Raw genomic sequence first — 57,671 nt, forward strand, 5'->3', positions numbered from 1 at the left:
CGCCGGATTGGGTAGTAGGCGCGCGCCGGCTCGGCCGCGCGCCGCGCGACGAACCCCAGCCACGAACACAGCAAGGACAACCATCATGGTCGACACGGATCGCATCACGGGCGCCGCCAAGGAGCTCGGCGGCAAGGTTCAGGGCACGGTGGGCGATCTCACCGGCTCGAAGCGGGACTCGCTCGAGGGCCGTGCCCGCGAGGCGCAAGGCGCCGCCGAGACCCTCTACGGTCAGGCCAAGGACACCGTCCGCGACGCCGCCGAGCACGTGGCCGACACCGCTCGCGAGATCGGCGGCAGGGTTCGCGACACRGTCRGCAACCTGATCGACTCCGACGACGTCGAGGACCGCGCGCGCCGCGCCCAGGGGGCAGCCGGCGACACCTACGACCGCGCCGAGCGGTCCGTGCGCCGGGCCGGCCGCGAGGCCTACGACMGGGCCGAGGACGCCTACGAGACCGGYGGCCGCTCTCTGCGCCAGGGCGGGCGCGAGGTGAGCCACCAAGTCGCCGAGCATCCCGTGGCCGCCCTGCTGGTGGCCGGCCTTCTCGGCTACGGCCTCGGCCTCCTCATCCACGGCCGCGACTGATCCGCAGAGCCGCGACAGATCGATCCCACCGCGCCGGGACTGCGCGGTGGGATCGGCGAACACCCCCGACTGACCCCTCGAACGACCGAACGTCTCGGACGACCGACCACCCGGAGTACCTATCCCGTGTCCACTTCCCCCCTTCTCGCGACCCCGGCCGTCTCGGCCGACACCCCTGGTGACCCAGGTCATCCTCAACATGGTCGGGGTGGGCGTCGGCCTGTCCAGCGTCGGACCCGTGGCCGCCGACAACCCGGCCGCCTCGACGCTCTCGMTGRGCGCCGGCCTCTGGTTCGTGGGCTCGGGCGTGGTCGCTTCCCTGGCGGGCGGCCTCATCGCCGGGCGCCTCTCGGGCAAGCCCGTCACGGGCGCGGCCGGCCTGCACGGGCTGGTCTCCTGGGCGGTGACCACCCTGGTGGTGCTCTACCTCCTGACCTCGGCCGCCGGCGGCCTCATCGGGGGCGCCTTCTCGGGCGTGACCAGCACGCTGGGCGGGGCCGGCTCGCTGGTGGGCGGCACGGTGCAGACCGCCGCGCAGGCCGCGGCTCCGTCGCTGTCGAAGATCTCCAACCCCCTGGACGGCATCGANTGGGCGGAGAAGGTCCCGGCCGAGGCGACGTGACCAGCACGCTGGGCGGGGCCGGCTCGCTGGTGGGCGGCACGGTGCAGACCGCCGCGCAGGCCGCGGCTCCGTCGCTGTCGAAGATCTCCAACCCCCTGGACGGCATCGAGCAGTCGGTGCGCAACCAGGCGGCCGGCCAGGACCCGCARGCGGCCAAGGACGCGGCCGTGGCCGCCATCCGGGCGCTGTTCACCGGTGACCCGGCCCAGAAGGCCCAGGCCGAGACCCGCGCGGCCGAYGCCCTGGCCAAGGCCCAGGGCATCCCGGTCGACCAGGCCAAGGCCCAGATCCAGGACTACCGCAAGCAGTACGACGAGACCGTCGCGACCGCCAAGGTGAAGGCGGAAGCCGCGGCCGTCGCCGCCAAGTCCGCCGCCACCCAGGGCGCCTTCTACGGCGCGCTCGCCCTGATCCTGGGCGCCCTCGCCGGCTTCTTCGGCGGACGCCTCGGCGCTCCCAAGGCCGCCACCGTCGTGGCCGGTTACGACGCCCGCCGCGTCTGAACGGACGGGGCTGACCGACGCCGGCCAGCCCCGCCCCCTCCGATCGGGCGCCCCCGTCAGGCACGCACCGTGCCTCGGGGTCTCCTGCCGCCGACGTGTCCTTGCCTCCGCGACAGGCCACCGTTGCCGCCCAAGCCGCTGGCCCGCGATAGCCTGTTCGCTGCACATCGAGATCCCGGATCGGAGGCGCCGGGCGGCACGGTGGACATCGGCCGCCGGTCTGTTCGCCGGGCGAGGCTCCGCCAACGCGAGTGGTACGGTACGGATGCCTCGCCAGCCGGATTCGAGAGCAAGGATCGGGATGCGGCTCCGGGGATTTCGGGGCAGGACAGGCTGCGACGCGGCCACAACAAGCGGGGGCCGCCCCTGGACGACGGAGGACGTTTCCCCATGCGGCGCGCTGACACCCATCCGGAGTGGGACGACCCGAGCGCCCCCGATGACGCGGACGCGCAGCGATGGGCCGCGCTCACCGCCCGCGACGCGCGGGCCGACGGCACCTTCGTCTACGCCGTTCGCACCACGGGCGTGTATTGTCGCCCCAGTTGCCCCTCTCGCGCGGCCAACCCGGAGAACGTGAGCTTCCACGCCACCTGCGATGCAGCCGAGGCCGCGGGCTTCCGCCCGTGCCGGCGCTGTCGGCCCAACGACGTGACCCCGGCCGAACGGCACGCCGCGGCCATCGTCCGGGCCTGCCGCCTGATCGACGCGGCCGAGACCATGCCGACACTCGAAGGCCTCGCCGCGGAAGCGGGCCTGAGCGCCTTCCACTTCCACCGCGTCTTCCGAAGGGTCACCGGCATCACGCCGAAGGCCTACGCGACGGCCAAGCGGGCCGAGCGCGTGGCGCAGCGCCTGCCCGAGGCCGGGACGGTGACCGAAGCGATCTTCGCGGCCGGCTTCAACGCGTCGAGCCGCTTCTACGCTGAAGGCCCGGATCGGCTCGGGATGCACCCATCGGCCTATCGCACGGGAGGCGCCGGGACGGCGATCCGCTTCGCGGTGGCCGCGTGCTTCCTCGGCGCGCTCCTGGTGGCGGCGACCCCCCGGGGCCTCTGCGCGATTCTCCTGGGCGACGATCCCGACGCCCTGGTCCGCGATCTCCAGGACCGCTTCCCCAGGGCCGACCTGGCGCCCGGCGATCCAGCCTTCGACGGGTGGGTGGCGACGGTCGTCGGTTTCGTCGAGGCGCCGGGCCGCGGCCTCGACTTGCCCCTCGACATCGGCGGCACCATCTTCCAGCAGCGGGTCTGGGCCGCCCTTCGCGCCGTCCCGATCGGCACCACGACGACCTACGGCGCGATCGCCCAGGCCATCGGCGCCCCGACATCCATGCGGGCCGTGGCCCAGGCCTGCGGCGCCAACCCGCTGGCGGTCGCCATCCCGTGCCACCGGGTGGTCCGCGCGGACGGGTCGCTCTCCGGTTATCGCTGGGGCGTCGCGCGCAAGCGCCAGCTCCTCGACCGCGAGGCGGATGCGCGCTGAAGGTCTCGCCGCGCGCCTGACGGTTTGAGAGAGCAGGTTCGACGTGTCGGGTTCGACGTGGCATGGGAGCCACAGGTCACGACCACAGGGTGTCCGACCCGTCGCGCCCCCTCGGTCCACGGGGTAGAAGCGACTTCGGCATTCCCGGACGCGCGATGCGCATGAATGGACGTCGCGGTTCGCGTCCGGCCCGACCGGCCTCCCTCCCTACGGCGTGACCCGCCCCCGCTCCCGTGGTCGAAACCGGCATGGCCGCTGTTCCCCGTTCTCCGCGTTCCCAGGCCGTCGCGCCCCGAACTGCGGCCCCGCGAACCGGAGCCGTCCGGCTTGCCCTCGTCGCCGTCCTTCTCTCCGCGTCGGAGGTGCGCGCCGAGGAGGCGGGCGGGATCGTGCTGGAGGAGCTCTCGATCACGGCCGAGGGTCGCCCGGCACCGGCCGGGGTGCCGTTCGGTGTCTCGGCGCCCCCCGGTTCCAGCCCGAGCGTGATCGAACAGCCCCTGGGCGCCACCGCCACGCGCGTCGGCCGCACCGACACGATCGAGAACCGGCCCGCCACAAGCCTCGGATCGGTGCTGGTGAACAGTCCCGGCGTCACCGTGCGCCCGGGCAATGGCGGGCGCGACGTGGTGATCTCCATCCGCGGCAACAATGCCCGCTCCACCGGTGTCATCCGGAACATGGTTGTGCTGGAGGACGGCTTTCTCCTGACCCAGCCGGACGGCGCCTCGCGCTTCGACCTCGTCGATCCGCGCGCCTACGGCCGCATCGACGTGTTCCGCGGTCCGCAATCAGCGCTCTTCGGCAACTACGCCACCGGCGGCGCGCTCGCCTTCCGCACCCGGACGGGCCGCGAGATCGACGGCTTCGAGATCTCTTCGGCAACTACGCCACCGGCGGCGCGCTCGCCTTCCGCACCCGGACGGGCCGCGAGATCGACGGCTTCGAGATCGGCACCGATGCGGGCAGCTTCGGCTATCTGAGCAACTATTTCACGGTCGGCGGCGTCAGCGGCCCCGTCGAGATCAGCCTGTTCGCAAGCGACGTCCGCGCCAACGGCTACCAGGATAACAGCGCCTACGACACGCAGACGATCAACCTGCTGGCCAGCTACACGCCGACGCCGGACAACCGCTTCACCCTGAAGGTAATCAACAACCGGTTGCAGGCGGACCTACCGGGGCGCGCCTCCCTCGACCAGTACCAGATCAATCCCTACCAGCGCGGATGCGGCACGGTGGCGACGGCGGCACCGGGCTGTACCCTGACGAACCTGTTCGCCAACGGGGCCTTCGGCCGGACCGTCGGCGTGACCGCCACCGAGGGCGGGTTCGGACGGGACGACCGGCGCACCGTCGTGGCCCTGCGCTGGGAGCACGACCTCGACGCACAGACGACCTGGCGGACCCAGCTCGGCTTCGACGAGCGCAACTTCGACCAGCCGTTCTACACCTCCGCCGTCCGGGGCAGTTACCCGTCCCTGACCCTCCTCACGGACCTGACCCGACGCTACGACCTGATGGGCCTGCCGGCCGTGGGCTACGTGGCCTTCACCTCCGAGATCCTCGACAACCACGTGACCACGTTCAACCGGGCGCCGGGGGCGGGACGACCGGCCCTGGGCGCCCTGATCGGAGACCTGCGCGGCGACCAGACCAATCTCGGCGGGCGCGCCCGCACGGAGGTGGCACTTTCCGACCAGTGGAGCGGGCTCCTCGGACTCAGCGCGACGAACACCACGATCACCGGACGCAACAGCGCCTATACCTATTCGGAAGCCGGACGGACGGCCTCGGTGGTCGATGCCGCGCGCAGCTTCCTCAACGTCGCGCCGGAACTGGCCGTGGTCTATCGGCCCCGGGACGCCTGGAGCGTCCGCGGGCGCGTCGCCACCGGCTACGCCACGCCGACGGGCAGCAACCTGTTCGTCACCAGCGCGGGGCTGCCGGGCAACAACACGCAGCTTCAGGCACAGACGAACCTCGGCTTCGACCTCGGCGTCGACTGGACGCCGGTGGACTCCCTGCGGATCAGCCTCACGGGCTTCTACGAGTTCTTCCGCAACGAACTCCTGTCGCAATCACCGGGTGGGGGCCGGCTGAGCTACTTCATCAACGCCCCGGCCTCGGAGCATCGCGGCGTCGAACTCGGCGGCGACTGGGCCTTCGCGCCGGGCTGGCGCGGAACGCTGGCCTACAGCTTCGACGATCAGATCTACACGCGGTTCACCGAGCTGCTGAGCGCCGGTGCCGTCACCGCCCGTTTGGACCGGGCGGGCAAGTCCATTCCCGGCGTCCCCGCGCACCAGCTCCTGGCGCGGGTCGGCTACGATCAGGTCGGCGGCCCCCTGGACGGGCTCGGCGCCTTCGTGGAGACCGTGGTTCAGGACGGCGTCCTCATCGACAACGGAAACCGCCTGAGGACCCCCGGCTACGCCATCCTCAACGCGAACGTCCACTACGCCACGGAGCTTACCGGGGGCTACGCCAAGCGCCTCAGCCTGTACCTGGAAGTCCGCAACCTGCTCGACACGACCTTCATCGCCTCCGCCCTGAACCTGACGAGCACCCTCAGCCGGACTACCGGCCTGGAAAATGGAGCAGCCACCCTGGCGGGCACGGCCGGATCGATCCTCGCGGGCGCGCCGCGCAACGTCGTCGGAGGGCTGAAGCTCGCGTTCTGAGATCCTGCGGCTCGCGAGTCTGCGGCTCCGGCGGGCAGAGCGCGGGATTGCCTATATTTTAGGCGTTTGATGGGAGGTTTCTGGAGAGCGGCAAGGTCTCTGCGTGTCTTTGAGGCAATGCCTGGCCGCGTACCCGGCGACCCGGACAGCATTGTGGTGTCCTCGGCCGGTGCAGCACAGAATCGGGATCGTGGGCGGCAAGACATGATCAGGCGGCGTGTTCGTCTCGGGCGACCGGGAGCGGCGCGAGGGGTTGGCCGATGGATTGCATTCACGGTTCCGTCACGCCGTCTCCAGCCCATGGAAACCCGTCCGCGCATGTTTGCTTCCGTTTCCCGATGGTCGAAGTCCCGCCTTCTCGCCGCCGCCCTGCTGTCCGGGGTGCTGATGCCCACGGCCTTCGCGCAGGGCGTCCTTAAGATCGGTATGACGGCTTCCGACATCCCGCTCACCACGGGCCAAGCCGACAATGGCGGCGAGGGCATGCGGTTCACGGGCTATACGGTCTATGACGGGCTCATCAATTGGGACCTCTCCTCCGCCACCAAGCCCTCCGTGCTGGTGCCGGGCCTCGCCACGAGCTGGGCCGTCGATCCCGCCGACAACACCAAGTGGACCTTCAAGCTGCGCGAGGGCGTGACCTTCCACGACGGCTCGCCCTTCACCGCCGAGTCGGTGGTGTGGAACCTCGACAAGCTCCTGAAGACCGACGCGCCGCAATTCGACCCGCGCCAGTCGGCCCAGGGGCGCTCGCGCATCCCGGCGGTGGCGAGCTACCGCGCCATCGACCCGACCACCCTCGAAATCGTCACCAAGAACCCCGACGCGACGCTGCCCTACCAGATCGCGTGGATCATGATCTCGTCGCCGGCCCAGTGGGAGAAGGTCGGCAAGAGCTGGGACGCCTTCGCCAAGACCCCGGCCGGCACCGGCCCATGGAAGCTCACCCTGTTCGCCCCGCGCGAGCGCGCCGAGATGGTGCCCAACAAGGAGTACTGGGACAAGGCCCGGGTGCCCAAGCTCGACAAGCTCGTGCTCGTGCCGCTGCCCGAGGCCAATGCCCGCGTGGCGGCCCTCCGTTCGGGTCAGGTCGACTGGATCGAGGCGCCCCCGCCGGATGCCGTCGCGTCCCTGAAGGCCGCCGGCTTCGGCATCGTCACCAACGCCTACCCGCACAACTGGACCTGGCACCTCTCCCGCGTCGAGGGCTCGCCCTGGAACGACATCCGCGTGCGCAAGGCCGCCAACCTCGCGGTGGACCGCGAGGGCATGAAGGAGCTGCTGAACGGGCTGATGATCCCGGCGCAGGGCTTCATGCCGCCGGGCTCGGCCTGGTTCGGCCACCCGACCTTCAAGCCGACCTACGACCCCGAAGCCGCCAAGAAGCTCCTGGCCGAGGCCGGCTACGGCCCGAACAAGCCCATCGTCACCAAGATCCTGATCGCGCCGTCGGGCTCGGGCCAGATGCAGCCCCTGCCGATGAACGAGTTCATCCAGCAGAACCTCGCGGATGTCGGCATCAAGGTCGAGTTCGAGGTGGTCGAGTGGAACACGCTCATCAACCTGTGGCGCGCGGGCGCCAAGTCCGACATGTCGCGCAAGGCGACGGGGATGAACTTCTCCTACTTCATCCAGGACCCCTTCACGGGCTTCATCCGCCACCTCCAGTGCAACCTCGCGGCGCCCAACGGCACCAACTGGGGCCATTACTGCGACCCCGAGATGGACAAGCTCTTCGACCAGGTCCGCACCACCTTCGACCCGGCCGAGCAGACCAAGGTCCTGGAGAAGGTGCACGAGAAGTACGTCGACGACGCCCTGTTCCTGATGGTGGCCCACGACACCAATCCGCGTGCCATGAGCCCCAAGGTGAAGGGCTTCGTGCAGGCGCAGAACTGGTTCCAGGACTTCTCGCCGATCTCGATGGGCAAGTGATCGGGCAAGTGGTTGAGCAAGTGACGATGAAGGTCGCGGTCATGAACCCTCCCCCGCTGCGGGGGGAGGGTGGTCGCGCAGGAACCGGGGGAGGGGCATGCCGCATCCGGCAAAGTCGCCTCCGCTCCCGCCTGCTCCGCAGGTACCCTCTTCCGCAGAGGAGAGAGGGCTGAGAACATGCTGAAGTTCATCCTCAAGCGCCTGCTCACCGTGACGCCGGTGGCGCTCGGCGTGAGCGTCGTCTGCTTCATGCTGGTCCACCTCGCCCCCGGCGATCCCTTGAGCGCGGTGCTCCCGGTGGACGCCACGCAGGAGACCATCGACGCCATGCGGGCGGCCTACGGCTACGACAAGCCACTGCCCGTCCAGTACGTGATCTGGCTCTGGCACGTGCTTCAGGGCGATCTCGGCATCTCCATCGCCACCGGCCGCCCCGTGGTGCAGGAGGTCGGGCGGGCCGTGGTGAACAGCCTGATCCTGGCCTCCGTGGCGACGCTGATCGGCTTCACCTTCGGGTGCCTGTTCGGCTTCGTGGCCGGCTACTTCCGCAACTCGGTCCTGGACCGGCTCGCCTCGGCGGTCTCGGTCTTCGGGGTGAGCGTGCCGCATTACTGGCTCGGCATGGTGCTGGTCATCGTGTTCTCGGCCCAACTCGGCTGGCTGCCGCCCACCGGGGCCGGGCCCGACGGCTCGGGCAACTGGCGGCCCGATCTCGACCACCTGCGCTACATCATCCTGCCGGCCCTCACGATGTCGGTGATTCCCATGGGCGTCATCGCCCGCACCATCCGGGCGCTGGTGGGCGACATCCTCGCGCAGGACTTCGTCGGTGCGCTCCGGGCCAAGGGCATGAGCGAGTTCGGCGTGTTCCGGCACGTCGTCAAGAACGCGGCCCCGACGGCGCTGGCCATCATGGGCCTGCAACTCGGCTACCTGCTGGGCGGCTCGATCCTGATCGAGACCGTGTTCGCCTGGCCCGGCACCGGCTTCCTCCTGAACGCCGCGATCTTCCAGCGCGACCTGCCCCTGCTGCAGGGCTCGATTCTCGTCCTGGCGATGTTCTTCGTCGCCCTCAACCTCATCGTCGACGTCGTCCAGACGGCGCTCGACCCGCGCATCGAGAGGGGCTGATGGCACGCGCGACACAGGCCGCCGCACCGATCCTCGACATCGCCGGCGGGGCCGCCCCGGCGCCGACGGCGCCGGACGCCTTCGTGCCCTCGCGGGGGTTCTGGGGGCAGGTCGGCCACAAGCTCCTGCGCGATCCCGTAGCGATGGCCGCCGCCGGCATCATCCTGGCGATCGTGGCGGTGGCGCTGCTCTCGCCCTGGATCACCCCGATGGACCCCTATCGCGGCTCGATGCTGCGGCGCCTGAAGCCCATCGGCGACGCCACCTACCTCCTGGGCTCGGACGAACTCGGCCGCGACATGCTGAGTCGCCTGATGATGGGCGGGCGCCTGTCCCTGTTCATCGGGGTCACCCCCGTCATCCTCGCCTTCGTCATCGGGTCCGGCATCGGCATCCTGGCCGGCTACGTCGGCGGCTGGGTCAACACCGTGCTGATGCGCACGGTGGACGTGTTCTTCGCGTTCCCCTCGGTGCTGCTCGCCATCGCGCTCTCTGGCGCCCTGGGCGCGGGCATCTTCAACTCGATCGTGTCGCTGACCTGCGTGTTCGTGCCCCAGATCGCCCGCGTGGCCGAGAGCGTGACCACCCAGATCCGCGCCCGCGACTACGTCGACGCCGCCCGCCTCTCCGGCGCCTCGACCCTGACGATCCTGCGCGTGCAGGTGCTCGGCAACGTGCTGGGGCCGATCTTCGTCTACGCCACCAGCCTCATCAGCGTATCGATGATCCTGGCCTCCGGCCTCTCCTTCCTCGGCCTCGGCGTGAAGCCGCCGGAGCCCGAATGGGGCCTGATGCTGAACACCCTGCGCACGGCGATCTACGTGAACCCGATGGTCGCGGCCCTGCCGGGGCTGGCCATCTTCATCGTCTCGATCTCGTTCAACCTGTTCTCCGACGGCCTGCGGTCCGCCATGGAGGTGAAAGCATGAGCCAGCCCATCGGCCTCGCCACCGTCCCGATCGCCCGCGACCGGGGCGGCCCGGCTCAGCCCCTCCTCACCGTCGACCGACTTGTGAAGCACTTCCCCGTCAAGAAGGGCATCGGCGGCACCAAGGCGGTGGTGCGAGCGGTGGACGGCGTCGATTTCGAAATCCTGAAGGGCGAGACCCTCGGCGTGGTCGGCGAGTCGGGCTGCGGCAAGTCCACTACCGCCCGGCTCATCATGGGCCTGATCCGCCACGATTCCGGCGACCTGCTGTTCGACGGCGAGCGCATCGGCAGCCGGGCGCTGCCCCTGCGGGACTTCCGGGCCCAGGCCCAGATGGTGTTTCAGGACAGCTACTCCTCCCTGAATCCGCGCATGACCGTCGAGGGGTCCATCGCCTTCGGGCCACAGGTGCACGGGATCCCGAAGCGCCAGGCCATCGAGCGCGCCCGCAGCCTGCTCGCCCGGGTGGGGCTGGAGCCGGCGCGCTTCGCGGCGCGCTACCCGCACGAGCTCTCAGGCGGCCAGCGCCAGCGGGTGAACATCGCCCGGGCGCTCGCCCTCGAACCCCGCCTCGTGGTGCTCGACGAGGCGGTCTCGGCCCTCGACAAGTCGGTGGAGGCGCAGGTGCTGAACCTGCTGATGGATCTGAAACAGGAGTTCAACCTCACCTACCTGTTCATCAGCCACGACCTCAACGTGGTGCGCTTCATCTGCGACCGGGTGGCGGTGATGTATCTCGGTCAGGTGGTGGAGATCGGCCCCGCCGACACGGTGCTGGCCGCTCCGGCTCATCCCTACACGGCCGCGCTCCTGTCCTCGATGCCCTCGATGGACCCGGATGCGCGGACCACGGTGGCGCCGCTTGCCGGCGACCCGCCGAACCCCATCGACCCGCCCGCCGGCTGCCGCTTCCACCCGCGCTGCGCCCTCGTCGAAGAGGTCTGCCGCGGCACGGTCCCGCCCCTCGACGGCCGCGATGCGCGCCACCGCGTCGCCTGCCTCGCCCGCCAGCCCGGCTCGGGCCATTCCCTGTCGCCCAGCCTGACGGTGGCCGCATGAGCGTATCGGCACCCGAGCCGGCCGTCGCGATCCGCGGCCTGACGGTGGTCTTCGGCGGCGTGGTCGAGGCCGTGGACGGGGTCGACCTCACCCTCGAGCGCGGCCAGGCCGTGGCGCTGATCGGCGAGTCCGGCTCCGGCAAGAGCGTCACCCTTCGGGCGATCATGCGCCTGAACCCGGAGCGCCGGACGCGGATCGGCGGCACGATCCGGGTTGGCGGCGCGGACGTGATGGCCCTGTCGCCCAAAGCCCTGCGGGCCCTGCGCGGCCGGGCCGTGGCGATGATCTTCCAGGAGCCGCTCCTGGCCCTCGATCCCGTCTACACGGTGGGCCAGCAGATCACCGAGGCGATCCGCCAGCACGAGCGGATCAGCGCCGGGGCGGCCCGCCAGCGCGCCCTGGCCCTGTTCGAGCGGGTCCGCATTCCGAGCCCGGAGCGGCGCCTCGACGCCTATCCGCACGAGATGTCGGGGGGCATGCGCCAGCGCGCGATGATCGCTCTGGCGCTCGCCTGCCGGCCGCAGGTCCTGCTCGCCGACGAGCCGACCACGGCGCTCGACGCCACCGTTCAGATCCAGATCCTGCTGCTCCTGCGCGAATTGCAGGCGGAACTCGGCCTCTCGACGATCTTCGTCACCCACGACCTCGGCGCCGCCGTGGAGGTCGCGGACCGGATCGCGGTGATGTATGCCGGCCGCATCGTCGAGGAGGGCTCCGCCCGGGACGTGGTGCTCGCCCCCCACCACCCCTACACGATCGGCCTCCTGCGCAGCCGCGCCGATGGGGCGCTCGCCAAGGGCACGCGCCTGAAGACGATCCCCGGCAGCCCGCCCGACCTCGCCAACCGCCCGCCGGGCTGCCCCTTCGCCCCGCGCTGCTTCCTCGCCGAAGCGCGCTGCCGGGTCGAGGTGCCACCCTCCGTGGCCGTGCAGCCCGGCCACCGGGCCGCCTGCTGGCGCACCGACGCGGCAGAGGCGGCGTTCCAGGAAGACCGGGCGGCGGTGATGGCGGACGCGACGGTGTGAGACCGGAAACCCTCTCCCCCCATTGCGGGGGGGGGGAGGGTGGTCGCGGAGCGACCGGGAGAGGCGGCGACGAGTCCGGATCACGCGCATCCCTCATCCGACCCGCTGACGCGGGCCACCTTCTCCCGCAAAGGTGAGAAGGAAGCGGGGCTCACCCGAGCCGCAGCCCAGCCTTCGCCTTGCGCCGCTGCAGGTACAGGCTCGTCCCCAGCGCCAGTCCGATCACCGCAAGGGACAGGCCGGTGGTGAGGGTACCGAGCGCGTAGATCTCCGGCGTGGTCACGGTGGTGGTCAGGCCCTGCAGCTCCAGTGGCAGGGTGTTGCGGCCGCCGATGGCCTGGCTGGTGCGGGCGAGCTCGTCGAAGGACAGGGTGAAGCCGAACAACGCGACGCCGACCAGCGAGGGGCCGAGGATCGGCACCACCACGTGACGCAGGGTCTGAGACCCGGTGGCGCCGAGGTCGCGGGCGGCCTCCTCGTAGGCCGGGTCGAACCGGTTGAAGACCGCGAACATGATCAGGAGGCCGAAGGGCAGAGTCCAGGTGAGGTGGGCGCCCAGCGCCGAGGTGTAGAGCCCCATCAGGGTACCGTGCTCCTGCAGCCAGCCCCATCCGGTCTCGGCGGCGGCCCATTTCACCGCCTCGTCGAGAAGCCGGAATTCCAACCCGATGCCGAGCGAGACCACGATCGAGGGGACGATCAGGCTCGCGACCGCAAGGGTGAACAGCGCGCCCTCGCCGCGAAAGCGCTTGCGGAAGGCGAGGCCGGCGTAGAACGCGATGACGACGGTGAGCCCCATCACCACGAGGCCAAGTCGCAGGGAGCGCCAGAGGGCGCCCCAGATGTCGACAATCCCGAGCCCGGCCCAGAGCTTGCCGAACCAGTGCGTCGAGACCCCGTTCATCGGGAAGGTGAGGCCCCCCTGCGGCCCCTGGAAGCTGAGGACGAGGATGGTCAGCGTCGGCCCGTACAGGAAGGCCACGAAGAGGGCGAAGAACGCCGCCAGGGCGTAGAAGGCCGGGGAGCGGGGGCGGTCGCTCACGTCTAGAGTTCCTTCCGCAAGTCAATGAGCCGGGTCATGGCCACGATCATCAGCATCACGGCGCCCAGCAGGACCACCGCGTTGGCCGCGGCCGCCGGCAGCTGCAGGGCCGACATCTGGACCTGGATGACCTTGCCGACCGAGGCGATCTGCTGGCCGCCCATGACGCCGACGGTGACGAAGTCGCCCATCACCAGGGTCACCACGAAGATCGACCCGATGGCGATGCCGGGCTTGGCCAGGGGCACCACCACGTTCCAGAGGGTCTGCCAGCCGGTGGCGCCGGAATCATAGGCCGCCTCGATCAGCGACCGGTCGATGCGCGCCATGCTGTTGAAGATCGGCACGATCATGAAGACCGTGTTGAGGTGCACGAAGGCGAGCACCACCGAGAAGTCGGAATAGAGCAGGCCCTCGATGGGCGTCTTGATCAGTCCCATCCCCATCAGGGTGTCGTTGACGAGGCCGTTGCGGCCCAGCAGCGGGATCCAGGAGATCATCCGGATCACGTTCGAGGTCCAGAACGGAATCGTGCAGACGAGGAACAGCGCCATCTGCATGGTGCGCGAGCGGACGTGGAAGGCGACGAAGTAGGCCACCGTGAAGCCGATCCCCAGGGTGAAGGCCCAGGTCAGCGCGCAGAATTTCAGGGTCGAGAGGTAGGTCCGCACGGTGGTGCAGGCATCCGCCGTGTTGAGGCAGCCCTCGAACACGTCGATGTAATTCTGCACCGTGAAGGCGGGAATGATCTCGTACTCGTTGTACTCCCAGAAGCTGACGATCAGGGTCAGGCCCAGGGGCACCACGAAGAACACCAGGAAGACGAGCGCCATCGGCGCGGCCTGGAGGTAGGCCAGCGCCTGCCGGCGGCGGGTCCTCGTCGTAAGGCTGGCGGCGGGGGCCTTGGCGGGCGGCGCCTCCGTCACGGCGGCCGGAAGGGCGATGTCGGTCATGGCGCAACCCTCGTGACAGGCGAAACCCTCCCCCCCTCTGCGGGGGAGGGCGTTCGCATCGTCGCCCCGCTTACGCGGCGATGAACTCGTTCCACTTGCGGACCATGTAGGTGTTCTCGTCCATCACGGCGTTCCAGCAGGCGACGCTGCCCATGCGGGTCTCGAAAGAGCCGCCGTCGCGGGTGGCGCCGGCCTTCTCCAGCACGCTGCCGTCCGGTCCCTTGATGTCCTTCTCGGCGGGCTTGCCCTCCATCCAGTACGCCCACTCGTAGGGCTCCATGTGCGCCTTGGCCGTCTCCAGCACGGCCGAGTAGTAGCCCTGTCGGTTGAGGTAGGCGCCGGCCCAGCCGGAGAGGAACCAGTTGATGAAGTCGTAGGCCGCATCCAGCTTGCGGCCCGTCAGGGTCTTGGGCAGGCCGAAGCCGGTGGCCCAGGCCCGGTAGCCCTCCTTGAGGGGCTGGTAGGTGCAGGCCACGCCCTGGCTGCGGACCTTGGTGACGGCGGGCGACCACATCGACTGGATCACGGTCTCGCCCGATGCCATCAGGTTCACGGATTCGTTGAAGTCCTGCCAGAAGGCGCGGAACTGACCGGCGCGCTTGGCCTCGATCAGCAGCTTGATGGTGCGATCGATCTCGGCCTTCGTCATGTTGCCCTTGTCGGGATAGGTGTAGTCGCCCGTGGCCTCGATCACCATGGCGGCATCCATGATGCCGATGGAGGGGATGTTGAGGATCGAGGCCTTCCCCTTGAATTCGGGGTTCAGGAGTTCCTTCCAGCTCGCGATCGGGCGTTTGATCAGGTCCGGGCGGATGCCGAGGGTGTCGGCGTTGTAGGTGGTGGGGATCAGGGTGATCCACTCGGTGGGCGAACCCGCGAAGGTCTTCGCGTTTTGCCCCTCGAGATAGAAGACCTTCTTGGGCGCCGTGCCCTGGTCGCCGATCGTCTTGCCCCCGACCTGGCCCTTGGTGAAGACCGGAGTGATGTTGTCGGCCTGCTTGATCCGACGGGCATCCATGCCCTGGATGTTGCCCGAGGGGATAAGCTTCTTCAGACTGAAGAACTCGGTGTCGAGGAGGTCGAAGGAATTCGGCTGCGTCACCACGCGCTTGGTCACCTCGTCGGTGACGACGGGGATGTACTCGATGGTGATCCCGAGATCCTCCTTCACCTTGCGGGCGATGTCGCCGGACTGGTTCACGGCGGTGCCGAGGTAGCGCAGGGTCACGGGTTCGGCCGCGATCACGTTGGGAAAGCCGGTGATCGGACCGGCGCCGAGGGCCAGTCCGGTGGCACCCGCGCCCTGGAGCAGGGTGCGGCGGCTCAGCTTGATCGTGGTCGTCATGCAGGCTCCTCTGAGGAAACGCGGTCGGGTCAGGCGCTCAGGCGATGGGCGGCGTCGGCGTCCCAGCCCAGCGGCACGGTCTGGCCGAGGGCGAGGGGGGCGCCCGCATAGGCCGCGTCATCGATCACCGCCGTCAGCGCGGTGGCGGGTCCTCCGCCGAGGCCGTCGGCCGCGAAGCCCACATGCACGCTGGTGCCCTGGTACTCCACCGAGACGACGCGGGCCGGCACCGCGTCCGGGCCGGCTTGCGCGCCGAGGCGCATCCGGTCGGCGCGCACCGCCACCTCGCTCGCGTCGGCCAGGCGGATGACGTTGTGGCCGCCGATGAAGCGGGCGACGAAGGCGGTGGCCGGGCGTTCGAACACGGTGCGGGGGGCGGCCGCCTGCTCGATGCGTCCACCATTCATCACCACCACGAGGTCGGAGAGCGCCATCGCCTCCTCCTGGCTGTGGGTGACGTGGATGAAGGTGATGCCGAGTTCGGCCTGCAGCCGCTTCAGCTCGGTCCGCATCCGCACCCTCAGGAACGGATCGAGGGCCGAGAGCGGCTCGTCGAGGAGCAGGACCTTGGGTCCGGTGACCAGCGCGCGGGCGAGCGCCACGCGCTGCTGCTGGCCACCGGAGAGTTGCGCCGGCAAGCGCTCCGCCAGATGGGCCATCTGAACGAGGTCGAGCATCGCCAGCGCCTTGGCGCGGCGCTCGGCCTTCGCGATGCCCCGCATCTTCAGGCTGAAGGCGACGTTGTCGCGGCAATTCAGGTGGGGAAACAGGGCGTAGCTCTGGAACATCATCGCCGTGCCGCGCTCGGCCGGCGTGGCATCTCCCACGGAGCGCGGGCCGATGACCACGTCGCCGCCGGACACGGTCTCGTGGCCGCCGATCATCCGAAGGGTGGTGGTCTTCCCGCAGCCCGAGGGGCCGAGCAGGCAGCAATAGGCGCCCGAGCGCACCTTCAGATCGATGCCGTCCACGGCGGTCGTGTGGCCGTAGCGCTTGGTCAGGCGGATCAGCTCGACGTCCATGCGTTGTCTCCCCGCCCGATCCCCAGCAAGGGACGGGCCAGACGATCCCCGTTTCGCCACCCAAACCGTCTCCGGTCGACCGCAACCGGGCTGGCGCGCGCCGCCCGGGGGCGGCCGGCCGGATCAGACGGCAGTCCCCGGCCCCGGCGTCCGGTCGAGGACCCGTCCGCGCCCGGGCGGCCCGGTCACCCGCCCATCCTCGGCGACGACCTCGCCCCGCGCGAGGGTCATCACCGGCCAGCCCGTCACGGAAAACCCCTCCCAGGGGGTGTAGTCCGCCCCGTGGTGGAGGTTGGCCTGCCGGATCGTCTCGCGGCGGTTCGGGTCCCACAGCGTCAGGTCGGCGTCGAAGCCGATTCCGATCGAGCCCTTACGCGGGTAGAGCCCATAGAGCTTGGCGTGGTTGGTGGCGGTGAGTTCCACGAAGCGATTGAGGGAGATGCGCCCCGCCGAGACGCCTTCCGAGAACAGGATGGGCAGACGGGTCTCGATGCCCGGGATGCCGTTGGGCACCCAGCGGAAGGAGGTCCGGCCCTTCGGATTCAGCTTGCCGGCGGGATCGTCGTAGCGGAAGGGGCAATGGTCGGAGGAGACCACGTCGAACAATCCGGTCTGGATCCCGCGCCAGATCGCGGCCTGGTTGGAGGCCTCCCGCGGCGGTGGCGAGCAGACGTATTTCGCCCCGGCCATCGGGTCGTCGGAGCTGAGGCCCTTCATGTGGTCGGCGGTCAGGGTCAGGTATTGCGGGCAGGTCTCGGCGTGGATCTTCAGGCCGCGCTCCCGGCCCCAGGCGATCTGCTCCATGGCCTGCTGGCCCGAGACGTGGACGATGACGATCGGCAGGTCGACGAGCTCGGCGTGGCTGATGGCCCGGTGCGCCGCCTCGCGCTCGACCACCTGCGGCCGGGACAGGGCATGTCCGAAGGGGCGCGTCTCGCCGGCCTTCTCCAGACGCTCGGTCATATACCGGATGGCGTCGTAGCCCTCCGCATGGACCATGACGCGCGCGCCCTCCCGCCGCGCCAGGTCGAACACGTCGAGGATCTGGCGGTCGTTCAGGACGAGGTCGTCATAGGTCATAAATACTTTGAAGGAGGTGTAACCCTCCGCGATCAGGGCTGGCAGCTCCTGGCCGAGCACCGCCGGCGTCGGGTCCGAGACAATGAGGTGGATGGCGACATCGATGTGGCACTGCCCCTCCGCCAGCGCCCGGTAGGCATGGGTCGCCGCGCGGAGCGACGCGCCGCGAGGCTGGAGCGCGAAGGGCATCACGCAGGTGTTTCCGCCGGCGGCCGCCGCGCGGGTCGCGGAGGCGAAGTCGTCCGCCATGACGATGCCGGGGCCGGACGCCTGCGCGATATGGACGTGGCTGTCGATGCCCCCGGGCAGGACGAGGAGGCCGGAGGCGTCGATCGTGCGGGCCGCATCGGCGATCCGCTCGCCGATCGCCGCGATGCGGCCGCCGCGGATGCCGAGATCGGCGGCGAACGTGTCGGTGGCGGTGACCAGCGTGCCGCCCCGGATGGCGAGGTCGAAGTCGGGCATGGCGTCAGTCCCTCACACGGCCGATGATCGCCACCGGGCCGCCGCCGTCCGGTCCCTGATGCTCGGCACCGCCCGAGACGAACAGATCGGTGCGCCCGATCGCGGCGGCGGCGACCCCGCCCACGAGGGCGCGGGCGTGCCGGGTGGCGTTGATGTCGCTGTCGTCGTTCATGATGTGGCGCCGGCCCCGGATCAGCCCGTCATGCGAGGGCTCCGCCTTGGCGAGCAGGGCGACCACGCGCTCCGACATCCCGGGAGCCAGCTGACCCGACGAGGAAAACCCGAGATCCGCCAGGACACCCTGGATCGCGTCGAAATCGATGCCGTCGCGCATGACCCGGTGGGCGATGGCGTGGGGGCCGGACCAGCCGGGGGCATTGCCCAGGACAATGACCTCATTGCGCATCAGCTCGATGCCGGCTGACGCACTCGCGCGCCCGGAATAGAGGTCGCGCCGCGTGCCGACGGCCGCGTCCGAAAGCTCTTCGCCCGAGACCTCTCCCAGGGCCAGGGCGATGCCCAGGGCCGAGGCGCCGCGCGACAAGCCCATGGAGGCGTAGGTGTCGTGGGTGGCCACACTTTCCCCGCGCTCGGCGGCCTCATGGATGCGGGCGCTGGTGAGGAGCGGGCACTTCACCTGCACGAAGTGGACGTCCTCCGGCGTGTCCAGCCCGGCCTGGACCATGGCTTCGCCGACCGCCGCGGCCGTCGCCCGCACCTGTGCCATCCGGCCGATCGCCTCGGGCCGGAAATCGGCCGTGAAGGCGGTGCCGATCGCCAGCGCCGACGCACCTTCGGCCTCGGGACCATCGCGGCGCGCCAGCACGAGGAGATGGGGAGAGAGCCCGCCCTCGGTGCCGCCCGACATGACCAGGGCGACCCGTGCGCCGACCGCCGCGGGCGTGCAGCCCATCGCGCCGGCGAGGGCGGTCTCCAGCGCCATCACGGCGAGCGGGCGGGTGAAGTCGTTGACGCAGCCGTTGCCCTCGGTCTTGCCAAAGATCGCCACGATCTCGTCCGCCGCCACGGCGCCGGCGGCGATGAGGTCCATCACCCCCGAGACGTCGGCGGGATGCCGGGTCGGCACGCGGAAGACGAGGCATTCGGGCATGGCGGGTTCGCGTCTGGATGAGAGGACGGGCCAAGCTAGGCCGCGCGTCCGGCCCGCGCGAGTGCTGGTTTGCGCACGCCGCGCTCCCGAACGGGCAACGGTCGGGATGGACCGAACGGTACGGCTCTTGCCGGGCCGGGGGCGACAAGGTGGTCGATGGCAGCGCGACCCGGTTTGGAGCTGCACGATTTGTGGCTTTCTGCCCCCGAGGGTGGCGCTCAATTGTCCGATCTGACCAAGCGGACGGCAATCGCGCCCTCGATCGACGGCGATGACCGATCTGTGGGTTTTGTTGGCATTGCTTTTGCCAAGCTGGATTTCGCGAGGCCCTGACAGCGTCCGGCGGCGGACACGGCCTCCCGCCGGCAATCCTGAGGAGCACGAACGCATGACAGACCCGACGATCAGCCGGCGCAGCGCGCTCAAGCTCGGCACGGCCGCCGCGGCGGGCGCCCTCGCGACGCCGTTCCTCGCCCGCCACGGCCTCGCCGCCGAGGAACCGATCAAGCTCGGGAGCCTCCTCGACGGCAGCGGCGCCCTCGGCCTCGAGGGCAAGCGGATGATCCAGACAACCGAATACGCGGTGGAACTGATCAACAAGGCCGGCGGCCTCCTCGGACGGCCGATCAAGATCATCGCCTACGACACCCAGTCGAGCATGCAGCTCTACACGCAGTACGCCCAGCAACTCGCACTGAAGGAGAAGGTCGACGTCATCCAGGGTGGCATCACATCGGCCTCGCGCGAGGCGATTCGGCCGATCTTCGGCCGGTCCAAGACCCTGTACTTCTACAACACCCAATACGAGGGCGGCGTCTGCGACCGCAACGTGTTCTGCACCGGCACGACGCCGGCCCAGACCGTGAATCACCTCGTCGACTATGCGCTGAAGACCTGGGGGAAGAAGGCCTACATCATCGCGGCCGACTACAATTACGGCCATATCACCGCGAGCTGGATGACGAAGTTCATGAAGGAGGGCGGCGGCTCGGTCGCCGGCACCGACTTCTTCCCCCTCGACGTGACGAATTTCTCCTCCGCGATCAGCCGAATCCAGCAGGCCCAGCCCGACCTCGTGCTCTCGGCCCTGGTGGGCGCCAACCATTCGGGCTTCTACCGCCAGTGGGACGCCGCCGGGATGAAGGGCCGGATTCCCGTGGCTTCCTCGGTCTTCGGGCTCGGCGACGAACTCACCACCATGGATGCTTCGACCACCACCGGCATCGTCACATGCTACGGCTGGTACAACGACCTGCCCGACGCCCGGAGCGTCGCGTTCGTCAAGGGGATGCAGGCCAAGTTCGGCGCCGACGTCACCGACCTCAGCGAACTCGACACCGCCACCTACGACGGCATCATGCTCTGGGCCGAGGGGGTGAAGAAGGCCGGCTCCCTCGACCGCGACAAGGTCATCGCCGCCCTGGAATCCGGCATCTCCTACGAGGGTCCGACCGGCAAGGTGACCATGGACGGGGCGACCCACCATACCATCCGCAACACCTACCTCGCCCGGCCCAAGGACAAGAAGTGGGAGATCCTCGCGAGCTTCCCGGAACAGTTCCCCGCCGACACGGCCGGCGCCTGCGACCTCCTGAAGAATCCGAAGACCAACAAGCAGTTCACCCCCGACCTGAAGGGTTGAGGGTGAGCATGGCGCCCGATCTCGTCGGCCTCCTCGCCTTCAACGTCCTGGCGGGCATCGCGACACTCGCGCTGATCACCCTCGGCCTCGGGGTGATCTACGGAATGATGCGGATCATCAACCTCGCCCATGGCGAGTTCATGATGCTCGGCGCCTACACGGCGGTGGCCGCCTCCGATGCCGGCCTCAACATCTGGGTCGCCATGCTGGTGCTGCCGCCCCTCGTGGTCGGCCTCATCGGCCTCGTCCTCGAGCGCACCGTCATCCGCTTCCTCTACGGGCGCATGATGGACACGATGCTGGCGACCTGGGGGATCAGCCTCGGGCTGATCGGCCTCGTCACGTCGATCTACGGCAACGTGGTCCGGGGCGTGTCCACGCCGGTCGGGAGCTTCGAGATCGGGCGCTACGGCGCGAGCCTCTACAGCCTGGTCATCGTGGCGGTGGCCTGCGCGGCCCTAGCCGGCCTCTACCTGCTCCTGCGCCTGACCAGGTTCGGGCTGATCCTGCGGGCGACGATGCAGAACCCGCGCATGGCGGCCTCCCTGGGGGTTTCGCCGGACCGGATCTACATGGCGACCTTCGCCCTCGGGGCCGGCCTGGCGGGTCTCGCCGGCGGGGTGCTCGCACCGATCTCCGGCATCTCGCCGGCCATGGGGGCGGCCTACATCTCGCGCGCCTTCATCACGGTGCTGGGCGGCGGCCCGGCGATCCTCACCGGCACGGGGCTCGCCTCGACCCTATTCGGGGTCATCAACGAGCTCGTCTCGTTCAAGACCACCCCCGTCATCGGCGACGTGGCCCTTCTGGTCGCCGCAGTCCTGCTCATCCGCGTGCTGCCCCAGGGCATCACCGGCCGCTACCTGAGGCGCAGCCTATGACCCGTCCCCCGTCGCCGCTCCGAGCCCTGGTCCGTCCGGCGGCCCTGAGCTTCCTCGCCATGGTCGCCTCGGGCCTCGTCATCCTGTTCGGAGCCCCCCACCTCCTCGACACCTTCGGCCTCGTGCAGATGACGGGCTTCGTGGCCATGGCGATGTTCGCCCTCAGCCAGGGCTTCATCTGGGGCTATGGCGGCGTGATGTCGTTCGGGCAGGCCGCCTTCCTGGGCCTCGGCGGCTACGCCTACGCCGTCGCGGTCCTGAACCTCGGTGACTCGACCCTGCCGGTTCTGCTCGCCATCGTGGTGCCGATGCTGTTCGCGGGATTGCTCGGCTACTTCATGTTCTACGGCCGAATCTCGGACGCCTATATCGGGGTGATCACCCTGACGGTCTCGGTGATCCTGTTCCAGCTCGTGAACACCACCTCGGGCAGCCAGTACCGGATCGGCGAGGCCGAACTCGGCGGCTTCAACGGCATCCCGGCCATCCCGGCCCTCAACCTGCCGGGCGATGCCGGCAACCCGCTCGACCCCGAGGGGATCTGGTATGCCGCGATGGGGAGCCTCATCCTCGTCTACGTGGTCCTGCGCGCCATCCTGGCGAGCCGGTTCGGCCGCGTGGTCGTGGCGATCCGCGAGAACGAGACCCGGGCGCAGCTCATCGGCTACGATCCGCGCCTTTACAAGCTCCTGGCCTTCATGATCTCGGCCGGCATCGCCGGCCTCGGTGGCTGCCTGTTCGCGAATTGGGGCGGTTTCATCAGCCCCACGGTCTTCGGCCTCACCATGTCGGCCCAGGTGATCATCTTCGTTCTCGTCGGCGGACTCGGCACCCTGCTCGGCCCGATCCTCGGGGCGGTACTGATACAGTGGCTGACCATCGAGGCCGGCGCCCAGAGCCTCATCGATTCCAACCTCGGCCTCGGCGCGATCCTGGTCACCTTCGTGCTGCTGATCCCGCAGGGTCTGGTGCCGGTGGCCCGCAACCTCTTCCTGCGCCTCGGCACGGCGCTCATCGGCCGGCGGATGCGGGCCAAGCCCCTCGGGCCCGCCCCGGGCGCGGCCCTGGCCGGGGAGGTCCGTCGATGAGCGTGTCCCCCGCGGCGAAACCCCTCCGCCCCCTGCTGGAAGCCAAGGGCGCCACCATGCGCTTCGGCGGCGTCACCGCCGTCAACGCGGTCGACTTCGTCCTCGGGGAGGTGGAGCTGCGCTGTCTCATCGGTCCGAACGGCGCAGGAAAGAGCACCTTCTTCAAGATGCTCACCGGCCAGCTCACGGCGAGCGCCGGGCGCATCCACTTCCGCGACACCGACATCACGGCCGCGCACCCGCACGAGATCGCCCGCCTCGGGGTCGGCATCAAGACGCAGGTTCCCAACGTCTTCAACGGCCTGTCGGTGCGCGAGAACGTCTTCGTCGCGGCGGGCCGCAAGAAGTCGCTCGCCCGCACCCGCGCCATCGTCGAGGAGACGCTGACCCGCCTCAAGCTCACCGAGATCGCCACCCGCCTCGTCGGGCAGCTCGCCCACGGCCAGCGTCAATGGGTCGAGATCGCCACGGTCCTGGCCCAGGAGCCGGAGCTGATCCTCCTCGACGAGCCCGCCGCCGGGATGACGAAGGAGGAGGTCGAGCGCACCGCCGCCCTCATCCGCGAGATCAACCGCACCCATGCGGTCATCGTGGTGGAGCACGACATGCCGTTCATCCGGATGATCGCCAAGACCGTGACCGTGTTCAACCAGGGCCGCATCCTGATCGAGGGCGATGTCGACACGGTACTGTCCGACGCCCGCGTCCGCGACGTCTATCTGGGCAAGCAGGCCGCATGACCGCTCCCCTCCTCGCCGTCGACGACCTGCATTCCGGCTACGGCCGCATCCCGATCCTCGGCGGCGTGTCGCTGCAGGTGAATGAGGGCGCGTTCGTCGGCATCCTCGGCCATAACGGCATGGGCAAGTCGACCCTGCTGCGGACGCTCACCGGCAACCTGCCCGCCACGGCCGGATCGATCACCTTCGACGGGCGCGACATCACCCGGCTCTCCCCGACCGCCCGGGCCCGGGCCGGCATCGGCTACGTGCCGCAGGGGCGCGAGATCTTTCCGGCGCTCAGCGTCCACGAGAACCTGCGGATGGGCTGCCTTCTGTCGCACGACAGGGAGGAGGCGGTGATCGCCGACATCCTCACCTTGTTCCCGCGCCTGAAGGCCTATCTCGACCGGCCGGGCGGTGCCCTCTCGGGGGGCGAACAGCAGCTGCTGGCCCTGGCCCGCTGCCTCTGCGGGGCCCCCCGCATCATCCTCCTCGACGAGCCCACCGAGGGCATCCAGCCCTCGATCATCGAGGAGATCATCGAGACGCTCCGGGCGATCGGCCGGCAACGGGGCCTCGCGGTGCTGCTGGTGGAGCAGAACCTGAACTTCATCGCGTCCCTCTCGCAGCGCGTGCTGATCCTGCAGAAGGGCCGCATCACCCGCGAGGTCCCGCCCGATGTCGCCCGCGACCGGGCGATGATCGACGAGTTCGTCGGCATGGCCTGAGGGCCACACCCCCGTTTTTTCCAGTCAGGAGACGTCCGGCATGGATGCCACGACACGCAGCCCCTTCGACGTGGTCGAGATGACCCTGGCCGATGCGGCCGACGCCTTTGCCAGCGGTGTGACCTCCGAGGCGCTGACGCAGGCCTTCCTCGATCGCATCGCGGCGCACAACCCGCACTACAACGCCCTCATCGTCATGAACCCGGACGCCCTGGCCGATGCCCGCGCCATCGATGTCCGGCGCGCGGCCGGCGAGGCCCTGGGGCCGCTGGCCGGCGTGCCCGTGGTGATCAAGGACCCGATGGACATGGCCGGGCTGCCGACCACCGCCGGCTGGCACTTCCTGAGCGCCCGGACCGGCGGCGTCGACCTCATCCCGGAGACCGACTCGCCCGTGGTGGCGCGGATGCGGGCCGCCGGCTGCGTCATGCTCGGCAAGACCAACGTGCCGGTGCTGAGCGCTACCGGCAGCCACGCCAACGACAGCTGGGCCGGCCCGACCTTGAACGCGGCCGCGCCCGAGAGCCTGCCCGGCGGCAGCAGCGCCGGGACGGCGACTGCCGTCGGCGCCAGCTTCGCGGTGCTGGGCCTCGCCGAGGAAACGGGCGGGTCGATCCAGAATCCCGCTTCGGCGCAGGGGCTGGTCGGCATCAAGCCGACCTTCGCCCTGGTGCCCAATGCCGGCGTGGTGCCGCTCGCCGGCAGCACCCGCGACGTGGTCGGTCCCATCGCCCGCTGCGTACGCGACGCCGCGCTGACCCTCGACGTGCTGGCAGGCTACACCCCCGCGGATCCGAAGACCGTGGCGGGCATCGGCAAACGCCCGCGGGGCGGCTACACCGCCCACCTCGACACCGGAGCGCTGAAGGGCAAGCGCCTCGGCCTGTTCGGCCCGGGCTGGCGCGACCTGCCGCTCTCCCCGGAGGCGGGCACGCTCTATGCCCGCGCACAGGACGAGATCGCCGCCCGCAGCGCCACGCTGGTGGCCGATCCCTTCGCCGGGACCGGCTTCGCGGCGTTGGGCCGCCCTACGCCGGGCCTGAATCACTTCGATGCCCGCGGCATGGAGTCGGTCCCCTACGACCTGCACCTCTATCTGCAGCGCCTCGGCCCGAGCGCCGCCATCCGCAGCGTCGAGGCCTTCGCCGCGGCCACTGAGGCCGAGGACGCCTTCGGCCCCATCGGCGTGCTGCGCTATCTGCATGCCATCCCGGCCTTCGCGCCGATCCTCGCCAACCCGACCGTGCCACCGGATCTCTCCGCCTTCCTCACCCTGCGGGAGGCCTACCTGGCGATCTTCGACGCGGTGATGGACGCGAGCGGCCTCGACGGCCTCGTCTTCCCGCAGATGCGGAACGAACTTCCGCCCCTTCACGGCGACGAGGCGATCAACGAGACCACGGTGTGCGAGATCAACATCGCCGGATTGCCCGGCGTGACGGTCCCGGCCGGATTCTACGCCTCGGGGTCGCCGTTCAACCTGATCTTCGTCGGCCGGATGTGGAGCGAGGCCGACCTCCTCGGCTTCGCCTACGACTACGAACAGGCGACGCGTCACCGCCGCGCTCCCGACCTGGTCGGCTGAGGCTCGGACGCGGGTATCCCGCGGGCAGGACTGCCCAAGGGATCGGCAAACGGCCCCGGCAATGAGCAGTAAAGCCACAGAAACCACAAAACACAGATTTCCCGATTGACCCACCTCGCCAGTCGCGGCGTAATCAAAACGCTGAACGTTTTCCTTGGGAATTCCGGCAGACATACGCGTCGGGCGACGTGCGGACCATGCCGGGGTGGGGGTTCGATTGCATCCGGCGATGCCGTAGGATTTCGGGAAACGACCTGTGTCTGTGGTTTTTGACCGACCGGTCACACGCGCCGACGGCGCAAGGCGAGATTCGATGCATCATTCCAGTTGCAGGACAACGCGAACGAGCATGGGATACCGGATGCCGCGTCCGCATTCCCGCGCGACCGCGGCCACGGATCACCGTTATCATCGGGTGAACGGTAGGACGGCCATCGAGCATGCTGACGGATCATCGCCACCAGGAAATCCTGTCCCGCCTCCATGGGACGGGCCGGGTCGGCGTCGCGGATGTGGCCCTCTTCCTGAAGGTGTCCGAAGAAACCATCCGCCGCGATCTGAAGATGCTGGAGGAACGCGGCCTGCTCCGGCGCATCCACGGCGGCGCGGTGCCGCCGCGCCTCGATCAGGAGCGCCCCCTGCAGGAGCGCGGCAAGCTCAACACCCGCGAGAAGGGGCGCGTGGCGGTTCTGGCCGAGGCCCTAGTGCTGGACGGGATGTCGGTCTTCATCGACACGGGCACCACCACGCTTGCCCTCGCCCGGCGGCTCACCGGGCGCAACCTCACCATCACGACCAACTCGGTGGACGTGGCCCTGCATCTCGGCAGCGGCCCGGCCCGGGTCAACCTGACGCCCGGCACCCTGCGGAGCAACGACAACGCGCTGGTGGGCTACGAGACCGTGGCCTACGCCCGGCGCTACTTCTTCGACATCGCCTTCATGGGGATCGCCGCCTGCGATCTCGAGCACGGCTGGATGGATTACGAGGAGCACGAATCGGTGCTGCGCCGGACGCTGAAGGGTCAGTCGCGCAGGGCCGTCCTGCTCGCCGATTCCCGCAAGTTCGGCCGGCAGGCCAATCTCTGCACCTTCGGTCTCGGCGAGAAGCTCAGCATCGTCACCGACAAGCCGCCGCCGGAGGCGTTCCAGGACGCGTTCGCCGGGCATGAGATCGAGACCATCCATACCTGAGGCCGGCGAGGCGCGGGCCCTCGCGGACCTGCTCGACCGGTTCTTCGCCTGCGGCGCCACCCCCGGGGGCGGCGTGACCCGCCTCTGCGCAAGCCCCGCGGACGGCGCCGCCCGCGCCGTGTTCGCGGAGATGGTCCGGGCGGCCGGCGGCACCCTGCGGGTCGACGCGACGGGCAACCAGTTCGGCCTGTTTTCGCTGACGGATCAGGAAGATGCGCCCCTCGTCATGATGGGCTCGCACCTCGACAGCCAGAGCCGCGCCGGCCGCCTCGACGGTACCTACGGCGTCGCCGCCGCCCTACGGGTGGGTGCCGGCCTGATGGCGGCCCGGCGGGCCGGAGGGCGCTTCAACGCCGATTTCTGCGCCGTGAACTGGACCAACGAGGAGGGCGCCCGCTTCCGGCCGAGCCTCCTCGGCAGCGGTACCTATGTCGGCCGACACACGGTGGCGGAGGCGCTGGCCTGCCGCGACGACGACGGCATCCGCCTGGGGGCGGCGCTGGCGGCGATCGGCCAGGCGGGCGGCGACGCACCGCCGCCGCAGCCGGCCTGCTACCTCGAGATCCACGTGGAGCAGGGCACCGCGCTGGAGGAGGCCGGACGGACCATCGGCATCGTCACCCGCAACTGGGGGGCGACCAAGATCGAGGCGGCCTTCACCGGCGTCCAGGCCCATACGGGGCCCGGGCGGATGGAGCGCCGGCGCGACGCGCTGCTCGCCGCCGCCTATGCCATCGCGGACATCCGGGCGCTGGCCGATGCGTGGCCCGGCCTGCTGTATACCGCGGTGGGTCGTGTCGAGGTCGCGCCGAATTCCGCCAACGTGGTCGCCGCACACGTCGCGATCTCGGTGGAGCTCCGGTCCGCCGACGACGCCATCCTGGCCGAGGCCGGGCGCCGGGCCGACCGCCTCCTCGCCGGGGCCGCCGACCGGGCCGGCACCGGGCTGACGATCACGAGCCGGGGCGAGCGCCCGATCCGGGCGATGCCCGAGGCGGTCTGCGACCTCGTCGCCGCCTGCGCCGCGGCGCAGGGCCTCGAAACCTTGCGGATGGACACGGTGGCGGGGCACGACGCCCTGAGCTTCCTCGGGATCTGCCCGACGGGACTCGTCTTCGTGCCGAGCATCGACGGCATCGCCCACAACGAGGCCGAGGCCACCGACCCGGCCGACCTCGCGGCGGGCCTCGCCCTGATGCGGGAGGCGGCCAGGCGCCTGTGCCGCCGGGGCGGCGACCCGGTGCGGGCCGCGCAACCGGAGCCGACAGGATGATGGCCCCCGAACCGGACTTCGCGACGCGCATCGCCGCCGCCCTCGCGCGCCTCCCGGGCTGGGAGGCCGGGGCGGCGGAGATCGCCCTGGCGGCGGCGCCGGTCGCCTCCCCGACCCACCGGGCGGTGGCCTCGGACTGCGCCCGGGTCCGGCGCGACGGCGCCGATCCCGTCTTCGTCAAGCGGCGCCACGCCGACATGGCCGCCGACATCCGCCCCGCCATGGCGGAGGCGACGCGCCGGGCCGGGGCCCTCGGCCTCGGCCCGGCCCTGCTGGCCCAGGGCGAGGACGTGGTCGTGCTGGCCGACCTGCCCGAGCCCTGGCGCTACGCCCGAGTCGGCGACCTGCAGGAGGCGGACACGATGGCGCAGGTCCTCGGCGCCCTGCGGCGGCTGCACGGGGCGGAGCCCCTCGGCCAGAGCTTCTGCCCGTTCGGGCGGATCGCCGCCCTCGCGGCGGAGGCCCGGGCCTGCGCCGCCCCGGTGCCCGACGACTTCGCGGTGCTCCTGGCGGAGGCCGAGCTGATCCGCGCGGCGATCGCGGCGGCGGGCTTCGACCGGCGGTTCTGCCGCAACGACGGCACCGCCTCGAACCTCATGCTGCGCTTCGACGGGGGCGGCCTCGCGCCCGACGGCGTCCGCCTCGTGGATTTCGACCTCGCGGGCGATTTCGACCCCTGGTTCGAGATCGGCGCGCTCCTCAACGAGGCCTATGTCTTCGAGCCCGAGCGCCGGCAAGCCATCGAGACCTATGCCGGGCGCTGCACCGACGCCCTGCTCGCCCGCTGCCGGCTCTACGGCGCGGTGGACGACCTGATGTGGGGCCTCTGGGGGATCACCCGGGCGGTGACCTCGCGCCGGCCCGGCATCGAGTTCTTCAAGTACGGCCAGTGGCGGCTGCGGCACGCGCGCACCACGATGGCGGCGCCGGACTTCGAGCTCTGGCTGCGCCGGCTGTGACGGACCGGACGGCTGCGGGGAGGACGCGATGAGCTGGACACGGATGGGCGAGGGGCGGGGCGCCCCCGAGCAGGCCCTGGAGGCGATCCTCGCCCGGGTGCCGGCCTGGGCCGGCACGCCCCTGCGCTACCGCGCCGTCTCGGGCGGCATCAGCAACACCAACTGGCGGGTCCAGGCGGGGGAGGGGATCGACGTCTTCCTCAAGGTGCCCGGGCGCGGCACCAAGATGTTCATCGCGCGGGACGCCGCCCACGAGGCCAGCCGGCGGGCCGAGGCCTGCGGCTTCGGGGTGGCGGTGCTCGACTACCTGCCGGAGGACGGCGTCGAGATCTTCGCCTTCCTGGACGACTTCCGGGCGTCCTCGAACCTCGACTTCCTGCGCCCGGTCGTGCGCCAGAACGCGGTCCGGGCCCTGCGGGCCTTCAACGACGCCCCGGCCCTGACCCTGACCAAGACGATCTTCGACATGATCGAGGAGCATGTCGGGCAGGTGGAGGCCGTCGGCGGCCGGGTGCCGCAGGATGCGGCCTTCCTGATGCGGCGCTATGGCCAGGCCAAGGCCGCGCTCCTGGCCTCGGGCCTCGACCTCGTGCCCTGCATGAACGACACCCTGGCCGGCAACTTCATGCTCGACGGGCAGGACCAAGTCCGCCTCGTCGACTTCGAGTACGCCTCGAACAACGAGCGCGCCTACGAGCTCGCCCTGTGGTTCGACGAGATGGCGTTCCCGGCCGCGGTCGAGCGCGAGATGATCGAGGCCTATTGGGGCCGCTGGACCCCGCAGATCGACGCCCGCACCGCGGTGCTGAAGGCGCTGGGCGACCTCAAATGGGCGACCTGGGCGATGATCCAGGAGCGCGTCTCGACCCTCGACTTCGACTATTACAAGTACGGGACCTGGAAGCTCGCGCGGGCCCGGACCCTGTTCCACCATCCCGACTGGCCGCGCTGGCTGCACTTGCTGTGACCGCCGCCCTCCCGTTCCCGCGTTCCCCGTCGCCCAAGGCCGATCCCATGTTTCCGACCCTCGCCCCACCGGCGGGCTTCGACGCCACGCCCGACGGGCTGATGGCCTTCGCCCACCACCTCGCCAACAGCGTGCGCCCCCTGGCGCGCCGCCACTTCCGCACGCCGCTCGCCGTGGAGGCCAAGGCCGATGCGAGCCCCGTCACCGAGGCCGACCGCGGCATCGAGGCCCGCCTGCGGGCCGAGATCCGCCAGGCCTACCCGGCGCACGGCATCCTCGGCGAGGAGGAGGGCGGCGACTTCAGCCACGACCTGACCTGGGTGGTGGACCCCATCGACGGGACCCAGAGCTTCATCACCGGCATGCCGCTCTTCGGCACCCTGATCGCCCTGGTGCGGGGCGGGCGGCCGCTCCTCGGCCTCATCGACATGCCGGCCCTGGCCGAGCGCTGGCACGGCAACGGCAGCAGCGCCTGGTTCGGCGGCAAGCCGATCCGCACCAGCCGGCGCGCCCTCGCCGAGGCCCGGCTGTTCGCGACCTCCCCCGACCTGTTCCGGGGGGCCGACGCCGAGGCCTTCGCGGCCCTGAGCGCCGCCGTGGGCCTGCGCCGCTTCGGCGGCGACTGCTACGCCTACGGCCTCCTCGCCTCGGGCCATTGCGACCTCGTCGTCGAGGCCGGCCTCAAGGTCTACGACGTCATGGCCCTGGCCCCCGTGGTGGAGGGCGCCGGGGGCGTGATGACCGACTGGGCCGGTCGCCCGCTCACCCCGGATTTCGACGGCCGCGTCATCGCCGCCGCCAACCCGGAGCTGCACGCGGCGGCCCTGCGCCACCTGACGGGATTTGCCTGAGGCGCGGCGACCGGAAGGGCGGCGAATCCCGGGAGCGCCCCCTCCGCCTGGTCATCGGGGGGCCGGTTGCGACCCGACCTTGCCGTTTAAGCTACCCTACGCCATCCGCCGAAAGCGGTCGTTCGTCGCTCCGTGATGTCGGCAGCAGCGCCACGTCTGCGGGCCTTCGCCTGCAAGCAGGAGATGGGCTGCCTCCGGTGCAGCCGTGAGCCCTGATGCGAATGGCCTCGATGGCGTCTGGTCGAAGTCGCCCACTCGTCCAAGGTCGAGATCCGGCTCGGCGGCTTCCTGCCGGGGGGCTGAAACTTCTCGGGGACCGACTCCGTATCAATAGCCGAGGATAGGATCGCGCCCAGGCCAAAAGCCTTGATTTGAGCGCGGAATATCTATTGCTTAATTATCATAGTATAGGAAAGTCATTCTTTAATTGTTAGGAACAACGATACAATCATGATGTTGTAGTGTGGGTTGGATAAGATGTTCACCTCCACAGGAGATCCTACATGAAGAAGTTCACTCTTGCGCTGACCGCCTTGACCGCTCTCGGCGGCATCGCCCTCGCCGCCGGTTCGGCCACGGCCGCCCCGATGTCCGTCAACGGCATGCAGTCCGAGAGCGGCGTCACCCAGGTCCGCATGGACCGCGGCGAGCGGATGATGATGAAGAAGCGCATGATGCGGAAGAACATGATGAAGCGCCGCATGATGAAGAAGCGGATGATGAACCGCGGGATGTGATCCCAAGCGCCATGCGCTTTCGGAGGCCCCGACATGGGGCCTCCACCCCGATGGCCATGACTTCAAGGAAGACCGTTTGGCTCGAACCTACCTGACCCGTTCCGCGCCCGAGACCGGCGAGGTCGAGCGCCGTCGTTGGATGTTCCGGCACCCCGCCGTCATCCGCGTCACGCACTGGGTCAACGCGGTCTGCCTGCTGGTCCTGCTCATGAGCGGCCTGCAGATCTTCAACGCCCATCCGGCTCTGTACTGGGGCAACGTCTCGACCTTCGATACGCCGCTGATGGCGATGTCCTCCACCGAGGACGACCCGCCCAAGGGCGTCACCACGATCTTCGGAACGACATTCGACACCACCGGCTGGCTCGGCTCCTCGGTCGGTGCGAACGGCGAGCCGGCCGACCGTGGCTTCCCGGCCTGGACGACCCTGCCGAGCGACCAGGACCTCACCGGCGGTCGTAGCTGGCACTTCTTCTTCGCCTGGGCCTTCGTCCTGAACGGGCTCGCCTACCTCCTCTACGGGTTGGTCAGCGGACAGCTTCGGTTCCGGGTGATCCCGTCGCGCGACCAAGTCCGGCACTTCGGCGCGTCAGTGTGGGAGCACCTGACGCTGCGCTTCCCCCAGGGCGACGAGGCCAAGCGCTACAACGTCATCCAGAAGCTCACCTACCTCGTCGTGTTGTTCGTGCTCCTGCCGGTTCAGGTGCTGGCTGGGCTCGCGATGTCGCCGGCGATGAACGCGGCCTTCCCGTTCCTGCTGACCCTGTTCGACGGGCGCCAGTCTGCCCGTACGATTCACTTCGTCGTGGCGGCGCTGCTGGTCCTGTTCGTCGTCGTGCACGTCGCACTCGTCCTGCTCTCCGGGTTCTGGAACAACATGCGCGGCATGCTCACCGGCTGGTTCGTGATCGAGCGCAAGGTCGAGCCGGTCGCCGTCGCCGCGGAGCCCCGGTCATGAACTCCCTTCCGAGCCGACGTGCCCTCCTAACGGGAGCGTCCGCCACGGCCGCGGCGGCCATGCTCGGCGGGTGCGACCGCCTAGGCAACGCTGACTGGTTCCAGCGCACGATCAAGACCGGCGAGGACGCCAACCTGTTCGTCCAACGCCTGCTCCTGACCGACCGGACGCTGGCGCCGGAATACGCCGAGTCCGACATCTCGCCGTGGTTCAAGCCGAACGGCACCGAGGATCCGCTGGACAAAGACTACAAGGCCCTGGCGAAGGGCAAGTTCGCCAAGTACCACCTTGAGGTCGGCGGCCTCGTGGAGGTACCCTTCCGGCTGTCCCTGGCCGAGCTTAGCACGCTTCCCGCCCGCACCCAGGTCACCCGGCACGATTGCGTCGAGGGCTGGAGCGCCATCGGCAAATGGACCGGCGTGCCGCTCGCCGACCTCCTGTCCCGCGCCAAGCTGAAGCCCGAGGCGCGCTACGTGGTGTTTCATTGCGCGGACACCATGGACCAGGGCAGTGCGCTCGAAGGCGGCGGAGACGGTGAGGATACCGACGAGGCGCCCCCCGCCGGCAATACCAACCCGGCCATGACCAAGCAGTCGGGCGGAGGGGAGAGTAGGAAGGATTCCGGCGGCCAACAGGCGCCGGAGGACACCGCGGCCAGCGGCGGGACGTCCGTCCGGTACTACGAGAGTATCGACCTCGTGGACGCGTTCCACCCGCAGACGATCCTCGCCTACGACATGAACGGCAAGGCGCTTCCTATCGCGAACGGCGCCCCGCTGCGCCTACGGGTCGAACGCAACCTCGGCTACAAGCAGGCCAAGTACGTAATGCGCATCGAGGTGGTCGAGAGCTTCGCCCATTTTGGCGAGGGCAAGGGTGGCTACTGGGAGGACCAGGGCTACGCTTGGTATGCGGGCATCTGAGCCGCTCGCGTGCAGCCGGCTTCGAAAGGTGAACTCGATCAACATCTTACGGGCGGCGGCGGACAATGAAAACCTGGCCGATCAGAATGGCTGTTAGCCCCATTCTCCGTCCAGAAGCGGACGGGCAGAACCCCACCCGACACGGTTGTAGCGCGGACGGGCAGGTACCGACCCAACTACGCCGTAGAAGTTGGTCGATAGCAAACCCGAAAGCAGCCCTTCATCCGGCGGCTGGAGGCGTCCGAGCGCTTGGCTGACTACGCCATAGACACAGCGATCCACTCCCGTCGCGTGGCCAGACGTGGTTAGATGCTTCATCGACAAAATCGCCCAGTCTTCCCCGGCGACCAGAGGTGGCATTCTTATCCGGAAACGCGAGCGCCTCCATCACCCGGGCTCTTGCTTTTCCTTCGATCACCCCGAGCCAGCCCCCGATGCCGAACTTGATGGAGTCCAGCCTGCGTGCCGCCGCCGAGGGCCTTGTCGCGCTGGTGGCGGCCTGCAATCGATTGCGCCTTCCGAGGACGCAGCACCCCTTCGTGGTCGGTGTCCACGCGCCGATGCGCGAGGAATTGACCCTGCGGGATTTGCCCGTGACCGGGACGATCCCGGCGGGGCTCGAGGGCCGATACCTGAAGATGGGCGCCAACCCCGCCCGCCCGACGACGCGCGGCCACGATTGGTTCCTGGGCGACGGCATGGTGCACGGTCTCCGCATTGAGGACGGAAAGGCCATGTGGTACCGTAACCGTTTGATCGGCTCGCATGCAGCTTCCGCAGCGCTCGGCCGGCCCGCTGCCCCGGGACCGCGCCGCGGCGACGACACCGTCAACACCAACGTCGTCGCGATCGGCGGCCGCGCTTTTGCCGTGGTCGAAGCCGGCAGCTTTCCCGTCTTTTTATCCGAGGACTTGGAGACGCAGCGCTACGATACGTTCGACGGCACCCTCGCCGGTTCCTTCACGGGGCATCCGCATCGCGATCCGGCGACCGGTGAAACACATGCCATCGCCTATGACGGCCGCGTCTGGGACAGCGTGCGCCACGTCGTTATCTCGCCCGCCGGTCGCGTTGTGCGGGACGTCTCAATTCCGGTCGAACACGGCCCCTGCATCCACGATTGCGCGATCACGACCCGCTTCGTCGTCGTGCTAGACCTGCCCGTCACCTTCTCGATGCGGGCGGTGCTGGCAGGACACCGCTTCCCGTTCCGCTGGAACCCGGCCCACCGCGCCCGCGTCGGCCTGCTCCCGCGGCATGGCACGGCCGCCGACATCATCTGGTGCGCGGTCGAGCCGTGCTTCGTTTTCCACGTCGCCAATGCCTACGACAACGCTGATGGGCGGGTGATCCTCGACGTCGTCACCTACGAGAGGGTGTTTGCCTCGGCAGGTGGTGGCCTCGATGCACCGGGGCGGCTGGAGCGCTGGACAGCCCACCCCACGACGGGGCGGGTCGACCGCCGGGTGATCGATTCCGCGGCGCAGGAGTTCCCCCGGATCGACGAGCGTCGCTTTGGGCAGCACCACCGATACGTCTATACGGGCTCGGTCCCCGCCGACGGCAACACTCAGCTCGTGGGCGCGACGCAACTCTACAAGCACGATCTGGAGACACGGGAGCGGCGCGTTCACGAGTTCGGCCCCGACAGTGTCCCGGGCGAGTTCGTGTTCGTGCCTGCGAGGCCCGAGGCTGAAGAAGACGAGGGCTGGCTCGTTGGGCTCGTCGTCGACACGGTGAGTGACACGACCGACTTCGTCATCCTCGACGCGCGCGCATTCGAGGCGGCGCCCGTCGCCGCGGTGCACCTGGGGCATCGGATCCCGCCAGGCTTTCATGGGAACTGGTTTCCAAAGTCGTGGACCGAGTGACCGTCTCTGGATGCTTCGGCACTCGATCCGCTTTCCTCTGTAATATCGCATGGGGCGCAGGATTGTCCCGTGATGCCCGGGAAGCCGAAATGCCTGTCGCGAGCGACCCGAAGCCTGCCGATATCCAGGATCACGGAGGAAAGCCGTTCCTCCCCGGCTTCGTGCCCGGACCGCTGGGACCAACAGGTCTCGCTGTCATCGATGCCTACCAGCGGGCAGAAAACTACCTCTTGGTCGGCCAGATCTACCTGCTCGACAACCCGCTGCTGCGGGAGCCCCTGTCCTTGGGATGGCTACCGCTGCATCACCGCGCTGCTGCAGGCAGCGGGGTGGCAGGTTGGGCAAGGACCGGGTTCAGCGGATCTGGCGTCGTGAGCACGCGGATCAGCTGACAGAGCTGAGGGTATCCGGCGCCCCTCCTCAGAAAGCCGCGCATCGAATCACATCTGCGCTCCCTTCGAAACCCCGGTCGATGTAAGCCGGTCGGGCACCGCTCTAGGCGCAGGCTCCAGTCGGGCGCGACGAGAGGCGGCTAAAGACCAATGCCCCAACAACCCCGATGATTGCCCCGACCGCCTTCACGGCGAAATCAGCCACGCGGCCATGCCGAGAGGGATCGAGCATCTGGGATGCCTCTAGGGCGCCGGCCGCGATGACGATCAGCATGCCAACCTGCCAGCGGTACCGAGGGTAGCCAACCGCAAAGAGGAACCCGATGAGGGCGAAGGCGCCCAGCCGCTCAACCGTGACAGGGAAGCCTGGTGGATGCGGCCGGTACTCGATCGGGCAGACGGTCACGAAGACCAGGGCGGCGAGCAGCATCCAAGCAAGAACGCGGGCAGATTTGATCATCGTGTTCGGGCTGGTCCGCTTGCGAGACTGTGTGGCGCTTCATGCAAGCGGTAAGCCGGCAACATTAAGGTCGCTCTAACCAAAGCGCTGCAGGCTGAGTGACAACCTCAGGAACGCACAATGCTCTTCGCCTTCGGCCGACTCTGGACGGTTCTGAAAGCTGCGCTGGCGATTGGCCTGCTCGCGGTGGGGTCTCTCTACTCGGCCAACGTGGTTGACCAGAAAGGCCTAAATCCTTTCGCCGCTGCCCTGGGCGAGCCGGTGATAACGGGATCGATCAAGACGAGCCAAATCAGGTAGCGGTGCCTAATAACGCGTCTCACTGGGATTGCCCCGTTTCTGTGGACGGTTAGGGGGCTTGGCTGAGCCGGGTCTCAGGTGACGGGTGCGGCCGGGTCTCCTGCTCGTATACGACGGGCGAGCGGTATCCGAGCGCCGAGTGCCGGCGCAGCGGGTTATAGAAGCCCTCGATGTAGCTGAAGCAGGCATTCGTGCCTCGGCCTGCGAACGGAAGCGGCGGCGGGCGAGCAACTCGCATTCGAGGGTCGAGAAGAAGCTCTCGGCCATGGCGTTGTCGTAGGCGTCGCCGACCGAACCCATCGAGGGTCGCACGCCCGCCTCCTGGCAGCGGCTGCCGAAGGCCAGCGACGTGTACTGCGATCCTTGGTCCGAGTGATGGATCACGTCGCGGGGCCTGCGCTGTGTCACGGCCATCTCCAAAGCGTCCAGAACCAACTCCGAACGCAGGTGATTGGCCATGGCCCAGCCGACGATCCGGCGGCTGAAGGCGTCAAGCACGATGCTGAGGTAGAGGAAGCCCGCAGCAGTCGGCACGTAGGTGATATCCGCTACTCAGAGCCGGTTCGGGGCAGCGGCGGCAAAGTTACGGTCGACCAGGTCGGGAGCCGGGCGCGCCTCTCGATCTCGCCGCGTCGTGACAGGGCCACCACGCCGATGACTGGCTCCGACAAGGCCAGCCTCGCGCATCAACCGGGCTATGCGTTTGCGAGAGTGCCGCTCGCCCTGTTCGCGCAGGTCGGCGTGGACGCGTGGCGCGCCATAAGTCTCGTGCGAGCCGAGATGGACGGTGCGGATTCGCTTGAGCAGGGCTGCGTCCGCTGTCCGACGCGCCGAGGGCTGCCGGCCAGCCCAGGCATAGTATCCCGCCTTCGACACGCCGAGCATGTGTGCCATGGCAGCGATCGGGAAGTCGGCCTGGTTCGCGTTCATGAACCGGAAGACCCCGACGGCAGAACCCCGGTCTCCCGAGCAAACCAGGCCGTCGCGCGAGAGAGGATATCGCGCTCCAGCTTCAGCTGCCGGTTCTCGCGCCGTAGCCGGACGAGTTCATCGCGCTCAACCGCTGTCAGGCCGGGGTCGGCAGGCGGTGGCTTCGCATCACGCCGTCCTTCGCTGCGGTCGGCCTCGGCCACCCAGTTGCGGATGGCCTGTGCGGAGGGCTCGAACTCGCGAGCCAGATCGTTCGGATCACGGCCGGCGCGGACCAACTCGACCATCTGTCGGCGGAACTCGGCGGGGTATGGGGGATGGCTCTTGGGCATCGGATAAACACCTCACGCGAAAGCGTTGTCGGTGTCCACCAAACCGGGGCAATCCCAATCTGTGCGTTGTCCGTGTGCGCCCGCTCGCCGGTGCGCGACAGGCCGACATCGACCGAGCCGTAGCCCGCCGCGATGCCGAGCACCGTTCCGGGCTGGGTGTGGGCGTCGATGCCACCCGCAAAGCCCGCGATGGTCTCGGTGCGACCGGCCGCGTTCGCGGTGCCGTCCACCGTGCCGAACTGACCGTAGCCCGTGGCCCAGACGCCGTAGCCGCGGTTCGTCGGGACGAAGCGCGCCTCCGGCACCGACCGACGCTGCGGCAGGTCGGCGGCGTAGACGGCGGGCGGCAGGGTGAAGCCGTCCTGGCCCGGTTCGAAGATGGCGGTGTAGCCGCGCTGGACGAGCTGGTCCGCGAAGGCCCGGCCGGCCCGCAGCTGCGGATCGGCGACGGATGCGTAGCCCTGGCCGGCCACGCGGTCGAGCAGCGCCGCGTTGGCGCCGTCGCTCTGGTAGTCGAGGGTGGTCAAGGCGCCCGTATTGCCGGCGAGGGCCGCATCGAGGCCCCGGGCGGCACTGGCCTGGTTCTGCGTCCGCGCCACGAGGCCGAAGCTCTGCTGGGCCAGCGTGACGTAGGCGTTGGTGGCATCGCTCGAGGCCACGGCACGGATCAGCGTCGGCAGGGCATTGCTGGTGGTCACGGCGCTGAAGCCCCCGGTGATGCCGCCCTGGGCCGTCACGAGGGTGTAGCGCGTGCCCGGACGGTACTGACCGTCGGCTTGAACGAGGCTGGCCGTGCCCGCGAGCGTCGCGGTGCCGTCGACGCTGAGGCGGGCGGCCTCGCCGGTCGCCGCGACGGCCGTGCTGAGCGTCGCCCCGGCGGTCTGGGCGAAGGCGCCCGAAACCGAGAGGGTCCCGTAGGCCGCCGTGGCGTTGCCGGGCGCGACGGTCCCGCCATTGGTCAGCGTGCCGCCGATGCGCCCGGTTCCGAGGAGCGTCCCGCCGGCGGCGACTTGCGTGTCGGCATTGAGCGTCGAATTCACCATGAGGGATCCGCCGGCGACCGTCGCACCGCCCGAGAAGCTCTGGGTGGTGCCGGCGGCCAGGGTGTAGGCATCGCCCTGCGCCGAGAGGGTGGTGAAGCCCGAGACGTTGCTCGCGAGGGTGCCGGCCCCGGTCAGGACGAGGGCGTTGCGGCCGCGGCCCTGCGCGACGATGTTGCCCTGGATCACCGAGCCGGTGCCGAGGGTGATGGTGTTCCGGCTGGCGGCGACGTCGTTCAGGGTGATGCCGCCGGTGATCGTACCGGTGTTCGCGAGGGCGTGGCTGCCCATGCCGTAGAGCAGGCTGCCGTCGATGCGCCCGGCATTGGTGGTGCTGCTGTTGCGCCGCGCGGTGCTGGTGGCGACCTGCGGGTCAGAATCGGTGAAGCGGACGTCGCCGCCGATCGTCCCCGTGGCCGCGTTGGTGAGCGTCGCGGTGCCGTTGCCTTAGACCACGATCGCCTGCCCGCCGGCCGGCCCCGCGATCGTGCCCGCATTGGCGATGGTGAAGCTCTGCGCACGGCCCTGGATCGCGCGCGTTCCGGTGCCGGTGGCCGAGATCCGGCCCCCGGCCTGGTTGGTCACGGTGAGGGACGCCACGTCGTCGTCGGAATCGATGGCCGCCACCGCGGCGGTGCCGGTGCTGGTCGAGGCCCGGGTCGCCGAGATGGTGCCCGCGTTGACCACCGACATCGAGGCGATGTTCTCGCCGGCATAGATGCCGCGGGAGACGCCGATGCCGTTCTCCGTCACCGCGATGGTGCCCTGATTCACCACCGCGACGTTGCTGAAATCGGCCCCCGTCGAGTTGGCGAGTACGCCGTAGACCCGGTTGGCCGCCGTGTTGGTGCGCCCCGCGGCCCCGGTTCCGGTGATCGTGCCGAGATTGACCACCGTCGTGTTCGAGCCCGACAGGTTGACGGCCTTGTTCGTGAGGGTGTTGGCGACGGTGAGCTGGCCCCCCGAGCCCGTGACCTGCACGACGCCGCCGACGGTCTGGGTAGAGCCGGCCCCGAGGGTCAGGGTTCCGCCCGCCACGGTGAGGTTTCCGGACAGCGCCTGCGTGGAGCCGGCGCCCGTCGTCCAGGCGCCGCCGGCCTGGGTCAGGCTCGTGAAGCCGGTCACCGCCCCCATGAGGGTCCCGGTGCCGGAGAGCGTGAGGGTGTTGGTGCCGAGGCCCCGGGCGGTGATGTTGCCGCCGATACTGGAGCCGGTGCCGAGGCTGACCGCGTTCACGGTTCCGGCGACGTCGAGGAAGCTGATGCTCCCGCCGATCCGGCCCGTGTTGGTCACCACCGCGTTGCCGCCACCGAAGGCGACCGTGCCGGTGATCGTTCCGGCGTTGGCGACGGTGCCGGAGCGGCGCAGGTTCACCAGGGTGGCGCCAGTCTGGAGATCTTGATCGAACAGCCGGATATCGCCCGAGACGACGCCGGTGGCGGTGTTTGTGAGGGTGGTGCTGTAGGCGCGCGGCGTCGTGGCATCGCCCGCGTTCCCGGCGTTCAGCGCGTAGGTGGCGATCGCCGCCTCTCCGGCCGTGGTGTTCTGGATCGTGCCGCTGTTGTTGATCACGAGATCGGCCGCGCGCCCGTTGATCGCGCGGGTGTTGACCCCCGTCGCCGTGATGCGCCCGCCGGCCGCGTTGTTCACCACCAGGCGGTCGGTGTCGTCGTCGGAATCGACGCCCGCGACGAGCGCGGTGGTGGCGGTTGCGGTCGGGGCCCGGGTGGCGCTGATGAGGCCCGTGTTGGTGATCGTGAAGAGCGTCGTGTTCTCGCCCGAGTAGATTCCGCGCGCGATGCCGTTTCCGTTCTGGACGACGCTGATCGTGCCGCCATTGGTCACGGTCGTGCTGGCGTATTGGGCGCCGTTGGGTGCGCTCGAATAGGCGCCATAGAGCCGGGTCGTGGCGTTCCCCGCAGGTGCGACGAGGCTGATCGTGCCGGTATTGTTCAAGGTCGAGAGGTCGCCCGCGAGGTTGACGCCGAAATTGTCGCGCGCCTGGCCGGCCGGATTCGTGATCGTGCCCGCGTTGTTGACGAGGCTGCCGCCGACGACACGAATGTTGGTGAAGCTGGGATTGGCGCCGCCACTCGTCTGAACCGGCGTGACCGTCGCGCCGGGAGCGACGGTCACGGTCAGGCCCGTGGCGGCTGCGGGCGCGACGTACCCCGTCGACGTCCCGAAGCAGGCAATGGTCTGGCCGCTCGTCGGTGTCCCCGGTTGGCAATCGGCGCTCGCCTCAGAGACGAGGACAGACCAGGCCGGAACAGTCAGAAGCAACGAACGGCGCAACGTCAAGCCTAGGCCTGCCATCGATTCACTCACCAGAGTTTTGATTCTCTCATACCGTTTTTTTACCGGCTAAGCGAGCAAAAAACTCTACGGAGTGTGCGAGTCAAATGTAATCCACGTGATCTACAAAGAATCGATCCCAAGAAACAAAAATATCACATCGACTTCGCAACAAGACATCGGCATCACGCGGGCTCGGGAAAGTCAAGTAATATTGGAATGGTCTTTCGGAAAGAACGGCAGGACGATCTGGCATTCTGCGGTCAGGCCGGCGGCCCCCCCCCCGACACGTCGAAGCGCGCGGTCGGCGGCGGCCATCGGGACGGCTCCCATGTCAGGTCCCATCGAGCGCCGGGATCAGGGCTTCGCGGAAGCCCGCGAACTCGACCGTGCGCCAGCGGTAGCACTGATAGAATTGGACGCGCCCGCTGGTGACGGCCTGGACGGGGATCATGAGGTCGAAGCCGGCGGAGCGTGCCAGCGCGGTCCCGAGATGCGCCTCGATGTCCGGCCGTTCGAGAGGCGCGCCGATGCAGATCCGGCTTCGCCCGTTCTCCTCCCAGCGCGCCACCACGCACAGGGCGGAGCCGAGCCCGCGCAGGAACGCCCAGCCCTGGCACCGGATGGACCGGACGTCGTCCTCGGCGGTGAGCGCGACCGCGTTGAGGTTCGGCGCCCGGCGGATCACCTTGATGAAACGCCGCCGGAAGGCCGCGGGGAGGGTCTCGGTGTCCCGACAGCGCCCGTGCCCCTCGCGGACCTGAAGCCGGTCGGGCAGCGCGATCGCCGGGCCGGTCCCGCGGCCGGTGCGCAGGAGGACCTCGTAGGGGTCCGGCCGCAGGCCATTCAGCGCCGCGACGAAGCGGAGTGTTCCGTCCGAGGCGGCATGCGCGTCCGCGTCGAGCCGGAGCGTCGCGCCATCGGAACTCTGGAGCCAGACCTGGACCGCCTCCGCTGGGACGTCGGGCAGGCAGGCCTCGAAGGCCCAGACCTCCGCGGCCGAACCGACGAGCACGCCGTCGCAATTGGGCAGGCTCTGCCGGATCCGCCGGGGCACGCCTCTGCGCGGAGTCTCCCAGTCCGGGCCGGCCCCCTGCGCCGCCCGGAAGTGGCCCGCCCGCGCCGCGCCGAGATCGCTCGCGGCGAAGATCCGCAGCAGCCCGCGGGTGACGATCCGGTGGGTCGCCGTCACCTGGATCAGGTCCACCGCGTGACTTCCGAAACTCAGACCCGCGAGGTCGACCTGTCCGGCGAAGCCCGCGTCCCGCGCCGCGAGGGTCCGTAGATGGTCCAGCACGTCCTGCCGGCTCTCGGTCGCAAGGGGGGCGTAGGACGTGCTCGTGCCGTCGCTGAAGCGCAGATAGGTCCGGTAGGGTCCCCGGCTCTCCGACAGGTGCATCCAGCCGCGCAGGGAGAGGCTCTGGAACACGACGGCGTTCCCGCTGCGATCCAGGCGCCGGCGCTGATCGGTCCAGAGGGCGTCGATGGCCCAGGCGAGGGCCGGATGGCTCAGCGGACGTTCCAGGGCGGGCTTGGCCGCGTCCGCCTCCGGCAGGGCGTCGATGTGGGCGACCGCCGGGAAGGTCTCGGGGAAGCCGCCGCCATCCGAGAGACGGCTCCGGTCCCAGAGGATGTCGTTGCTGACCCAGGACGGCGCGTTCACCTGAAGCGCGAGGTCGTCGAGGGACAGGTCGTAGGCGCCCGGGCGCCGGTTCGGGACCCGCTCGTGCGGGCAGGGCCGCTGCGCGATCAGGCCGGCATACAGCCGGTGCAGAGCGTCGAGATGCGCGTCCACCGACGGGAAGGCCTTGCGCCGGATGGTGGTGCGCATCGCCGCGAGCTGCTCCCGGTCGAAGAGGAGGGCCAGGAGCTTCGCCCGGACCGCGCCGGGATCATGCGGCGGCACCCGGAAGCCATCGATCCCGTCGCGGACCCGTTCGGCGGGCGCGCCGAGGTCGCTGACGATGGGCACGAGGCCGGCCTGCCAGGCCTCCGTGAGTGCGATGAGGAAGGTCTCGGGCCAGGTCGAGAGGTGGAGGGAGACGTCGCACCCCTGCAGCTGGGCGACGATGCCGCGCTGCTCGTAGGGGCCGTGGACCGTCACGCGCTCCGCCGGCAGGCCGCGCAGGCGGCCCGCATGGTGGGGGCTGACCTGGCCGTGGATCCGGAACCGGATGGGATAGCCCTCGCAGGTGCGGATCAGCTCGATCACGTCGTCCCCGCCCTTGTGGTGGGTGAAGTTGCCGATCACCGCGACCACGAGGGACGCGGGGGCCTCCGCCGCGGGAGGTGCCTCGGGGGGGGCGGCGGCCGGCGTCGGGACCAGCATCGCGATCTCGACGACGCGGTCGGGGGCGATCTGCGGATGGAAGGCCCGCAGGTAGGCACCGGTGGCCGGGGTGCTCGTCACGAAGGCGTCCACCGCGCCGACCACCTGCCCCAGGAACGCATCCCGGCGCGCCTTGGCGCCGGCGGGATAGTTGTGGCTGGCGGCGAGGCACGCGTCGCATTGCTCCCGGCCGCGATGAACGACGTCGCAGAAGCGGCCGTTGTGGTCGAGCAGGAGCCAGCGCTCGCAGATCAGGTAATGGTCGTGGAGGTGCTGGACCACCGGAACGCCGCAGGCGCGCGCGATGAGCGGCAGGCTCAAGGGCCAATGCAGCAGATGGTGGATGTGCAGCAGGTCCACCCGATGCTCGAACAGGATGCGGGCGAACTGCCCCTCAACGTTCGGGTCGGTGAGCCGGGGCAGGCCGACGGCCCCGCCGGGCAGGTTGAGCGCGACACCGGGGCCTTCGAGGCGCATCTCCCAGGTCTCGCCGCGGAAGACCGGAAACAGGAAGAGCAAGTCGTAGCGGTCGCCGAGCCCGGCGAGGGCCTCCTGGTAGACCTCGACGCCGCCGCCCTCGCGATGGCCCAGGCGGTTGTGCGTGAGGATGAGCACGGTCCTGCGCGGGGCCGAGGCGGGGGGGCGCTCGCCGCGGGCGGAGGCCGTGCGCCGGTCGGGGACGGCCCGCTCCAGCATCGTGGCGATGCGATGGTCGTAGAGGTGCTCGGCCAGCGTCCGGGCGCGCGCGGCGCGGGCCTGGGCGAGCCGTTCCTCGGGGACCGACAGCATGCGGGCGATGGTCTCTGCGGCCTGCGCGTCGTCCGTGCAGAGCTGGAATTCCGTGCCGGCGGCATAATAGTCCCGCACCTCCGGCTCGGGCGACACCATAACCTGGAAGCCGCCGGCGAGAGCGGTCTCGAACAGGCGCGGGGGCGGGGTCGATCCGGCCGCCTGCTCGGCGGCGCTGCCGGAGAAGACGCGCGGCAGGGTGAGGACGACGCGGCTGCGGTTGGCCAAGCGTGCGAAGTCGAGATTGCCGCAGCGCCAATCCGTGGCGAGGGAGCGGTCATGCAGGTCGGGCGGCCCGATATGGACGTTCCAGGGCAGGGCGATCTTGACCCGCAGGTCGGCGGGCAGGAGCCCCAGGATCGTGTTCAGGCTCGCGACCCGGTTGGGCCAGGCGGTCCCGACGAAGAGCAGGTCGTAGCGGTAATGGCGGTCGTCCGCGCCGACCGCGAAATTTTGGAAGAGCGGGCTCGCGGCCAGAGGCAGGTGGACGGCGCGGCCCTCGTAGGCGGCGACGCTTCCGCGGTCGTTGGTGAAGACGATGTCGAAGCAGTCGGAGAAGCGGACGTTGGACGCACGCTCGTAGGGATCCTCGGTGGTCCACAGGATGCTGAGGCGGGCCAGGCGCGCGAGCCGGCCGAGCAGGGGCGCCTGCATCCGGGCGCCGCCGAAGGCCAGGACCGTGTCAAGCCCCTCCGCCAGGAAGGTCGCGAGGGCGTCGCCGTGATGCGCGACCACGACGCGCGCCACGCCGGGGTGGCGCCGCAGCGCGTCCGCGATGGCCAGGACGATGTAGTGGTTGTGCGTCCGCGGCTCGGTATCGAGGAGCAGGATCGAGAGATCCGTCATGCGCGCGCCGATCCGCGCGGCTCCGGACGGGGCACGGCAAGCAGATCTTCCAGGTTCTCCGGCGCGGGGCGGGCCGGGAGGCCGCAGAGTTCGAGGATGCGCCCGGCACGGCACGCATAGGTGTGATCTCTCAGAGCGCGCCGCTGCGCCCGCTCGGCGATGGCGAGGATCGCGGCCGGCTCGTCCCGAATCCGCTCGAGGGCCCGGGCGATGTCGCGGGAGCCGTCGACGAGTAGAATCTCCTCGTCCGGCTCGAAGGCGTCGCAGATCTCCAGACCGGTCGCGAAGTAGAGTTGCGTCGAGCCCGACAGCGCCACCTCGAAGGTGCGCGGTCCCGGCGTCGCCTGCGGCAGGGCGAAGCGCCGGTTTGCGATGTCGAGATCGCGGCCGATGTTCAGCGTCAGCCAGGCGGCGGCGGCGTGGTCGGCCATCTCGTCCGCGGTCAGGCGTCGGTTGTGCGCGCAACGCAAGTCGGCCGGCCAGTCGCAGCCGAGAATCTCCACCGGGTGGCGGGACAGCAGATCGTCCGCCCGCCGGAGGAGCGCGACCCGGTTCGGATAGGCGACGCCGCAGAAGAAGATCGCGATGTCGCGCGGCAGGCTCGGGTGGATGGGACGCAGGTGCCGCGTCGGGGACGCGGCCAGCGGCAGGTGGTGCACCGACCCGTGCCGGTAGTGATGGACCGCCCAGCTGTCGTTGGAGAGGACGATGTCGGCCAGGAGCTCCGCCTTGAAAGCGTAGTCGAACTCGTAGGGATCCTCGGTCAGCCAGAAGGCGAGCTGGGCTCCCACGGCGTCGACGGATCGGCGCAAGGCACCGAGGCCGGCCGCATCCGGCACGAGGCTGCCGACGGCGACCACCAGCTTCGGACGCAGGCGACGCACCCTCTCGCAGGCGAGCTCTAGGGGCGCCTGCCCGACTGCGGCGCCTCCCAAGCGCTCGCTCAGTCCTTCGACAAGGTAAGTTCTGATGGCAGGATTGATATTGACCGCATCAGATGTCGTGCCAGTTACGAGAACTTCGATCGTATCCGGATAAATGTGAGATGCGAAATTCATTTATTCCGTCGATTGGCGTGTGGCGTTGCGAGGGTTTGACTTCCTTCTTAGAAAAGCAATAACTTCGTTTTCGAAAGCTGTCTATGTAAACGAGTGTCGACAACGTAATCGGGAAAGATGAGTAAGAGCGGTATTGCTTTTCGGCAAGACGATCGGGAGAATTCGGCAATCGGAAGCGGGTCCGGTGCGCAGGGAGCGGGCGGCGTTGCCGGGACGGGCGGCCCGGGCACCCTCACGGCAGCCAATATCCTCCTGCCGGTCGCGGAGGCTGTGTCCGGAGACGTTCTCCTGCTCGGATCGGTGGCGCCGAGCCTCCACGCCCATGCCGCGGCGCTGGCCGGATCGCTGACTGCCCACGCGCGGCGGCCGCCGGAGGCCGACCCGGTCGACGGCCCCCCCGCCTATGATACGATCCTAGCCTTCGATCTCTTCGCCCCGGCCGACGAGGCCGTCCCGCTTGCGCTGCGTGCGCTGCGGCGAAGCCTGCGGCGGGACGGACGGCTGATCCTGGCGCTGGGGACGAAGCCGCCGGGACGCGGCGCCTCCGCCGCGGGGCAGCACGGATCCCGAGATCCGGGCGGCGGGCCGGGCGCCTGGGCCTGCCTGCGCCGAGCCCTGGAGGCGGCCGGATTCCCGCACCAGCACTGGTGGTATCCGTTTCCGGACCATCGCGGCGCCCGCACCGTCCTGTTCGAACGCGGCCTGGCTCTCGGGTCCGGGCTGGATGCCGCGGCCCTGGCGGGGGACGCCTCCGGCGAACGCCGCGCTTGGCGGCGCATCGCAGAGGCCGGCGGACTAGCGGACCATGCGCCGTCCGCGCTCGTCCTGGCCTCGGCCGTCGGGCTCCCGGCGGAGGAGCGCCTCGCCCTGCAGATCGGCCACGAACGGCGGCCGGAATTCAACAAGGTCGCCACGATCCTGACCCGGGCGGAGGGTCCACCGGAGGTTCGGCGCGTGCCGCGCCGGCCCGGATTGCCGCGCTGCGTGGCCGGCGTCACCAATCGATTCCCGTCCGAGGCCCTCGCGCCCGGCCAGCCCTGGCCCGAGGCCCTCGAGGCGGTGCTGGCCCGCGACGGCTGGACCGAGTCCGACGTGGCGACCTGGGCCGAACGCTGGATCACCGCCGTCCGGGCCGCGTTTCCGGAGGCCGATCCGGGCGGCCGGTCGCCGGATGCCGCCACGCTCCTGCCCGGTCATGCCTTCGATGCCATCCCGCGCAACCTGCTGGTTCATGGAGGGGAGGCCACCTTCATCGACCTGGAATGGACGCTCGACGCGCCCCTCGACCTCGGGCACCTGCTCGTGCGCGGTCTCGTCGACACCTTCCTCACCACGCCGATTCGGGGCTGTCCCGCACCGGGGCTCGACCCGACCTTCCTGACCTTGCTGCGCGCGTGCACCGAACCGCTCGGAGACGGCCTCTCCGATGCCGGGATCGCCGAGCGCCTCGACCGCGAGGCCCGTTTCCAGCGAGTCGTGGGCGGGCATGACCCGAAGCGCAACTTCGCGTGGCTCGCGGCCACCCATCCCCTGTCCCGCTCGCAGCTGCTCCTGCGCGCGACGACCCTGGCGGACGAGGTCGCTGGGCTGCGGAGCGAGCGCGCCGCGCTCGTCGACGCCCGTGACTCGGCGCAGGCGCAGACCGACCGCGTCATCGTCTATGCGGCGGAACGGGATCGCGAGGCGGAGCGCCTGGAGGCCGCGCTGGCCGCAGCCGAGGCCCGTCTCGCGGGGCCGCCGCCCAGGCCCCCCGGCCCGGCCATCCGCCTCGGCCGGGCCGTCCGGGGCCTCGTCCCGTGGAAGCGGACCTAGCGCGATGCGCCTCCTGGTTGCCTGCGATCATCTGGCCCTGACCGGAGGCCTGATGCGGTTCGAGCGCGTCGGGCAGGTGCTGGCGCGTTGGGGCGGCGAACTCGCCTTCCTGTGCCTCGGCGAGGGCGTCGACGATCGGCCGGCCGGCTTCGCGAGCACGCTCCGGCACCTGTCGCGCGCGGCGGCGCTGGAGGAGACCTGGGACGCCGTCATGGTCCCAGGCGGCGGCTTTCCCGATGCCATCGTGGCGCGCCTCGCGAGCCTGCGAGACCCTCGCCTGGGCCTGCGCGTCCAACATTTCCTGAACGGTCCCGGCCGCCGTGACGCCTATCAGCGCGTGACGCAGGCCTTTGAGCCCGACCTGATCGTCGTCAACAACGCGCATTGGCCGGAGGCGGATCTCGCCGCGTTTGGCCGGCCGTTCCGCCGGGTCGTCGGCGGGGTCGACTCAACCCTGTTCGCGCCACCCGTCGCCCGGCCGCCGCGCACCGGGCGATATCGTCTCGGCGCCATCGCGAACAAGAATCCGGCAGCCCTCTTGGACGCCCTTCGCGCGCTCGGCGCCGCGTGGGAGCTGCACTGGTTCGGCCGTCCCGACCCGCGCGAGCCGGCGCCTCCGGACGACCTCCTGGCATCGGGCCGGATCGTTCGGCACGGTGCCTTGTTCGGCGAGGCGCTGGCCGCGTTCTACGCCGGCCTCGACGTGTTCTGCAGCGCCGAGTTGCAGGCGGGCTGGTGCAACCCGGCCGCCGAAGCCATGGCCAGCGGAACGCCCCTCGTCACCACGCCGCACGGCACCCTGGCCTTCGCCGAGCACGACATTACCGCGCGGGTGATCGAGATCGCCACGGGTCCCGCCATCGCGGCGGCCGTCGAAGCCGTGCGGACCGATCCCGAACGCGCCGCGCGATGCGCCCGTGCCGGGCGCGCCCGCATCCGCGACCTTACCTGGGAGGCCTATACGGCCGATCTCCTGGCGGCGATCCGCGGCGGGCTCGCGGATGGGACCGCTCCGGCCTGGGCCACGGCGCGCATCGCCGCGCTCGTGGCCGAACACGGTCCGGCACCGGACGATTTCGACGCCGCCGGATACCTTCGCCTGCACGCAGATCTCGCGGCCCTATTCGGGCGCCCGTGGCAGGGCCTGCTGCACTACCTCGAGCATGGACGCCGCGAGGGCCGCCTCCATCCCTCGACGCGAAGCCGCGCGCAGGAGAAGGCCGCGCAGGCCGGGCGCATCGCCCTCGTCCTCGACGGGCTCGACGGCTCCGGCAAGTCCAGCATCGCCCGGGAAGTCGCCGGACGGATTGGCGCGACGGTGCTCGATCCCTTCGGCGGCCGGATCGGCGGCCTCATGGTCCTCCTCGCCGAGCGGGGCGCGCATGCCCTGGCCGACGACGTCGCGCATGCCGCCGTAGCGCTGGCCCTGCAGCAGGCCCCCGACGGCCCGGTGGTCTTCGATCGGCACTGGTTCACCGCGTCGCAGCTCCTGTCGCCGGCCTACCGGGCCGGCTGGGCACCCCACCCCCGCACGGTCATGTGCTGGGCGGATCGGCCAACGACGGTGGCCCGCCTGGTCGCGCGCGGGGATGCCCAGGCCCGCGCGCGCATGAGCGTTGAGCGGATCGAGACCTACCGGCGCCTGGCGGACGAGCTCGGTCTTCCCCTCCTCGACACCTCGCGCATCTCTCCGGCGCTGGCCGCCGAGCGGATCCTCCGGGACTGGTGGGCGAGCCCGCCCCCGCCATCTGGGAGCGACTCGCAGGCGCACCCGCCGCCTCCGCGGGCGGGGGACCAGGAGGGGCCGTTCGGCCCCCGCGCGGGCGGCGCCGGCCCACCCTAACGGTCACGCCGTCCGCCGCGTCCGCCGTTCAGCGGACGCTCGGATCGGCGGCGAGACGAGCGCGGATGGCTTCCTTCAGCCCGCCCTCGAACAGCAGCGCCGAGCCTTAATGGTACTCGATGTCGAAGGCGCGGCGCGAGTTCATGGACAGGAAGGCGCTGTGCTGGGCGAGGAGGCGGCCCTCGGCATCGAACACAACCCAAGCCGGAGCCGCCATAGCCGTTGTTGCAGTCGTGGCGGACGCGCCGGATCGCATCCTCGCTCGGCGGGTCGACCCGGTGGATTGCCAGCCACCTATCGATGTCTCCGACGCAAGCGTCGGCTTTCTCAACTCGGTACCCGAAAGCGGACCGGCAGATATCCACCCGACTCGGACGTAGATCGGTCGGACGGGACCCACCCCATCCTGGCTGTTCGTCGCAGTTTGGCTGCACTTCCGAAGCGGGTATCGGCGGACGGAAAGGTTCAGGGGACGAGCGGCGGTTGATGGGATTGAAGCCGTGTATCGATCAGGCTCGTTCGCTCGACGGATTGCCTGGGATCTTGTTCATGCCGGCGCGGTCGCCGCCATCCGGACTTGGCCGACCCCGACCTAACCGGCCGCGTCACGCTGCGCCCCGTCGGCCGGGCATCGAGGGCCACAGGCAGATCCGGGCCGACCCCGGCAGGTTCGCGATGCTCGATCCTCACGGCCTAATGCACCTGTGCAGGGAGGGACGCCGAGAAGACAGATTTTAGCCCGTCGATGAATCGACGCACCCGGGCCGGCATGTGCTGCCGCGTCGGGAGTACGGCCCAGATGGCCAACGGTTCGGGCTCGGCGTCCGTGAGGGCGACGGCCCTGAGCGTGCCGTCGGCGAGGTCCTGCGCCACGTCCCAGTAGGTCAGCAACGCAAGCCCCGCCCCGGCGATGCAGGCGGCGTGCACCGTATCGACGCTGCTCGCCGCCAGCCTACCCTTGATGCGCCTGGCGACCGGGTGCCCGTCCTGGTGGAACGGCCAGGCATCCATCGCATGTAGCGTCAGGCAGGCGTGCGCATCGAGGTCGGCGAGCCGCTTCGGATAGCCGTGCGCCGTCAGGTAGCCTGGTGCTGCGCATAGGATACGCGGGTTGTCGGCCAGTCGCACGGCGACCAGCTCGGAGGCCTGCAGCGTCGCCACTCGCAGCGCCACGTCGATCCCGGCGGCCACGATGTCCACGATCCCGTCCGAGAAGGTCAGGTCCACCTTGAGGCGTGGGTTTTCGGCCATCAGCCGAACGATCAAAGGAACGACGAGGGCCCGCCCGATGCGGTGGGGCGCGGTCACGCGCAGGACCCCGCTCAGGCCCTCGTGTCGTTCGGAGAAGGCCACGGTCGCGGCCTCCCGCGCCTCCAGCATCGTCTGCGCGAGCGGCAGGAACGTCTCGCCGTCCGCCGTCAGGGCGACCGAGCGCGTGGTGCGATGGATCAGGCGTACCCCGAGTTCGTGCTCCAGCGCCGCCAGGCGCCGGCTGACCGCCATCGGGGATAGTCCCACCTGTCGCCCGGCGGCCGAGAGGCTGCCCGTCGTGACGATGGCGCTGAACAGGACGACATCCGAAAGGTTCATCGGCATATCACTGGACGATAAAATGCTTATCGTCCACCTCCGGTATCGAATGGCAGGTCCTGCGCCTACGTTGCTGTCACAAGGGCAGCGAAAGCAGATCGGAAGCCGCGCATGAACACGAACGCAAACGACCTTCTCACGGCCACCGATATAGTCAGCGTGACGCTCCGCAACCGCTTGGCGGTCGCCCCCATGACGCGGGTGAGCGCGGGCGAGGACGGTACCGCCACCGATACGATGGCGCGGTACTACGAGCGGTTCGCCCGCGGCGGCTTCGGCCTCGTGGTCACCGAGGGCATCTACACCGACCGGGTGTTCGCACAGGGCTACCTCAACCAGCCCGGCATCACCGACGACAGCCAGGCACAGGCCTGGCGACCGGTGGTGGACGCCGTGCATCGGCACGGCGCGCGCCTCGTCGCGCAGCTCATGCATGCCGGCGCGATCAGCCAGGGCAACCGTTTTCGCGACGCCACCGTCGGACCCTCGGCCGTGCAGCCCAAGGGCCACCAGATGGAATTCTATCACGGCAAGGGCGCCTACCCGATGCCCGCCGTCATGACCGAGGAGCAGATCGCCGACGCCATCGAAGGCTTCGCCGCGTCGGCGGCCCGGGCGGTCGAGGCCGGGTTTGACGGCATCGAGATCCACGGCGCGAACGGCTACCTCGTCGACCAGTTCCTGACCGACTACGCCAACCTGCGCGACGACCGCTGGGGTGGCGACACGCGCCGGCGCACCGCGCTCGTGCGCGCCGTGTTCGAGGCTGTGCGGGCTCGGGTCGGCGCCGGCGTCCCGGTTGGCGTGCGCATCTCGCAGGGCAAGGTCAACGACTTCACCCACAAATGGGCGGGCCGCGAGCAGGATGCGGAAATCATCTTCGGCACCCTCGCCGAGGCCGGGGCCGGCTACATCCACGTCACGGAACACAAGGCGTGGGAGCCTGCCTTCGAAGGCGGCCGGGACAGCCTCGTCGCCCTAGCCCGCCGGTACGCGCCGCATGTCCCGCTGATCGCCAACGGCGGCGTGCAGGATGCGGCGCGGGCGCAGGAGGTCATGGCTGCGGGGGCGGACATCGTGGCGATTGGTAAGGCCGCGCTCGCCAACCCGGATTTTCCGGAGCGCATCCGGTCGGCGCGGGAGGTGGCGGCGTTCGACCCTGCCATCCTCGGGCCCGTCGCCAACATCAAGCCGAGCGAACTGGCCGCCTGACGAGTGCGCGGCAGCGGGGCGTTCCGATCTGGAAGCCCCTTGCACCGGCCCCGACGACCGTGGAGCATGAACCATGAGCGATGACCTTGGCACGGCGACCTTGAAGCCTGCCCGCACGAAGATCCGCGTCTGGATCGACTTCGTCTGCCCGTACTGCCTCCTGGGGGAGCGGCTCATCCGGACCGCCACCGAAGGGCTCGACGTCGACATCGAATGGATGCCGTTCGAGCTGCGTCCCCACCCCACACCGACGCTGCGGCCAGAGGACGACTACCTGCCTACGGCCTGGAAGCAGGGGGTCTACCCTGCCGCCGAGCGGATGGGCGTCTCGATCCGCCTGCCGACCGTTTCGCCGCAGCCCTACACCCGCAAGGCGTTCCTCGGCCTCCAGCATGCCGTCGAGCAGGGCCAGGGAGACGCCTACGTGGACGCGGTCCTCCGCGCGTTCTTCCAAGAGGATCGTGATATCGGCGACACGGACGTGCTCAAGGCGATCCTCCGGGGGCTTGGCCTCGATCCCGAGGCCCTTGATGCGGTGCTCACATCGCCGCTCCGCGGGGAGCGCCACGACGCAGCACTGCGGCAGGCACGGGAAGCAGGCATCCGCGCTGTCCCATCGGTCGCTGTTGGCAACCGGTTGATCTCGGGCATGCCACAACCCGGAGATCTGCGAGCCGAGATCCTACGCCGCACCTCTTAGGCCGGACTGACGATTGCGATGCCGGGGCGGCGTTTGGCATCCCCGGCGCTGGCCCAGTCCTGACCGTCATGGCGGACGGACCGATGGACAATGCCGGCCGGTTCCGAGACGCAAGGCCGGTACGGCATGTCCAAAGATCAAATCAGGCTGCGGTTCTGTGCGACTGCCGCAAGAACCTTGGAAGACATGTCGGCCGACCTCACTTTTAAGCCATGGGCAACGGGTTCGACGTCATCATTGTAGGGGGAGGCGCCGCCGGTATCGGTGCGGCGCGGCGGCTTGAGGCCCATGGCGCATCGGCCTTGCTGCTTGAGTCGTCGTCGCGCCTCGGAGGCCGCGCCTACACGCAGGATCTGGGAGGCTACCCGCTCGACTTCGGCTGCGAGTGGCTCCACTCGGGCGACCGCAATGCCTGGGTCGGCATCGCCGAGGCATCGGGATTCCCGGTCGACCGCGGCGAGCCGCCATGGGCGAAGGCACATCCCTCCATCGCCGAGGAAGAGGACGGCCAGGAGGCGGCCCAACGGGCGTACGGGAACTGGGAGGAGCGGCTTCGCACCGTTGTAACGGGCAACGACCGGGCCAGCGACGCGCTTGAGCCCGGTGGCACCTGGAATGCCTACGTGCGGGCCATCGCCGGCTTCATGAGCGGCGTCGCGCCCGAGGAGATATCCGCGACCGACTACCTGGCCTACGACGATGCCTCGACGGGTCTGAACTGGCACCTGCCGCTCGGCTACGGCACTCTGGTTGCGGCCAGCCTGCCATCCTCGACGATCCTCCGGCTCGCCACCCCCGCCGAGCGGATCGACACGACCGCAGACGGCGTCTCTGTGACCACCCGCGCCGGCGTCGTCCGCGCCGGGGCTGCCATCCTCACCGTCTCGACCGCGGTCCTGGCCGGGGACGCGATCCGCCTCCCGCCCGGGATCGCCCCCTGGCGCGAGGCCGCCGCCGCCCTGCCGCTCGGCCGCAACGAGAAGGTCTTCCTGGAGATCGGGCGCGACGCCGCGTTCGAACCGGACTCGCATGCCTACGGCAATCTGAACGACCCAAGGGCCGCCGCCTACTCCATCCGACCCAACGGCTGGCCGGTGATCGAGGCGTTCCTCGGGGGCGATGGCGCCCGCATCGTGGAGGAGGAAGGCCCGGCCGCCGGCTTCGCCTTCGTGTCGGCGGAGTTGGCCGCTTTGTTTGGCACCAACGTGGCGTCGGCGATCCGTCCGCTTGCGGCGACCTCCTGGAGCCGGATGGCGTCCGTCGGCGGGGCGTATAGCTGCGCCCTTCCGGGCCAGTCCCAGGCGCGGGCACAGCTGGCGCGACCCTTCGAGGACCGGCTTTTCTTCGCCGGCGAGGCGACGCACCCCTTCGACTTCACGACCGCCCACGGGGCCCACGACAGCGGGCAAAGGGCTGCCGACGAGGCCATGGCGGCGCTTCGGGACAGGCACCGCCTCGGACGGCCAGGCCCCTTCGCCGCCGCGGCTGCGCGCGGCGACCGCTAGCGGTCCGGCGGTCAATCGGAAACGGCCGGCGGTCGTTCATCGCATGAAGGCCGGTATCGCAGGGCGTCGACCAGCAGCGCGAAGGCCGGCGAATGCTGGCGCCGGCTCGGGTAGTAGAGGTGGTAGCCCGGAAACCGGTCACACCACCGCTCCAGCACCCTGATGAGCCTGCCCTCGTCGATGTGCGCCCTCACCATGTCTTCGGGAAGGTAGGCGAGACCGAAACCGTCCAGGGCCGCGCGCAGGAGCATGGCGGCGTCATTGAAGGTTAGTTGTCCTTCCACCCGAACCCGCGTCTCGCGACCGTTCTCGTCGAACTCCCAGGCGTAGAGACCGCCAAGTGTCGGCAGGCGGTGGTTGATGCAGATGTGGGACACGAGGTCTTGCGGCGTGCGAGGCTTCGTCCGAGCGTCGAAATACGTGGGTGCGCCCACCACCGCCATTCGCATCGTCGGCCCGATGGGGACGGCGACCATGTCCTTGGCGATGATGCCTCCGAGGCGAACGCCGGCGTCGAACCGCTCGGCGACAATGTCGGTCAGGACATAGTCCGTAACCAGCTCGACCTTGATGTCGGGATAGTCCGATAGGAACGGCGCCAAGGCCGGCCAGACCACCGCGCCGGCCGCATAGCCGTCCGCGGTGATGCGAACGTTGCCGGAGGGTCGGTCACGCAGGTCGGTCAAGGCCGCGAGGCCGGCCTCGATGCCGTCGAGGTGCGGTCCGACCGTCTCCAGCAGCCGCTCGCCCGTCTCGGTCGGCGAGACGCTGCGGGTCGTCCGCGTCAGGAGACGCAAGCCGAGCTTTTCCTCCAGGCCACGCACCGTCTGTCCGGCATCGCGGACGTGCTCGTAAAGCTACGGTGCAAGACGACCGCTACCCTGCGCACTGCAACAGCGGCTCGGTCGCTGACCGGACTTCGCGGGCGCCCTTGAGCCATCGCAGGTCGGCCCCGGAGCGTCGGAATTCGCGACTCCGAGGGCAGCGGGCAACGGGAAGCGCTTCCTTGTGCCCGCTGTCGGAATCAACGTTTCGTAAACCATGTGCTTGTCGATGGGCCGGGACCTTTCCGGGCCTGGGCGAACTCGCACGAAACGGAGTGGCGGCGATCACGACGACCCGTACCGGGCGTTCGGGTTTCGAGCGCTACGGCCTCGCTGGTAGGAGGCCGTATCCGGTGTTTGGTTCAGCGTCGGTCGGTCAGACGGTGACCACGATCTTCCCGACCTGCTCGTTGCTCTCCATGAAGCGGGTCGCCTCCACGATCTCATCGAGCTTGAAGGTCCGCGCGATGACGGGTTTCAGCGCGCCCGAGGCCAGCCCCTCGACGATGAAGGCCTTGGCCAGCTCAAGCCGCTCCGGGTCCGTGGTGATCTCGAAAAGCTGGTAGCCCCGGACGGTGAGGTTCTTCCCGAGGAGTGACAGGACCGGCACCGGCACGTCGGCGACGTCGAGCGCGCCGTACTGGAAGAAGATGCCCAGGTGCGAAAGCGCATCGAGGATCTTCGGGACCTCGGGCCCACCCACCGGGTCGAACGCGATACGGGCGCCTTTGCCCTCGGTGATCCTCCTGACCTCGGCGACGAGGTCCTGCTCGGACGTGGCGATGACGTGCTGGGCCCCCGCCGCGAGGAGCGTCTCCCGCTTCGAGCTGCCCCGCGTGAGCGCGACGGAGACACCGCCGAGCATGTTGACGATCTGGATGGCGGCAAGCCCCACGCTCGACGAGGCCGCCCGGATCAGCACCACGTCGCCCTTTCGCATCCTGGCAATGTCGACCAAGGCGCCGTAGGCCGTGACGAACATCATCCAGGTCGCGGCGGCATCCTCCCAGGACAGGCTCTCCGGGTGCCTCACCACGCCGAAGGCCGGGGCGTTCACGAGTTCACCGTGCAGGCCGTAATCGCCCAGCACGAAGCAGGGCACGACGCTGACCTTGTCGCCGACCGAGAAGCCTTCGACGCCGGTGCCGATCCTCTCGACCAGGCCCGCGGCCTCGTAGCCGGTGGTCGCGGGAAAGGTCGGCTGGGAGACGTACTGGCCGGTGCGGAACATGACCTCGGCGCGGTTCAGGCCCATGGCCTTCACCCGGATCTGGACCTCGCCCGCCTTGGGGGCGGGCACCTCGACATCCTCGACCTTGAGGACCTCGGGACTACCGATCTCATGGAATCGTACGATGCGCGACATGGGCTGTTCCTTGTCCTGGGATGGGATGAACGACCGCCGGAGCGGTCCGGGTGACGCCGGGTGTCAGAAGGAATACCGGCGCATGCCGCCATCGACCGTGAGGACGATGCCGGTGACGTATCCGGCCCTCGGGGAGGCCAGGAAGGTGACCGCGTTGGCGACGTCCTCCGGCTGCCCGAAGTCCCGCAGGGCGATCTCCCGTTCCGCGAACTTGCGCCGTTCGTCGCCGGGGTAGAGCCGTCGGATCTGCGCCGTGTCGATCAGGCCGGGCTGGACGCAGTTCACGGTCACGCCGTGCGGACCGAGCTGCTCCGAGAGCCCCTTGGACCAGACCACCAAGCCTGCCTTCGCCACCATCGCCGTGTTCACCACCTCCGGCTCCACGTTGCCTGAGATGCTGATGATCGACCCCGCCTTGAGGCTGAGGAAGTTCGGCAGGAGGGCCTGGGTCAGTTGCCGGTGACGGTCGAAGTTCAGGGTCATGCCCTCGACCCACTGCTCCTCGGGGGCGTCAATGGCCATCGGACGGCTCCCGCCGGCGTTGTTGACGAGGACTTCGACGCGGCCGAGCGCCGAAAGCACCGCCTCCGCGATCCGTCCCGGCCCGTCGGGGGCAACGAAGTCCTGCTCGAAGGTGAGCGGAGCGATGCCGCCGGCGTCCACCACCTCCGCGACGAGGCTTGCCAGCAAGTCCT

The 57,671-nt window shown here is 69.7% G+C and carries 44 protein-coding genes and 7 pseudogenes (1 of these 51 running past the window's edge); 33 read left to right on the plus strand and 18 right to left on the minus strand.

The window, feature by feature from the left end; genetic code table 11:
- Positions 1-85: 85 nt before the first annotated feature.
- The 11 genes and pseudogenes from ASG63_RS21120 (at position 86) to ASG63_RS21165 (ending at position 11,957) form a co-directional block, all read left to right on the plus strand.
- Positions 86-589, plus strand: a complete 504-nt coding sequence (locus ASG63_RS21120) for a CsbD family protein (protein ID WP_056221338.1) — start codon at positions 86-88, stop codon at positions 587-589.
- A gap of 169 nt (positions 590-758) precedes the next feature.
- Positions 759-1,177, plus strand: a pseudogene (locus ASG63_RS26660) (PhnA-like protein); the annotation flags it as partial.
- Position 1,178: 1 nt separating this feature from the next.
- Positions 1,179-1,714 (plus strand): annotated as a pseudogene (locus tag ASG63_RS26665) (PhnA-like protein); the annotation flags it as partial.
- 390 nt (positions 1,715-2,104) lie between these two features.
- Complete coding sequence (gene ada, locus ASG63_RS21135) at positions 2,105-3,199, plus strand: bifunctional DNA-binding transcriptional regulator/O6-methylguanine-DNA methyltransferase Ada (protein ID WP_056221341.1); 1,095 nt, start codon at positions 2,105-2,107, stop codon at positions 3,197-3,199.
- Positions 3,200-3,447: 248 nt separating this feature from the next.
- Positions 3,448-4,179: a TonB-dependent receptor plug domain-containing protein gene (locus tag ASG63_RS27145; protein ID WP_443189822.1), complete on the plus strand. Its 732-nt coding sequence runs from the start codon at positions 3,448-3,450 to the stop codon at positions 4,177-4,179.
- Positions 4,180-4,358: 179 nt separating this feature from the next.
- A complete protein-coding gene (locus ASG63_RS21140) occupies positions 4,359-5,879 on the plus strand; it encodes a TonB-dependent receptor domain-containing protein (RefSeq protein ID WP_443189823.1) in 1,521 nt (506 codons plus the stop codon).
- A gap of 387 nt (positions 5,880-6,266) precedes the next feature.
- Positions 6,267-7,814 (plus strand): ABC transporter substrate-binding protein, encoded by a 1,548-nt coding sequence (locus ASG63_RS21145; RefSeq protein ID WP_244479716.1) that lies wholly within the window; start codon positions 6,267-6,269, stop codon positions 7,812-7,814.
- 177 nt (positions 7,815-7,991) lie between these two features.
- The gene (locus ASG63_RS21150) at positions 7,992-8,945 is read left to right on the plus strand and encodes an ABC transporter permease (protein ID WP_056221348.1); all 954 of its coding nucleotides are present in this window, start codon (positions 7,992-7,994) and stop codon (positions 8,943-8,945) included.
- Entirely contained in the window at positions 8,945-9,874 is a 930-nt protein-coding gene (locus tag ASG63_RS21155) for an ABC transporter permease (RefSeq protein ID WP_056221351.1), read from the plus strand. Before ASG63_RS21150 ends, ASG63_RS21155 begins: the two co-directional genes overlap by 1 nt.
- Positions 9,871-10,932, plus strand: coding sequence for an ABC transporter ATP-binding protein (locus tag ASG63_RS21160; RefSeq protein WP_056221354.1), 1,062 nt, complete (start codon positions 9,871-9,873; stop codon positions 10,930-10,932). The genes ASG63_RS21155 and ASG63_RS21160 overlap by 4 nt, the downstream gene beginning before the upstream one ends.
- Complete coding sequence (locus ASG63_RS21165; RefSeq protein ID WP_056221357.1) at positions 10,929-11,957, plus strand: ABC transporter ATP-binding protein; 1,029 nt, start codon at positions 10,929-10,931, stop codon at positions 11,955-11,957. The genes ASG63_RS21160 and ASG63_RS21165 overlap by 4 nt, the downstream gene beginning before the upstream one ends.
- Positions 11,958-12,108: 151 nt before the next feature.
- Here ASG63_RS21165 and ASG63_RS21170 read toward each other — a convergent pair whose 3' ends face one another.
- The 6 genes from ASG63_RS21170 to ASG63_RS21195 form a co-directional block, all read right to left on the minus strand.
- Positions 12,109-12,999, minus strand: a complete 891-nt coding sequence (locus ASG63_RS21170; RefSeq protein ID WP_056221362.1) for an ABC transporter permease — start codon at positions 12,997-12,999, stop codon at positions 12,109-12,111.
- Positions 13,000-13,001: 2 nt separating this feature from the next.
- A complete protein-coding gene (locus ASG63_RS21175; protein WP_056221366.1) occupies positions 13,002-13,952 on the minus strand; it encodes an ABC transporter permease in 951 nt (316 codons plus the stop codon).
- 70 nt (positions 13,953-14,022) lie between these two features.
- Positions 14,023-15,297: an ABC transporter substrate-binding protein gene (locus ASG63_RS21180; protein ID WP_056221369.1), complete on the minus strand. Its 1,275-nt coding sequence runs from the start codon at positions 15,295-15,297 to the stop codon at positions 14,023-14,025.
- A gap of 29 nt (positions 15,298-15,326) precedes the next feature.
- Positions 15,327-16,319 carry an ABC transporter ATP-binding protein gene (locus ASG63_RS21185; RefSeq protein ID WP_056221372.1) on the minus strand — a complete coding sequence of 331 codons (993 nt, stop codon included), beginning with the start codon at positions 16,317-16,319 and terminating at the stop codon, positions 15,327-15,329.
- Positions 16,320-16,442: 123 nt separating this feature from the next.
- On the minus strand, positions 16,443-17,864 hold the full coding sequence (gene hydA / locus ASG63_RS21190) for a dihydropyrimidinase (protein WP_056221375.1): 1,422 nt from the start codon (positions 17,862-17,864) through the stop codon (positions 16,443-16,445).
- 4 nt (positions 17,865-17,868) lie between these two features.
- On the minus strand, positions 17,869-18,975 hold the full coding sequence (locus ASG63_RS21195) for a ring-opening amidohydrolase (RefSeq protein ID WP_056221380.1): 1,107 nt from the start codon (positions 18,973-18,975) through the stop codon (positions 17,869-17,871).
- 388 nt (positions 18,976-19,363) lie between these two features.
- Here ASG63_RS21195 and ASG63_RS21200 point away from each other — a divergent pair, with 388 nt between their 5' ends.
- From ASG63_RS21200 to ASG63_RS27150, 16 genes and pseudogenes are all read left to right on the plus strand, one after another.
- A complete protein-coding gene (locus ASG63_RS21200; protein WP_056221383.1) occupies positions 19,364-20,617 on the plus strand; it encodes an urea ABC transporter substrate-binding protein in 1,254 nt (417 codons plus the stop codon).
- Positions 20,618-20,625: 8 nt separating this feature from the next.
- On the plus strand, positions 20,626-21,498 hold the full coding sequence (locus ASG63_RS21205; protein ID WP_056221764.1) for a branched-chain amino acid ABC transporter permease: 873 nt from the start codon (positions 20,626-20,628) through the stop codon (positions 21,496-21,498).
- The gene (locus ASG63_RS21210) at positions 21,495-22,586 is read left to right on the plus strand and encodes an ABC transporter permease subunit (protein ID WP_056221387.1); all 1,092 of its coding nucleotides are present in this window, start codon (positions 21,495-21,497) and stop codon (positions 22,584-22,586) included. Before ASG63_RS21205 ends, ASG63_RS21210 begins: the two co-directional genes overlap by 4 nt.
- Positions 22,583-23,326, plus strand: coding sequence for an ATP-binding cassette domain-containing protein (locus ASG63_RS21215; protein WP_056221390.1), 744 nt, complete (start codon positions 22,583-22,585; stop codon positions 23,324-23,326). Before ASG63_RS21210 ends, ASG63_RS21215 begins: the two co-directional genes overlap by 4 nt.
- Positions 23,323-24,036, plus strand: coding sequence for an ABC transporter ATP-binding protein (locus tag ASG63_RS21220; protein ID WP_056221393.1), 714 nt, complete (start codon positions 23,323-23,325; stop codon positions 24,034-24,036). Before ASG63_RS21215 ends, ASG63_RS21220 begins: the two co-directional genes overlap by 4 nt.
- A 40-nt stretch (positions 24,037-24,076) precedes the next feature.
- Complete coding sequence (locus ASG63_RS21225) at positions 24,077-25,621, plus strand: amidase (protein ID WP_056221396.1); 1,545 nt, start codon at positions 24,077-24,079, stop codon at positions 25,619-25,621.
- Positions 25,622-26,061: 440 nt separating this feature from the next.
- Complete coding sequence (locus ASG63_RS21230; RefSeq protein ID WP_056221399.1) at positions 26,062-26,814, plus strand: DeoR/GlpR family DNA-binding transcription regulator; 753 nt, start codon at positions 26,062-26,064, stop codon at positions 26,812-26,814.
- Complete coding sequence (locus ASG63_RS21235) at positions 26,789-28,087, plus strand: Zn-dependent hydrolase (protein WP_056221402.1); 1,299 nt, start codon at positions 26,789-26,791, stop codon at positions 28,085-28,087. The genes ASG63_RS21230 and ASG63_RS21235 overlap by 26 nt, the downstream gene beginning before the upstream one ends.
- A complete protein-coding gene (locus ASG63_RS21240; protein ID WP_056221406.1) occupies positions 28,084-29,046 on the plus strand; it encodes a phosphotransferase family protein in 963 nt (320 codons plus the stop codon). The genes ASG63_RS21235 and ASG63_RS21240 overlap by 4 nt, the downstream gene beginning before the upstream one ends.
- A gap of 28 nt (positions 29,047-29,074) precedes the next feature.
- Positions 29,075-30,013, plus strand: a complete 939-nt coding sequence (locus ASG63_RS21245; protein ID WP_082559443.1) for a phosphotransferase — start codon at positions 29,075-29,077, stop codon at positions 30,011-30,013.
- Positions 30,014-30,060: 47 nt separating this feature from the next.
- Positions 30,061-30,864 carry an inositol monophosphatase family protein gene (locus tag ASG63_RS21250; RefSeq protein ID WP_056221413.1) on the plus strand — a complete coding sequence of 268 codons (804 nt, stop codon included), beginning with the start codon at positions 30,061-30,063 and terminating at the stop codon, positions 30,862-30,864.
- Between the two features lie 503 nt (positions 30,865-31,367).
- Positions 31,368-31,601: a hypothetical protein gene (locus ASG63_RS21255; protein ID WP_018041746.1), complete on the plus strand. Its 234-nt coding sequence runs from the start codon at positions 31,368-31,370 to the stop codon at positions 31,599-31,601.
- 76 nt (positions 31,602-31,677) lie between these two features.
- Positions 31,678-32,559 carry a cytochrome b/b6 domain-containing protein gene (locus ASG63_RS21260; protein ID WP_409565325.1) on the plus strand — a complete coding sequence of 294 codons (882 nt, stop codon included), beginning with the start codon at positions 31,678-31,680 and terminating at the stop codon, positions 32,557-32,559.
- Positions 32,556-33,482, plus strand: a complete 927-nt coding sequence (locus ASG63_RS21265; RefSeq protein WP_056221416.1) for a molybdopterin-dependent oxidoreductase — start codon at positions 32,556-32,558, stop codon at positions 33,480-33,482. Before ASG63_RS21260 ends, ASG63_RS21265 begins: the two co-directional genes overlap by 4 nt.
- A 434-nt stretch (positions 33,483-33,916) precedes the next feature.
- A complete protein-coding gene (locus ASG63_RS21270) occupies positions 33,917-35,353 on the plus strand; it encodes an 8'-apo-carotenoid 13,14-cleaving dioxygenase (RefSeq protein ID WP_056221419.1) in 1,437 nt (478 codons plus the stop codon).
- 89 nt (positions 35,354-35,442) lie between these two features.
- Positions 35,443-35,634, plus strand: a pseudogene (locus tag ASG63_RS27150) (hypothetical protein); the annotation flags it as partial.
- Positions 35,635-35,848: 214 nt separating this feature from the next.
- On the opposite strand, the gene ASG63_RS21275 reads toward ASG63_RS27150, so the two are convergent.
- Complete coding sequence (locus tag ASG63_RS21275) at positions 35,849-36,205, minus strand: hypothetical protein (RefSeq protein ID WP_056221421.1); 357 nt, start codon at positions 36,203-36,205, stop codon at positions 35,849-35,851.
- 120 nt (positions 36,206-36,325) lie between these two features.
- Between ASG63_RS21275 and ASG63_RS21280 the strand changes: the two genes are divergently transcribed.
- Complete coding sequence (locus ASG63_RS21280) at positions 36,326-36,505, plus strand: hypothetical protein (RefSeq protein WP_056221424.1); 180 nt, start codon at positions 36,326-36,328, stop codon at positions 36,503-36,505.
- 49 nt (positions 36,506-36,554) lie between these two features.
- Here the strand turns inward: ASG63_RS21280 and ASG63_RS21285 are convergent.
- The 5 genes and pseudogenes from ASG63_RS21285 to ASG63_RS21305 form a co-directional block, all read right to left on the minus strand.
- Positions 36,555-37,767: pseudogene (locus ASG63_RS21285) on the minus strand (IS3 family transposase).
- A 62-nt stretch (positions 37,768-37,829) separates the two neighbouring features.
- A pseudogene (locus ASG63_RS26675) lies at positions 37,830-39,098 on the minus strand (autotransporter domain-containing protein); the annotation flags it as partial.
- A gap of 156 nt (positions 39,099-39,254) precedes the next feature.
- Positions 39,255-40,943, minus strand: coding sequence for a beta strand repeat-containing protein (locus ASG63_RS21295; RefSeq protein ID WP_056221429.1), 1,689 nt, complete (start codon positions 40,941-40,943; stop codon positions 39,255-39,257).
- A 493-nt stretch (positions 40,944-41,436) separates the two neighbouring features.
- Positions 41,437-45,066, minus strand: coding sequence for a glycosyltransferase family protein (locus ASG63_RS21300; RefSeq protein WP_056221432.1), 3,630 nt, complete (start codon positions 45,064-45,066; stop codon positions 41,437-41,439).
- Entirely contained in the window at positions 45,063-45,950 is an 888-nt protein-coding gene (locus ASG63_RS21305) for a CgeB family protein (RefSeq protein ID WP_244476398.1), read from the minus strand. The genes ASG63_RS21300 and ASG63_RS21305 overlap by 4 nt, the downstream gene beginning before the upstream one ends.
- Before the next feature lie 444 nt (positions 45,951-46,394).
- Here ASG63_RS21305 and ASG63_RS21310 point away from each other — a divergent pair, with 444 nt between their 5' ends.
- Entirely contained in the window at positions 46,395-47,936 is a 1,542-nt protein-coding gene (locus tag ASG63_RS21310; RefSeq protein ID WP_056221434.1) for a hypothetical protein, read from the plus strand.
- A gap of 4 nt (positions 47,937-47,940) precedes the next feature.
- On the plus strand, positions 47,941-49,779 hold the full coding sequence (locus ASG63_RS21315) for a glycosyltransferase (RefSeq protein ID WP_082559446.1): 1,839 nt from the start codon (positions 47,941-47,943) through the stop codon (positions 49,777-49,779).
- A gap of 28 nt (positions 49,780-49,807) precedes the next feature.
- Here ASG63_RS21315 and ASG63_RS24765 read toward each other — a convergent pair.
- Both ASG63_RS24765 and ASG63_RS21320 read right to left on the minus strand, forming a co-directional pair.
- A pseudogene (locus ASG63_RS24765) lies at positions 49,808-50,063 on the minus strand (serine protease); the annotation flags it as partial.
- 409 nt (positions 50,064-50,472) lie between these two features.
- Positions 50,473-51,375 carry a LysR family transcriptional regulator gene (locus tag ASG63_RS21320; RefSeq protein ID WP_056221437.1) on the minus strand — a complete coding sequence of 301 codons (903 nt, stop codon included), beginning with the start codon at positions 51,373-51,375 and terminating at the stop codon, positions 50,473-50,475.
- 105 nt (positions 51,376-51,480) lie between these two features.
- On the opposite strand from ASG63_RS21320, the gene ASG63_RS21325 reads away from it, so the two are divergent.
- Together ASG63_RS21325 and ASG63_RS21330 are read left to right on the plus strand one after the other, a co-directional pair.
- Entirely contained in the window at positions 51,481-52,581 is a 1,101-nt protein-coding gene (locus ASG63_RS21325; protein ID WP_056221440.1) for an oxidoreductase, read from the plus strand.
- Positions 52,582-52,654: 73 nt separating this feature from the next.
- Complete coding sequence (locus ASG63_RS21330) at positions 52,655-53,281, plus strand: DsbA family oxidoreductase (protein ID WP_056221443.1); 627 nt, start codon at positions 52,655-52,657, stop codon at positions 53,279-53,281.
- 137 nt (positions 53,282-53,418) lie between these two features.
- Here ASG63_RS21330 and ASG63_RS26680 read toward each other — a convergent pair whose 3' ends face one another.
- Positions 53,419-53,571 carry a hypothetical protein gene (locus tag ASG63_RS26680; RefSeq protein ID WP_244479999.1) on the minus strand — a complete coding sequence of 51 codons (153 nt, stop codon included), beginning with the start codon at positions 53,569-53,571 and terminating at the stop codon, positions 53,419-53,421.
- Between ASG63_RS26680 and ASG63_RS21335 the strand changes: the two genes are divergently transcribed.
- Entirely contained in the window at positions 53,542-54,786 is a 1,245-nt protein-coding gene (locus ASG63_RS21335; protein WP_244479998.1) for a flavin monoamine oxidase family protein, read from the plus strand. The two genes, ASG63_RS26680 and ASG63_RS21335, sit on opposite strands and share 30 nt — an antisense overlap.
- Before the next feature lie 11 nt (positions 54,787-54,797).
- On the opposite strand, the pseudogene ASG63_RS21340 reads toward ASG63_RS21335, so the two are convergent.
- From ASG63_RS21340 to ASG63_RS21350, 3 genes and pseudogenes are all read right to left on the minus strand, one after another.
- Positions 54,798-55,726: pseudogene (locus tag ASG63_RS21340) on the minus strand (LysR family transcriptional regulator).
- 260 nt (positions 55,727-55,986) lie between these two features.
- Positions 55,987-56,976: a zinc-dependent alcohol dehydrogenase family protein gene (locus ASG63_RS21345; protein ID WP_056221447.1), complete on the minus strand. Its 990-nt coding sequence runs from the start codon at positions 56,974-56,976 to the stop codon at positions 55,987-55,989.
- Between the two features lie 63 nt (positions 56,977-57,039).
- Positions 57,040-57,671, minus strand: partial view of an SDR family NAD(P)-dependent oxidoreductase gene (locus tag ASG63_RS21350; protein ID WP_056221450.1) — the 3' portion only. It continues 121 nt past the right edge of the window; the window shows 632 of its 753 coding nt (coding positions 122-753); the start codon falls outside the window, past its right edge; it ends in the stop codon at positions 57,040-57,042.

The organism is Methylobacterium sp. Leaf94, from assembly GCF_001426045.1.
Classification (GTDB): domain Bacteria; phylum Pseudomonadota; class Alphaproteobacteria; order Rhizobiales; family Beijerinckiaceae; genus Methylobacterium.

What these genes read in the sequence shown, in the direction of transcription:
- ada (WP_056221341.1), top strand. Translation starts at nt 2,105, where the DNA reads ATGCGGCGCGCTGACACCCATCCGGAGTGGGACGACCCGAGCGCCCCC.
- ASG63_RS27145 (WP_443189822.1), top strand. Translation starts at nt 3,448, where the DNA reads ATGGCCGCTGTTCCCCGTTCTCCGCGTTCCCAGGCCGTCGCGCCCCGA.
- ASG63_RS21145 (WP_244479716.1), top strand. Translation starts at nt 6,267, where the DNA reads ATGCCCACGGCCTTCGCGCAGGGCGTCCTTAAGATCGGTATGACGGCT.
- ASG63_RS21150 (WP_056221348.1), top strand. Translation starts at nt 7,992, where the DNA reads ATGCTGAAGTTCATCCTCAAGCGCCTGCTCACCGTGACGCCGGTGGCG.
- ASG63_RS21155 (WP_056221351.1), top strand. Translation starts at nt 8,945, where the DNA reads ATGGCACGCGCGACACAGGCCGCCGCACCGATCCTCGACATCGCCGGC.
- ASG63_RS21160 (WP_056221354.1), top strand. Translation starts at nt 9,871, where the DNA reads ATGAGCCAGCCCATCGGCCTCGCCACCGTCCCGATCGCCCGCGACCGG.
- ASG63_RS21165 (WP_056221357.1), top strand. Translation starts at nt 10,929, where the DNA reads ATGAGCGTATCGGCACCCGAGCCGGCCGTCGCGATCCGCGGCCTGACG.
- ASG63_RS21175 (WP_056221366.1), bottom strand. Translation starts at nt 13,952, where the DNA reads ATGACCGACATCGCCCTTCCGGCCGCCGTGACGGAGGCGCCGCCCGCC.
- ASG63_RS21180 (WP_056221369.1), bottom strand. Translation starts at nt 15,297, where the DNA reads ATGACGACCACGATCAAGCTGAGCCGCCGCACCCTGCTCCAGGGCGCG.
- ASG63_RS21185 (WP_056221372.1), bottom strand. Translation starts at nt 16,319, where the DNA reads ATGGACGTCGAGCTGATCCGCCTGACCAAGCGCTACGGCCACACGACC.
- hydA (WP_056221375.1), bottom strand. Translation starts at nt 17,864, where the DNA reads ATGCCCGACTTCGACCTCGCCATCCGGGGCGGCACGCTGGTCACCGCC.
- ASG63_RS21195 (WP_056221380.1), bottom strand. Translation starts at nt 18,975, where the DNA reads ATGCCCGAATGCCTCGTCTTCCGCGTGCCGACCCGGCATCCCGCCGAC.
- ASG63_RS21200 (WP_056221383.1), top strand. Translation starts at nt 19,364, where the DNA reads ATGACAGACCCGACGATCAGCCGGCGCAGCGCGCTCAAGCTCGGCACG.
- ASG63_RS21205 (WP_056221764.1), top strand. Translation starts at nt 20,626, where the DNA reads ATGGCGCCCGATCTCGTCGGCCTCCTCGCCTTCAACGTCCTGGCGGGC.
- ASG63_RS21210 (WP_056221387.1), top strand. Translation starts at nt 21,495, where the DNA reads ATGACCCGTCCCCCGTCGCCGCTCCGAGCCCTGGTCCGTCCGGCGGCC.
- ASG63_RS21215 (WP_056221390.1), top strand. Translation starts at nt 22,583, where the DNA reads ATGAGCGTGTCCCCCGCGGCGAAACCCCTCCGCCCCCTGCTGGAAGCC.
- ASG63_RS21220 (WP_056221393.1), top strand. Translation starts at nt 23,323, where the DNA reads ATGACCGCTCCCCTCCTCGCCGTCGACGACCTGCATTCCGGCTACGGC.
- ASG63_RS21225 (WP_056221396.1), top strand. Translation starts at nt 24,077, where the DNA reads ATGGATGCCACGACACGCAGCCCCTTCGACGTGGTCGAGATGACCCTG.
- ASG63_RS21230 (WP_056221399.1), top strand. Translation starts at nt 26,062, where the DNA reads ATGCTGACGGATCATCGCCACCAGGAAATCCTGTCCCGCCTCCATGGG.
- ASG63_RS21235 (WP_056221402.1), top strand. Translation starts at nt 26,789, where the DNA reads ATGAGATCGAGACCATCCATACCTGAGGCCGGCGAGGCGCGGGCCCTC.
- ASG63_RS21240 (WP_056221406.1), top strand. Translation starts at nt 28,084, where the DNA reads ATGATGGCCCCCGAACCGGACTTCGCGACGCGCATCGCCGCCGCCCTC.
- ASG63_RS21245 (WP_082559443.1), top strand. Translation starts at nt 29,075, where the DNA reads ATGAGCTGGACACGGATGGGCGAGGGGCGGGGCGCCCCCGAGCAGGCC.
- ASG63_RS21250 (WP_056221413.1), top strand. Translation starts at nt 30,061, where the DNA reads ATGTTTCCGACCCTCGCCCCACCGGCGGGCTTCGACGCCACGCCCGAC.
- ASG63_RS21255 (WP_018041746.1), top strand. Translation starts at nt 31,368, where the DNA reads ATGAAGAAGTTCACTCTTGCGCTGACCGCCTTGACCGCTCTCGGCGGC.
- ASG63_RS21265 (WP_056221416.1), top strand. Translation starts at nt 32,556, where the DNA reads ATGAACTCCCTTCCGAGCCGACGTGCCCTCCTAACGGGAGCGTCCGCC.
- ASG63_RS21270 (WP_056221419.1), top strand. Translation starts at nt 33,917, where the DNA reads ATGCCGAACTTGATGGAGTCCAGCCTGCGTGCCGCCGCCGAGGGCCTT.
- ASG63_RS21275 (WP_056221421.1), bottom strand. Translation starts at nt 36,205, where the DNA reads ATGATCAAATCTGCCCGCGTTCTTGCTTGGATGCTGCTCGCCGCCCTG.
- ASG63_RS21280 (WP_056221424.1), top strand. Translation starts at nt 36,326, where the DNA reads ATGCTCTTCGCCTTCGGCCGACTCTGGACGGTTCTGAAAGCTGCGCTG.
- ASG63_RS21300 (WP_056221432.1), bottom strand. Translation starts at nt 45,066, where the DNA reads ATGACGGATCTCTCGATCCTGCTCCTCGATACCGAGCCGCGGACGCAC.
- ASG63_RS21315 (WP_082559446.1), top strand. Translation starts at nt 47,941, where the DNA reads ATGCGCCTCCTGGTTGCCTGCGATCATCTGGCCCTGACCGGAGGCCTG.
- ASG63_RS21320 (WP_056221437.1), bottom strand. Translation starts at nt 51,375, where the DNA reads ATGCCGATGAACCTTTCGGATGTCGTCCTGTTCAGCGCCATCGTCACG.
- ASG63_RS21325 (WP_056221440.1), top strand. Translation starts at nt 51,481, where the DNA reads ATGAACACGAACGCAAACGACCTTCTCACGGCCACCGATATAGTCAGC.
- ASG63_RS21330 (WP_056221443.1), top strand. Translation starts at nt 52,655, where the DNA reads ATGAGCGATGACCTTGGCACGGCGACCTTGAAGCCTGCCCGCACGAAG.
- ASG63_RS26680 (WP_244479999.1), bottom strand. Translation starts at nt 53,571, where the DNA reads ATGGGCCTCAAGCCGCCGCGCCGCACCGATACCGGCGGCGCCTCCCCC.
- ASG63_RS21345 (WP_056221447.1), bottom strand. Translation starts at nt 56,976, where the DNA reads ATGTCGCGCATCGTACGATTCCATGAGATCGGTAGTCCCGAGGTCCTC.